This is a genomic window from Oscillatoria sp. FACHB-1406, assembly GCF_014698145.1.
GTDB lineage: Bacteria > Cyanobacteriota > Cyanobacteriia > Cyanobacteriales > Spirulinaceae > FACHB-1406.
The window spans coordinates 288,358-346,028 of sequence record NZ_JACJSM010000001.1; the positions used below are offsets into that span (position 1 = coordinate 288,358).

Genomic DNA, 57,671 nt, shown 5'->3' on the forward strand with positions numbered 1-57,671 from the left:
AGAGTTGAGCAAGATTCCTAGCACGCCGGGTTCTCTCGAAGATGCCCTCGAATGCTTGCAAAACGATCGCGCATTCTTAACCAATAGCGGTGTCTTTACCGAAGACTTCATCGATAACTGGATTTCCTACAAACTCGACAATGAAGTTAACCCGATGCGCCTGCGCCCGCATCCCTACGAGTTCGCACTCTACTACGACTGCTAAACCAATCTGCTAATACCAATTTAAGATTGCGCTGCCTAGAATCAACTCTCCTAAATTCTTAGGATAACGGTGCGTTACGCTTCGCTAACACACCCTACTTTTCATTCTATGCAGCTTCATATCAATCTGGTATAAGCAGATAATCGCCTCCCTATTGAGGAGGCGATTTTTTTCGAGCGTTCGGGGCTGAAGAAAAATCAGTTTAAGACCTCAGCTAAAGCGATACAAATTCCCCAATAATGGCTAAAATGTATCGGGCGGCAAGCAACCTGCTGGGGCGATTACCATGAATGAGTACGATCTCGCACTGTTAAAACTAAGACTTCGACGCATATTGAGTTCGCGGGCCGGAGCAATCGCGGTAGCGACGTTAGGGACGTTTACTACAGTTGCGTTTGCCATCCAAGGTTCCTCTCCTCCACCGCGCGCCTCTCTCTCCGACGAGGCGAACAGCCCGGAAGCGATCGCGCCGAGCGACGAACGACCGAGTATTTTCGATGTTCCGGCGAAATACCGCGATAAGCTTTTAGCCATTCGGGACCCTTCTCCTCTTCCCAATTCCTTATCTTCTGGCGATCGCAACGATAAAGAGTTTGGGCGAAGCAACTCGACAATAGGTTTTAACCCAAAACCTCTTTTCCCCCTCACTGGGTTTGGGAGTTTCGCCAGATCTCGAACTTCCCCAACAGGCGAGAGTCAACCTCGTTTCAATACCCCTTCAAAACGTCAGGCCAAGTTTCGCATTCCGCCCGATAACGCCGCGCAACCGCTGCCCTCTCCTGCTTCACCTCTGCAATCTCCCCAACAAGAACTACCACTCTCCCTAACCGATGCGATCGCCCTCGCCCTAGTTCGGGATTCCGATAGCGCTCGCAGTTACTTAGCGTCGCGATCTCAGCCTGCTAATGCAGAAGCAAGCGATCGCCAACCCGTCGCCACAACCTTAAAACTCGGGGAAAACCTCGCCCTAAAAATTCCTGCTGCTGCGGGTATCAATTACGCTCCGGGGGCGTTACCGGGCGAAGCGGAATCCAATCCCCAGTTTCCCTCCCTCAGCCAGCAAATTATTACTCAATTACTGCAACCCCTACCGCCGGATGCAGGCGATAATCTTGCAGCACTGCAAACCGCTCGATTAACGGAACAGTCGAATCGGTTAGCCGCGCGACAAATGTTAGAAGAGACGATTGCAGAGGTGGGGATGAACTACCGCAAACTCTTGCAAGCGCAAGCGAGAGTCGCCATTGAAGCATCAGCCCTCGATCGCGCTCGCAGCCAATCGCTTCAGCCTTCAGACGCGCGCTGGCAGCAGGCTAAGGCTGATTTGGAGAACATCCGGGCGGAACTGAGCAACCGCCTCAAGCTCGATCGCGCCTTACCCGTGGCCACTGTCGTTCCGAACGCGATCGAACCCTTTCCCCTTGACGAGAGCGCCTTGCAGCAATTTATGCTTGCCAATCGTCCCGATTACCTGCAAAGTCAACTCGAAGTCGAACGCGCTAAAGTTGCCCTCCAGCAAGCTGAAACCCTCGCGGTTGCAGCCGATAATAAGCAAGGGGATGAGAAAGGAGGTTCGCCTTCAGAAGTCGATCTCGAATCCTATCGCCAAGCCCTTGCGCAAGCAAACCATTCTCGGGAAGTGTTGGCGAATCGCCTGCAACTGGAACTGAGCGATCGCGTTCGGGAGTTAGATTTAAGTTTCAAACAACTTCAACTCGCCCGTAAAGTCCGGCAGGAAGCCCAAACCACCCCGAATCAAGGCAGCGATGGGCGTGCGTTGGAGGGCTGGTATAGCGAGCTTGTTAACGCCCAGCAAGACGAATTGAATGCTACGATCGCCTGCCTCAATGCGATCGCGCGGCTAGATTTAGCGACGGGCAATACGCTCAATCGTTGGGGGATTGAAGTTAACGCTAGTTCGGGCTAAGTAGAACGACGGTTGCTGAGTTTAAGCGAGTTCAAGCTTTCGGTAATAACACCTTAAACGTCGAACCGCGATCGACTTGACTGGATACTGCGATCGAACCACCATACCGCAGCAGGATTTGCCGAACGCGAGTTAAACCCAGCCCTACACCCGCTTCGCTGTTATCGGAATTACCGCGCCCGCGATAGAAGCAGTCAAAAATTTTCCCGACTTCCTGGGGTGCAATCCCAATACCGGTATCTTCAAAAGCAAGTTGTACGAAGTCGCCCGATTCCGAAGCGCGAACGCTAACGCTCCCGTTCTGTGGCGTGAAGCGCAAGCTGTTGTTGAGGATGTCGAGGATAATTTGCCGTAAGGAGTTGGGAGGAAAGCGAACGGGTGGCAGTTTGGCGGGAATGGTATAACCGAGTTTAATTCCTTTTTCCATTGCTAGGGGCTGGTACGTGCTGACGATACTGGGGACAAAATCGCCTAGGGGTAATCGTTCTGCGGTTTCGGTTTCGTCCTCGAGTTCGACGAGAGCCTGCATTCCGCCGATGAGGGCGTTTTGGCGATCGCACTCTTGTTGGAGGAGGGCAACATAGCGCTGGCGTTGCACTAATTTGAGAGCGGGAGAGCTTAATAAACTGAGGGCGGTTTTCATGCGCGTTAGCGTGTTGCTCAACTCTTGCAATCCCCGCGCCACGAAAAGCGAGCTAATGGTTTCGGGGGTTTGTTGCCGGGTGAGGGACTCTAAGCGAGAGAGTAAGATCTGGCTGAGGCGCACCGGATCGGGTACGGGATATAACAGTTGTTGGCTTGCCAAGATGCGCGCGTTCCCGATGGGATGGGCTTCGCGGAGCGCAGCTTCTACTGGCGCGATCGTCTTTGCATCTGCGCTCCAGATCAAAGAATACCGTTCCTCGTTCCTTTGTTGAGCGCGCGCGACAATTAGGAGGGATAGCTGCGGCGATCGCGCGAAGAAAAGCCATTCTTCCGGGATTTCGCTCGGCCATGATAGCGCGATCGCGGGGAGTAACAGTTCTCTGGCGCGATCGAGCGCTCCTTCCCCCAGCAGGTAAATCGACTCTGCCGTTCCTTTTTGCGTCCAATAATGCGCGATTTCCTGCCAACATTGGCTTGTTGGCGGCAATTTCAACCATAACGTTACCGTAATTTCGGTTTCCAGCAACAGATCGAGACAAGACGCGATCGCGCTCTCCAGCACCGCACGCGATACTATCGGCGCTCGTACTGACTCGCCTAATGCCAGTTCGTACAACGAAAATACTGAACTCGATCGCCCGTTCATTTATTGCTCACCCGTACTTTTACCCATTGTTGGTTAATATTTATTATATTTCTGTTACCTTCTGAAATAATTTTTAGAACTAAAAACCAGTAAGCCGCCTTTCTTGCAATAATAATTTACGTTTTTTGACGCTTTTACTCTCAAAAACTGGTTAAACTAGAAAAAGTTAAATCGAGGAAGAAAAGCATGAATTCTCTTGCTAGCAACCGCTCCGAACGAATCAACTGGCAAACCATCGTTTTATTTTCCTTGGGATTTTGGATGAGTGGTAGCTTACTCTTAGATTTTGTCATTGTTCCTGGTTTATTTGCGACCGGAATGATGTCGGATTCTGGGTTCGCAAGCGCGGGTTATACAATCTTTGGTCTATTCAATCGTATCGAACTCCTGTGCGGCGCATTAGTTCTCACGGGTATCTTAACCCTGCGGAATCGCCAACTTCTCCCTTCCCACTCGCAACGCTGGGCAGTTCCCCTATCTGTCCTCTTGCTAACCATTGCCATTATCTATACCTACATTTTTACCCCGCAACTGAGCAGCTTGGGACTGCAACTCAACTTATTTGAAACCAGTAGCGGAATGTCTCCTGCAATGGCAGGAATGCACGGCGCTTACTGGGTAGCAGAATTGGTGAAGTTAGTCGTTGGGGCAACTTTATTGCGCTGGTGTTACCGCAGTTCTTGTTCGTTAGTGTAGCAATTTGAGTTTAAATTGCACTAACTTTTTAGGAATGTCTTAGCGGGAATATAAACCCCTTAAAAGCTTTCATCAAAACCCCTCTTTCAGATCTGGAAGAGGGGTTTTAGGTTCCCTTCCAAATCTTTACTCCCGATGCCACAAGGTCACGCCGCCCGGTTTATCAATTAATAATACGCCCTGCGCCTTTAATTCGTCGCGGATGCGATCGGCTTCTGCGAAATTCTTAGCCCCCTTAGCAGCAGTACGACGCGCGATCGCGTCCTCAATTTCTGCCTCGCCCAACCCAGATTTTACCTCGGTTTCTGCTTCTAATTCCGCTGCCAATCCCAACACCGACGACAACTCAACTAACGTTCGCCACTGCCCTTCCAAAACTTCGGCGGGCGTTTCCGTTTTACCTTCATGGACGAGTAAATTCCCTTCTTTTCGCAACTCCTTCGCAACTTCAAATAAGACCGCGAGGCCGCCCGCAAAATTTAAATCGTCATCCGTCGCTTCGGCAAAACGTTCCTGTAAAGCTTCGTTCGTTTTATCGCCGTTCCAGCCCAACTTTTCCCCATACCGCTGTCCGAATAACAATCCCTCTCGCAGCGTGTGCCAGCCATTTGTTGCCGCTTCCAACGCTTCGGGCGTGAAATCTAAAGGATTGCGATAGTGAGTTTGTAAGATAAATAAACGCACTGCCATCGGATCGACAATTTCGGAAATTACCGAACCTTTACCATCGAGTAAATCGCGAATCGTGGTGAAATTTCCCAACGATTTAGACATTTTTTCGCCACCAACGCGCACCATACCGCTGTGCATCCAATACCGGGCTAAAGGTTTGCCCGTCGCCGCTTCCGATTGGGCGATTTCGTTTTCGTGGTGGGGGAAAATTAAATCGCTACCGCCGACGTGAATATCGATCGTTTCGCCGAGGCGATCGCGTACCATAGCAGAACATTCGATATGCCATCCCGGACGGCCCGCCCCCCAAGGCGACTCCCAAGACGGTTCGCCCGGTTTTGAACCCTTCCAGAGGGCGAAATCAAAGGGATCCTGCTTCTTTGCTTCCTCGGGATCTTGCACTTCCACTCTCCCGCTTGCCCCGGCTTGCATTTCCTCGAACTTGCGCCCGGATAGCTTGCCGTAGTCGGCAAATTTCCGCACCGAGTAGTAAACGTCGCCACCGGAAGGATAGGCGTAACCCTTCGCTTCTAACTCCGTTACCAAGCGTTTAATTCCGTTGAGGGTATGCGTAGCGCGCGGGTAAGCATCCGCCTTACCAATCTGCAAGCGTTCTAAATCTTCAAAATAGGCGGCGATGAAACGTTCGGCTACTGCTTCCATCGACGTTTCTTCGGTGCGCGCGCGCTTGAGAATTTTATCGTCGATATCGGTAAAATTTTGAATGTATGTCACCTCAAACCCGCGCCATTGAAGGTAGCGGCGCGCTACATCCCACACCAAGCACGTCCGCGCATGACCGAGATGGCAGTAATCGTAGGCGGTAATCCCGCAGCAGTACATTCGCACCTTATTCGATTCGAGCGGTTGAAAGGCTTCTTTGCGACGAGTGAGGGTGTTGTAGAGGGCGATCATTTCAATTATTAGTTATTAGTTATAGGGCGCTGTTATCGCGATCGCGTCTGTCAAGATAAGATAATGTCACCAAAAATTTGGGTTTAGAGCTACATCCTTCTAGGACGGCTTTTTCAATATCTGTGATAGAATAGCATACGTCAGACCAAGCGACGTAACCATGTTGGTACTTGAGGCAAAACTTGAGGGATTGAAAGAGCAGTATGGCAAGCTTGATGAAGCTATTCGCACTGCTCGTTTTGTCCGCAATTCTTGCCTGAGATACTGGATGGATAACCGCGATATCGGACGATACGATTTGAGTGCATATTGTGCTGTTTTAGCGAAAGAATTTGCTTGGGCAGGTCAACTCAACTCTCAAGCTAGACAAGCTTCGGCTGAAAAAGCATGGTCGGCAATTGCCAGATTCTTTAATAACTGCAAAAAGAACAAACCAGGGAAAAAGGGCTATCCAAAATTCAAAAAAGAACAGACTCATGGTTCTGTTGAGTACAAAGCCACGGGCTGGAAACTTTCTGAAGACAGAAGATACATCACTTTTACTGATGGGTTTGGTGCAGGTATTTTCAAGATGTGGGGTAGTCGCGATTTGCATTTCTATCAGTTGAAGCAAATCAAACGAGTCAGAGTGGTTCATCGTGCAGATGGCTACTATGTTCAGTTTTGCATCAACCAAGAAAGGCTTGAGAAAAAAGAACCAACCTTTAAAACTATTGGTCTTGATGTTGGACTGACTAATTTTTACGCCGATAGTAATGGGCAAACAGTTGAAAACCCAAAGCATCTGAGAAAGAGCGAGAAGTTGCTTAAACGTCTTTCTCGTCGTCTGTCTAAGACCCAAAAAGGGTCGAAAAATCGAGCTAAGTTTAGAAATAGACTGGCAAGAAAGTGCCTCAAAGTAAGCACCATCCAACGTAAAGATTTTGCTGTGAAGTTGGCAAGATGCGTAGTCCAGTCTAACGACTTGGTGGCTTATGAAGATCTGAGGGTGAGGAATATGATTAAAAATCGGCATTTGGCTAAATCTATTAGCGATGCCGCCGGGACAACTTTCCGTACTTGGACTGCAAGCGAAATCTACGCGATCGCTACTCCCAATCAACGATCGACAAGATCGACGGTACTTGCCCAAAGCGCTTAAATAAGGACTTAGGTCATTAGCGCGAAGGTTACTTTCATCGAATGTTGGAGATTCTTCCCCTAATTTCAGCAACTTTCAGCATTCACTCTATTCTTTATTCACTATTCACTCACTATGTCATCTGTTGAATCTCGCGCTGCCGCTACAGAAATGGATTCTTCCAAGCACGGTTTACCCGTAACCATTATTACGGGATTTTTGGGAAGCGGTAAAACCACATTGCTCAATCATATTTTATCCAATCAAGAGGGTTTAAAAACGGCAGTTCTCGTCAATGAGTTCGGAGAAATTGGCATCGATAACGAACTGATTGTCACCACCGATGAAAATATGGTGGAGTTGAGCAATGGCTGTATTTGTTGCACGATTAACGAAGATTTAGTTGATGCCGTTTATCGCGTTCTCGAACGGGAAGATAAGATCGATTATTTAGTGGTAGAAACGACGGGGCTGGCGGATCCGTTGCCGGTGGCGCTGACATTTTTAGGCACGGAGTTGCGCGATATGACGCGCTTGGACTCGATCGTTACAGTCGTCGATTCAGAAAATTTTAGCTTAGATTTATTTAATAGCGAAGCTGCCTACAGTCAAATCGCCTACGGCGATGCGATTATTTTAAATAAGATCGACTTGGTGGATGAAGGCGATGTCGATTCTTTAGAAATTAGAATTCGCAGCATTAAATCCGATGCCAGAATTCTGCGATCGAAAAATGCGGAAGTGCCGCTGCCGTTAATTTTAAGTGTGGGTTTGTTTGATTCCGATCGCTATTTTAATGAAGAAGCAGAGGATGCGCACGGACATCATCACGACCATCATCACGACCACGACCACGACCACGATTGCCACGATCCTCATTGCGAGAATCCGGAACATCATCATCACGACCATGACCATGACCACCACCACCACCATCATCACTCCAATCATTTAGAGAATGATGGGTTTACCTCCATATCTTTCAGAAGCGATAAGCCTTTAGATATTCGGAAGTTTCAAAGTTTTCTTGACAATCAATTGCCGAGTAATGTGTTCCGGGCAAAAGGAATTCTTTGGTTCCAAGAAAGCCCGAACCGTCATATTTTCCATTTAAGTGGCAAGCGTTTTTCGATTGATGATGATGATTGGGGAAATAAGCCTCGGAACAATCAACTCGTTCTCATCGGGCAGGACTTAGACCATCAGAAGTTACGCGAGCAATTAGAAGCTTGCGTTATACCAATTTAAGATAACTTTGCCTAGAATTAACTCTCCTAAATTTTTAGGATAACGGTGCGTTACGCTTCGCTAATACACTCTGCTTTTTATTCTATGCAGCTTCACATCAATCTGGTATTAGATCGAATTCAAGCTAGTTTGGGAAGCTTAATAGACTGCAAGAAAGCAACTTGCTTGCTAATTCTTGCTTATTTAAGAGTTAGCATTCTACGAAGGTTTAAGGCATAGTTGAATTGCATTAACTTAAGGCTGGTGGGCGCTGCCCACTCTACGAAGAATGATTAGGGCATAGCAGTGCTCATGGGTGTCAACTTAGGGTGAAACCCCCCTCAGAAAGTTGAATCGCCCTCACCCCCAGCCCCTCTCCCAACCCTGGGAGAGGGGAGCACAAGAGAGAATTCTTCTCCCCCCTCGCCCAAAATTGGGAGAGGGGGGTCGGGGGGGTGAGGGCTGGGATGACGCTATAACAATCACTCGTGCTTAAGTTGACACCCATGAGCAGTGCTATGCCCAGGCGATTCTAATTGACTTTTTTACGGGGTTGGATTGGGATATTTTGCATGAATGGCATTAATTGCGGTTAACATTTCCTCCGTTAAATTGACCTCAAGACTGCCTAAATTTTCTTCTAGCTGGGGGATGTTCGTCGCACCAATAATGGTACTGGTGACAAACCAGCGCGATCGCACGAAAGCTAAAGCCATTTGTGCCGGACTTAAGTTAAACTGGCGCGCCACCTCGACATACGCCCGCACTGCTTCGCTCGCATTTTTCTTATCGTAGCGCTGTCCGAATCCTTGGAACAGAGCGAGGCGGGAATTTTCGGGAATTTCTTCGAGATATTTCCCCGTTAGCAAGCCGAAACCGAGGGGACTATAAGCGAGTAAGCCGACATTTTGGAAGCGACAGGTTTCGGAAAGGTGAATCTCAAAGATGCGATTGGTGAGATTGTAGGCATTTTGAATCGAGACGATTTTCGGTAAGCCCAACTGTTCGGCGAGGCGGCAAAATTCGCAGACTCCCCAGGGTGTTTCGTTGCTTAACCCCAAGTAGCGGATTTTTCCGGCGGCAATCAGGGGCGCAAAGGCTTCAAGTTGTTCGGCGATGGGTACGGTATCGCGCTCGTTTTTGGGGTCGTAGGGTGGCGCGCCGAAGAGGGGAACGTAGCGATCGGGCCAATGAATTTGGTAGAGGTCGATATAGTCGGTTTGAAGGCGTTTGAGGCTGGTTTCGACGGCTTGTTCGATGTTGGCGCGATCGAGGCGATTTTTTTCGCCCCGAATCCATTTTATATGGGGGGCGGGGCCGGCAATTTTGGTGGCGAGAATAATACGATCGCGCGGTTGCCGGACTAACCACTCGCCGATATATTCCTCCGTTTTTCCCTGCGTTTCCGCCCGTCCGGGAACGGGGTACATTTCGGCCGTATCGATAAAGTTTACCCCGCCCGCGATCGCGCGATCGAGTTGTTCGGCGGCATCCTCGACGGTGTTCTGCTGTCCGAAGGTCATCGTTCCCAAACAGATTTCTGACACCTGGAGGTCGCTGTCACCTAGTTTGTTGTATTTCATTTGTTTTCGGCTCTCGCGAACTTTGCTTGTTAAAATCTTAAAGGTTGATTGCTCGGTCTAATCCTTCCGAAAAGATTGCGATCTCAAAAATCCGAAGATTATGACGAAAATTTTGCACCTCGATTCAAGTCCTCGCGGTCAGCATTCTGTCTCTGGTCGCCTTGCAGGGGAGTTTATTGGCGCTTGGCAAGCAGCCCATCCCGACGATGAAGTGGTTTACCGCAATCTTGGGCGCAATCCGATTTCCCACATTGACGAATCCTGGATTATGGCAGCTTTTACGCCGCCCGCCCAACACACGCCCGACCTGACCGCAGCGATTCAACTGTCGAATGTGTTGATTGAGGAATTGTTGGAGTGCGATCGCTACGTCTTTAGCATTCCCATGTACAACTTAAGTGTTCCCTCCGTTTTCAAAGCTTATATCGACCAAATCGTGCGCGTGAACTGCACCTTTAAAGTTACCGAGAACGGTTACGAAGGCTTGGTCAACGGCAAGAAAATGTTAGTTATTACGGCGCGGGGCGGAATCTATGCCGATAACTCACCGATGGCCGATTTTGATTTCCAAGCCCCCTACCTCCGGGCAATCTTTAACTTAATCGGCGTGACCGATATTAGCTTTATTCATGCCGATGGCTTATCGATGGGAGAGGAAGCGCGCGATCGCAGGTTGAATCGAGTGCAGGATGAGATCTCAGCGCTGCTGGAAAGCTGGTAAGCCTTTCGGAAAACTCGCTTCGGGGTTTCCTCCCCAAGACTGTAGCAAGCGGCGCGACGGCGAGGCATAATCGAAAAGAGTATCTCGTTGGGTTCAGCACTACAATTCAATTAGTATAGGATCGTTGTAGCCGCACAATAGTTCTAACCTTCGAGGAGTTCGATTGGTAGAAGCTCTATGGAACAGCAACTCTCGATGAATCGCGAACAAGCTTACCAGGGTTGCTTGGAGAAAGTCAGTTGGGCTGCTTGTCAGCTTGAAGTCGAAATCACACTGGAAGCGCTCGCCGAAATCGCCGACCTTATCGTTCGACCGATGATGGGGCCTTGGCGCTATTTTCACACGCCCGAACATATCTTTGAAGTCGGCGGTACTGAGGATGCAATCGAAGTCCTCGCAGCACTTTTTCACGATGTTGTTTACGTTCAAGTCGATCGCAGCATCAACTTTAACCTCAGTTACTACATTGCCCCCTTTAGCAAGGAAACTGAGGGACAACTAGAGATTCGCAAAGCACACGAACTGCCGCCAGATCCCTGCTTTGAAATGACAGCAAACGTCTTTGGATTTGTCCCCGGACAAGCGCTCAATCCCTTTGCCGGACAAAATGAATTCCTCAGCGCGCTGGTGGCGGCAAAAGCACTCCAGCCACTCTTGCGCCCGCAGCATTTACTACAAATTATTGCTTGCATCGAAGCGACGATTCCCTTCAGAAGCCCGAGAGAAGATGGGAAAACGGTAAGCGAACTACTCTTCGCACGCTTAAAAACAGCAAACTGCGAACTCGAAGAACCGTTAAGCGAGGAGGAATTGGTCGAGACGGTCAAAAAAGCCGTGCGCGTCGCCAATCGCGATGTGATCAGTTTTGCTTACCCCCAAGCGGGAGACTTTCTCGACAATACTTGGAACTTGCTGCCGGAAACTAACCATCATTTGATGGCTCCAGGTTCTTATACGGTGCGCCAGTACCGCATTGCATTACAAAAGATGGAAGGGTTTCTCTGTTTTCTCAATCCCGATGTCGTGTTTCGACAATTTCAGGGAGAACCTGACGAAGCCACGTATCAGTCTTGGCGGGCAACGGCTCGGGAAAATATTGAGGTGGCGCGAATTTATTTAAGTTGTAAATTGCTCTCGATCGCGCTGTTAGAATGTCTCTCCTTACGTTTGGGAGAAGATATTTCTCTGGCAACGTTAGTCGGAGAATTGCCCGGACCGGGTTCGGAAATGTACCATTTCGAGAGTTTTCTGCCCGCAGTTCCCAATCCCTATCAACCGAAAACGACTCGCGAGCGAGAAGCGCTGAAGGTTTTAGAAAAAGGTCGCGCTAGTACCTCTGCTTACGACTTGAAGCATTCGCCCTTGGCAACCTTTATTGTCAAGTCGGTTGGTTTTAAAGAAGCGCAACGATTGTGCGATCGCGCGAAGGATTTCTTTAAGAATCAATGTTCTTCCGAGGAGTTCATCGCCGAGTTCGATCCCCAACTCTTCCAAGTTGCGATCGATGGAACGATCTCCTTATTCGAGAGTCGTAAAGCTGCCCTCTGCGGTCAACAACCTTCCCATCCTAACTGGCTGACTTCCGATCTTTTGAGTTGAATTTAGCTTGCTGTTGGGATGTATTGCCGAGATTTTATAATCGCTGGCGCAGAAAAGTCAGCAGTTTAATGAAACTTTCGGGAAGCGGTGCAATGGCTTCAATCCATTCCTCCGTGACAGGATGCTGCAAGCCGAGTTTGTGGGCGTGGAGTGCTTGTCCGGGAAGGTTTACCCCCGAAAAACGCGCCGAACTATAAACGAGATCGCCCACAATAGGATGCCCCATTTGCGCCGAATGAACCCGAATTTGATGGGTGCGCCCGGTTTCGAGGCGAAATCGCATTAGGGTGTAGTTGCTGAGGCGTTCTTCGATTTGCCAGTGGGTGACGGCAGTACGTCCGCCTTTTTCGAGCGGGACGATCGCCATTTTTTTGCGATCGCGCGGATGCCTCCCGATCGGTAGGTCAATCGTGCCGTTAGTGCTACCGGGAACGCCATAGACAACCCCTAAATACTCTCGGCGGGCAGTTTTGACCTTAAGTTGTGCTTGTAGGTGTTGATGGGCGAAATCGGTTTTGGCGATCGCGATCGCGCCGGTGGTATCTTTATCCAACCGATGCACGATTCCCGGACGCTGCACGCCGCCAATTCCGGCTAAATCGGGGCAATGCGCCAGGAGTGCATTAACCAGAGTGCCGTTTTCGTGTCCGGGGGCGGGATGCACGACTAAACCGGCGGGTTTGTTGAGAATAATCAAAGCATTGTCTTCGTAGAGGATGTCGAGGGGAATGGCTTCGGCTTCGACTTCTAGGGGAACGGCTTCGGGAATTGTGACAACGACGCGATCGCCATTTTGTACGCTCGCCTTTTTCGAGGTGCAGGTTTCGCCGTTAATGCAGACGCAACCGCCTTCAATCAGTTTTTGCAAGCGAGAACGCGATAGATCCGGCAATTGTTCCGCCAGCCAGCGATCGAGGCGTTCTTTGGTATCTTTAACTTCTAGGGGACGATATTCGCTCATTCAAACGATCGGGGATGTGTAGAGGTATCATTGCAGAGTCTCGACTTTAATCACTCTCCCACCTCAAAAAACTCAAAAATTCCAATGTCTGCGATCGCAACGGTGATAGTTCCGGGTACAACAGCCAATCTAGGCTCTGGTTTCGATTGTATCGGCGCTGCCCTCACTCTGTACAACCAATTCCGATTTACCGCCGCCACCGATACCGCCGTCCCCCTAAAAATTTCCGTGCAAGGCGAGGAAGCTAAAGGGTTGCAGGCTGATAAAAGTAACTTAGTCTATCGCGCCTTTTGCAAGCTGTACGATCGCATCGGACAGCCCGCGCCCCCTGTCGAAATTGAAATTAAGTTAGGCGTTCCCCTCTCGCGAGGGTTGGGCAGTTCGGCGACTGCCATTATCGGCGGGTTAGTGGGAGCCAATCGCTTAGCGGGCAATGCTTTGAGCGTCGCGGAAATTATGGAAATTGCGATCGCGATGGAAGGACACCCCGATAATGTCGTCCCCACCTTATTGGGTAATTGTCAACTTTCTGTAAAAACACTTGACAAATGGGAAGTTTGTGCAGTCCCCTGGCATCAGGCGATCGTCCCCATCGTTGCCATCCCCGACTTTGAACTTTCCACCGAAGCGGCGCGCGCCGTACTCCCCACCAGCGTCAGCCGCGCCGATGCCATCTTCAACATCTCGCGCATGGGAATGCTGGTGCGCGGTTTGGGCGAACACCATCCCGACTGGTTGCGCGCTGCCCTCGACGATGCCCTCCATCAACCTTACCGCCAAAGCTTAATTCGCGGCTACGAAGAAGTACAAGCAGCAGCCATTGCAGCGGGGGCTTACGGGATGGCGATTAGCGGTGCTGGGCCCGCTTTACTCGCCTTGGCTGACAGCGCGAAGGCGAAAACCGTTGCCGAAGCGATGCAGACAGCGTGGGAACGAGAAGGCGTTCGAGCCGAAGCGCTGCTGCTGGCCTTAGATGCGGAAGGAGCAAGGATAATTGATAATTGATGAATGGCGCTGAAATAAGAGTTGAAAAATCGCCGTAGAGACGTTGTATACAACGTCGTTATTGATATTTCGTAGGTTGGACAGCGCCCACCAGCCTTAAGTTAGTGCCATTCGGTAATTGATAATTGCATAATTGGGAGAGTCCGAGCAAAGTCTCCCGATGGGGAAAATGAAATCATGGCAATAGAAGCTGTTCCAACTCAGTTTCGAGTTCTCGTGCAGTCTTTTTGCGAACAAATGTATTTTAATCAAATACATTAAAAATTATTATTATTGCACATATGTATTATATTTTATTTTTAACATAAATATTAAAAGCTAAAGTTTGTACTCGATGTTACAATTTTATTAAGAAATATTTACTGTTGCCTGGGGAACGCGCAACAGGGATTTTCTCTAAACGAAACGACAACCAAACAACATCGTAAAGCCAGCTATTCCTCTAGCTGGTTTTTTATCAGAAGAATGGGTCTAAAGCTCCGTCTTTCTAGTAGGGCTTTCTGGTTTTTGTGTTAGCCTAGCAAAGGTAGTACGAAATAGATCGGTTTTCCCGATTTCAAGAATTGTAATCACTGCTTGCATCGTTAGCAGTGTCAAATTTTTAGTCAAGGGCAATCTTCATGCTGTGGCTGGTTGCTGTTTTCGTCAGTTTGGGGTGGGTGCTGTCTCTGTGTTTCCATGAGTTCGGACACGCCTTAATCGCTTATTGGGGTGGGGATACATCCGTTAAAGAGAAGGGATATTTAACCTTCAATCCGCTCAAATATACCGATCCAGGGTTAAGTTTGGTGTTGCCGATATTTTTTCTGTTGTTGGGGGGAATAGCACTACCAGGAGGGGCGGTTTATATCAATCAAAAGTTACTGCGCGATCGCAAGTGGCAAAGTGCCGTCTCTGCTGCCGGTCCGCTGGCTAATATTTTAGTCGTTTTATTTTTTTCAATTCCCTTTCAATTGGGCTGGAATCAAGTCACTTTGGATCGCAATAACGTTCTCAACAGTGCGATACTTTCCGCAAGTCTTGCTTTCCTGATTCTCATTAATACTTACGTCGTTATTCTCAATCTTTTACCGCTTCCTTCCCTCGACGGCTACGGCATTATCGAACCGTGGCTGCCTCCGGCTTGGCAGCGACAATTCCGTCAGTTCGGTCAATATGGGATTTGGGTTTTAATTGCTTTGTTATGGTTTGTCCAACCCTTCAATCAATTACTGTGGAATGTAGCGCGGGCAATTACGGAGTCTTTAGGTGTTCCCTTAGAAACAGCTTTAGTTGGGGGCGAAATTTTTAGGCAGTATTCTTTTCTCTTAGTCGGAGTCTTGATATTAGGTTTATGGATTTTTGGGAGCAAGGAGAAGCGCTGGTATGGGAAGGGGAATAATTGGGCAGGAATGAAACGGTATGCAAAAGCATTAGATTGTTACGAAAAAGCACTAGCAATTAATGCAAATTTTGCAGAAGCTTGGCAGGCAAAAGGTTACGTTTTGACGCAATTGCAACGCTATGAAGAGGCGATCGCGGCTTACGATCGCGCGATTTCCTTACAACCGCAAAATACCAGCCTTTTGATGGCGCGCGGCGAGATTTTGCAGGCTTTGCAGCGACAGGAGGAGGCGATCGCGTCTTTCGATCGCGCGGTAGAATTACAACCGGAGAATGCGGAAGTATGGTTTTATCGCGGTTCTCTGCTGCTCGATTTACAGCAATGGGAAAACGCGCTCTTATCGTTCGATCGCGCTTTAGCTTTATCGTTACCGCGCGATAAAACCGCGATGACTTGGTACTCCCGCAGCTACGCCCTCGCACAATTAAAACAAGATAAAGCTGCCTTAGAAGCGTGCGATCGCGCCCTAAAACTCGATCCCAATTCCTATACCTATTTAATCTGGCGCGGCGATCTTTTAGCGAGTTTAAATCGTTCTGAAGAACGCCTAGCCGCCTACAATCGCGCCCTAAAATTTAAACCCAACCTCGCCCAACTGTGGCTGAAACGCGGCGAGGTTTTGCGGCAATTGCAACGATACGAAGAAGCGATCGCATCTTGCGCGCGCGCCCTCGCTTTAGAGCCAAAAACCGCAGAAATTTGGTACGAACAAGCACGATGTTATTGCTTGCAGGGGAATATCGAGCGGGCGATCGAGTCCTTAAAGAGTGCGATTGCGATCGACTCTCGCTACCGAGAACTCGCGATCGCCAATCCCGATTTCACCGCAGCGCGTCAGAAGAATAGCTTTCCTTAAGCACGCGGCACGATTAAAGTAATTAAACTTTCAACAATTCGCTCGGGATCCATCGGCATAACTTCCTTACCGTACAGCGCTTCTTGCACCATTAACCAATGAATGAGCGAGCCAACAAAAATTCTTGCTGTGGCTTCGGGATCGCTCGAGTTTAAATCGGGGCGCGTTTTGAAATAATCGCTTACCACATTAACGGCGGGCTGAACGAGATTTTTTAAAAAGATTTGTGCTAAGTCCGGGCGTACTTCCGATTCCCCAAAAATCAAGCGGCAAAATCGCAGGTAGTCGGTATCGCCGATATGTTCGGTGAGGATGCGGCGCGCTAAGTCTCGCAGCACGGTTTCGGGTTCGCCTTGCAGCGGTTTTGCCCAAACGAGTTGGAATTCTTCGATCGCGATGCGCTCTACTAAGGCAGTAAACAGCCCGTCTTTGTCGCTGAAGTGGCTATAAAGCGTTTGTTTGGACACGCCCGCAACTTTTGCTACCCGATCCATACTGGTGCGCGCGTAACCGTGGGCGAGAAATTCGGGAACGGCGGCGCGGAGGATTTGCTCGGCTTTTTCGGGTAAGGGGCTAGTTGCCATTGTTGCCAATCCTAAACAATTTTCCCTCGAGCATCATCAATGGATGTTGGTAAAACCGATTATGTTAAAATAGTTTAACGAAACTGTACTGTACGGTCTAACGGCAAAGATCGTCAAGCTTGAAACTTATCGAGCAATCAATATGGTTCTAAAAATCAAGGGCGCGGAATCTAGGTGGAAGAATTTGCCGATGTCGAAGTCCGGCAGTCGAATCGCGATCGCGCTATGTGTTCTCGGACTCGCGACCGTCGGTGGGGGGCTATTCTACAGCCTGAAAATGAGTCGTAAAGAGCCGACAGCAGCGCCAACGCCCGTTGCTTCGCCCGTTGTCACCGCCGTTACCGCCCTCGGTCGCCTTGAACCACAAGGAGAAACGATCGTGGTTGCGCCGCCACCGACGTTAGGGGCAGCAAAAATCGCCCAACTGTTAGTGAAACAGGGCGATCGCGTGGCAGCCCAACAAACCATTGCAATCTTAGACGATCGCGATCGCCTTGCGGCAGCTTTAGATCGGGCTAACAGCGACGTTGAAGTTGCGATCGCCAACCTGCAAATCGTGCAAGCGGGGGCAAAAACGGGCGATGTCAATGCCGCCCGCGCCAACATCGCCCGCTTAGAAGCGCAACTGCAAGGCGAAATGACCAGCCAACAAGCGACGATCGATCGCGTCGCTGCCGAAGTTCGTAACGCTGAAAGCGAGTACCAGCGCTACCAGCAACTCGCATCCGGGGGCGCAATCGCAGCCATCGAAGTCGATCGCCGCCGCCTAGAACGCGACACCGCCCGCGAAAGTCTCAACGAAGCGATCGCCAAACGCAACCAAACCCAAAATACCTTACAACAACAAATTAAAGAAGCGCGCTCCACCCTCAATAGTGTCGCCGAAGTCCGTCCCGTCGATCTCGTTAAAGCCAGCGCAGAAGTCGAGCGCGCCCGCGCCGCCGTCAAACAAGCCCAAGCCGAGTTAGCCCAAGCTTACGTTAAAGCACCCGTCAGCGGACAAATCCTTAAAATCAATACCCGTCCCGGTGAAAGTGTCGGACAAACGGGGGGAATCATCGAAATCGGGCAAACCGATCGCATGGTTGCAGTCGCCGAAGTTTACGAAAGCGATATCGGTAAAGTTAAAGAAGGCCAAAGCGCGATCGTTAAAAGCGAAAACGGTTCCTTTAGGCAATCCTTAAAAGGTGTTGTTTCTGAAATCGGCTTGCAAATCGGCAAACGCAGCGTCCTCGAAACCAATCCTGCTGCCGATGTTGATGTTCGCGTTGTCGAAGTCAAAATTTTGCTCGACCCCGCCGATAGCCAGCGCGTTTCTAGTTTAACCAATGCCAAAGTCTTAGTTGAAATCCAGCTTAATTTGTAATTCGTAATTCGTAATTCGTAATTCGTAGTTCGTAATTCGTAATTCGTAATTCGTAATTCACCATTCATCACTCGTAATTCGTAATTCACCATTCATCACTCATAATTCATAATTCCCCCATTCATAATTCATCATTCATAATTTATATGAAAATCCCTCTCGCTTGGTTACAACTAACTCGCGAAAAAATCAGACTTATAATCGCTCTAGCGGGAATTGGATTTGCAGACATTCTCATGTTCATGCAACTTGGCTTTCAAGATGCACTCTTTGAAAGCTCAGTGGTCTTACATAAAAGAATTGAAGGTGACATCTTTTTGCTCAGTCCCAAATCCACCGCGATAATCGCAATGTCGCAGTTTTCACAACGAAGATTGTATCAAGCATTGGCGCTTAAAGGCGTGCGAGAAGTTCATCCAATTTACCTAGACTTTGTGATTTGGAAAAATCCCGTCACCGCAGAACCGCGCGGGATTATGTTGTTAGGGATTAACCCCGAAGATGATTTTATCGACGTACCGGGATTGCGCGAAAATTTGGATCGCGTCAAATTAGAAGATACGATTTTATTCGACAAACTCTCCCGTCCTGAATTCGGCCCTATCGCTGAATTATTTGACGAAGGAAAGACGGTTACAACCGAAGCAGGGGGGAAACAGCTTAAAGTTGGTGGTTTATTTTCTTTGGGGGCTTCTTTCGGGGCAGATGGGAATATTCTCACCAGCGATATTAACTTTTTAAGATTATTTCCGAATCGAAATAAAGGTTTAATTGATATCGGTGTAATTAGTTTAGAACCCGGAGTAGATGTTGAAAGTATTAAACAATCCCTTACTACTATCTTACCCCAAGATGTTAATATTTTTACTCGCAAAGAGTTTATCGACTTTGAAGTTAATTATTGGAAAACAAGTACAGCAATTGGTTTTATTTTTACCCTGGGTGTTGGCATGGGGTTTATTGTTGGGATTGTCATTGTTTATCAAATTCTTTATACCGATGTTTCCGACCACTTGCCGGAGTATGCAACCCTGAAAGCGATGGGTTATACAGATTTTTACTTATTGGGAGTTGTCTTTCAAGAAGCTCTTATTCTTGCATTTTTAGGCTACATCCCTGGATTTTTGATTTCTAATATTCTGTACGCAGTCACAGCACAAGCGACGAGTTTGCCGCTCGCAATGACTGTGGCAAAAGCAACTCAGGTGATAATTTTGACTGTGATTATGTGTACGGCTTCCGGTGCGATCGCGGTGCGAAAATTGAGTGCAGCAGATCCGGCTGATATTTTTTAGAAATTATTGGGGTTTTATGAATACTGAAAAAGTGGTTGAAATTTCCAATTTAGACTTTGCTTACGGTCACGGAAACTTACGAAAACAAATCCTATTTGATATCAACTTAACCCTAGAAGCGGGAGAAGTTTCGATAATGAAAGGGCCTTCTGGTTCTGGGAAAACAACCTTACTAACTTTGATGGGTGCGTTGCGATCGCCGCAATCGGGCAGTCTGAAAGTTTTAGGGCAGGAATTAGTCGGCGCGAACAAATCTAAACTGGTGCAAGTTCGCCGCAATATCGGTTATATTTTCCAAGCGCATAACTTGTTGCGATCGCTTACCGCGCGGCAGAACGTCCAAATGTCGATCGAACTGCAAAACGGAATCTCAGCAGCAACAGCTAAACGGAAAGCCATTGAAATCCTAGAAGCGGTAGGATTAGGAGAACGAATTGAGTATTACACCGACCAACTCTCCGGCGGTCAAAAACAACGAGTCGCGATCGCGCGTGCCTTGGTCAGTCATCCTAAAATGGTTTTAGCCGACGAACCCACCGCCGCCCTCGACAGTAAATCCGGGCGCGCCGTCGTCGAACTCATGCGCCAACTCGCAAAAGAACAAGGTTGTACCATCCTCCTCGTCACCCACGATAACCGCATTCTCGACGTAGCCGATCGCCTCCTGCATATGGAAGACGGATACTTATCCCAAGAAAGCCTTTCAACACCAAAAAGAACGATTTCCACGCCCGTTTAGCGGAGTGTTTTCGACTTCGGAGACTTAACGTTCGATTTCGGAGCTTTAGACGCGGGCGGGGGCGGTGGGGGTGCGGGGTGCGAGGCGACTTGGCGTTTATTGGGATTGGTGCGGAAGCTGACATTCACCCCTTCGCCCGACTGTTCTAAGACTAAAAGTGGTGTTGGCTTCGCTTTTTGGTCCCAACTAATTAAAACCACTCGTCCTTGAATTGTCGGTTGCCAATTTTCGTGATCTTCAGCCGGAGAAAGAAACTTTTCGATACAGTCAATAATTTGGGCGATTGTCGAAGAAGTCGATTGCGTCGGCAACTTCATCAATCGAATTTGAACCCGAAATAATACTCCCGTCGTTCGCTTGCCTGCCGTATCGGTTTCATAGGTCACATCAAACATTTCATCAACCTGACGGCCGGTTGCCGCCACCCCCACTTGCTGGTGAGCGGTATTAGGACGTAGCGCTACGCTAATAATTTGTTTAACCCGAATTTTAATTTGGTTGATGATTGCATAGTGAAAAACTTCCTCATCCATTCGCAGGCGCAAATAGTCAAGATTGAACTCTCGCGAATGAATGAGATCGGGGTTCTTCTCCATTTTGTCGATCGTTTTTAGCGCTAGCTTCAAACGCTTCTGTAAATCTTGGGATTTGTACTGCTCGAACTTAATTTCCTTATTCTTCTTATCCAAAATCATTAATTTGGCATAAGCAGCAATTCCCGCCGCAATTAAAGTCATTAACAGCGTGCTATACAGCCCGATCGAACCAAATAAAGAATCACCTTTTGCAGCGGGGGCTGGGGGCGGTGGAGAAGGTTTGAGGGCAATAATCGATTGGGTTAGGGGAAATTGAGAAACCATAGATTGTGTTCGGATCGGGGAAACTGACCTGTATGCCCTTAGAGTTCCCAACAACCAGGTCTAATCGTTGAGCGATCGACCGAGCGATAGAAGATACCTAGATTGTCTGCAATGCCACAATCGCACAACGGCGATCGTATCGATAGAGGGAATTTAGATAGATCCACCTCAACTATACCAGTCCTCGATGAAGAGGATTATCGAGTTGTAAGGAAATTTTCCCAATATCTACTCTAAGTTAGCAATTTTTGATTTTTTTCGAGCAAAGGAAAAAATATGTAAAGATTAACCTCAGTTTTATCGCCCAATTTTCCCGATTCCAGGGCGGTTGCTGCTAAATCGGGTAATCGCCCTTCCAACTCGTGTCCTGCGCCCAGTTTTAAGCGGTTGTACTTAAATTCGATGGATCCTTCTCTTTGAGAAACTCTGACATCTGGCGAGATTCAGTTTTATTACCGTTCTTAGGACGAGAAGCCGCATCAAGAGGCAACTGGACGATAAATTCCGTGCCGCCTTCTCTTCTCGAACCGTAGAGCAATCGACCGCCATGTTCTCTGACTACAATTTGATGGCAGACTGTTAAACCCAGCCCAGTCCCTTTACCAACAGGTTTAGTCGTAAAAAAAGGATCGAATATTTTTTGGGACACTGCATCTGGTATTCCCTCTCCATTATCAACAATTCTGATGACCACAAAAGGAGAAGGAGATGCAAGAATTTCAGTTTGAATCGCGATCGTTGGTCTGTCTTGTATATTCTCTAAAGCATCGATCGCGTTATTAAAAAGATGCAGAAAAACCTGATTGATTTGAGCGGGAGAACAATGCACTAAAGGCACTCGCTCGTCATAATTTTTTTGAACGTCAATCTTCGGTCGTCTCTGCGTAGCTTCCAAACGATTCTGTAGCATAAACAATGTATTATCAATGCCGTTCTGAAGGTTGATTTCCTTCGCTCCCGACTCATCGAGGTGGGCAAAAGTCCGCAGTGAAGTAACAATTTGGCGAATGCGATTGCTTCCCGATCGCATCGATTTTAAGAGCTTGAACCAATCTTGCTTAACGAATTCTAAATCGAAAGATTCTAGGGAATCTTGAATAGCGGCAGGAGAATCGGGGTAATGCTGTTGATAAAGGTCTATCAGTTCGAGGGCATCAGCCGCGTATTGCTCTGCTGGCACTAAGTTGCCATAAATAAAACTAATGGGATTATTAATTTCGTGGGCTACGCCTGCTACCATTTGACCGAGACCCGCCATTTTTTCGCTGTGAATTAGTTGAGTTTGAGTTTCTTGAAGCTGGTGGAGAGTTTGCTCGAGTTCGAGTGCTTGCCTTTTTGCTAAAGCTTCAGACTTGCGAAGTTCTGAGTGCTGTCGAATGAGAATACGCTCGGCATGGCGGACAATTGCAAACAGCAGAGAATAGAGAGAACCTAAAATTAAGACGATCGCAATAATAATCTGTTTTTGCGTTCGATCGAGTTGGCGCAAGAAGGGCGTAACGTTGTTATAAATTTCAAAAACCGCCACCACTTTTTTCGGGTTTCCTTTGTCGTATAAGGGAATATAGCTCGATAGTAAGTGGTCGCCATCCTTCCCCGTATCGAGTGTAAGATGGCGATGGTCGAGTCGCGTTACCGTGTTTCCCGCGCGCGCTCGAAGGTAATTTTCACTGTTACTCTCTTTACCAATTTGGCTGAGATCGGTTGAAAAAATAGCCCGTCCGTTCAAGTCAAAAATTTTAACTCGAACAATCGATAAACCCTCAATTTGTTCGAGAAGGGAGCGTCGTAATTCGTAAATTTGCTGATTTGTCATTAACTCCGTATTAGTTGATTCGGGGGCTATCGTCAGCAATGGCTCGAATTTTTCCCACAAGACGTTGACAAAAAAATGACTCAGCGTTACATTTTGATATTCCTCAATGTGGATGAGGTCTCGATTTGCTTGGCTATGGTAGTAGCCGCTTAAAAGCACAGTTGCTCCCACAAATGCAAGCAAACTGGCTGCGGAAAAGTAGCGTAATAGTTTGAACATTTCTTCATTAAGCGATCGGTCGCTCTATCTTCCTCTGTTGATTGTCTTGCGCAAAGGTGACTTCCCCTTGTTATGATGCCCCGATCGCATAAAAAACAGCGATACAACTCATTAATTACGAGCTATGCAGTGAATTTAGGATAATTCCCCACTACACCGCAACATTACTTAGTTTTTTTGAGGAGCAGCTTAAAGGAGATGAAGTTTTGCAGATGAAGAGTGATGGAACCGAATTTTAAGGCAGAATTGCGCCGCCAGTTGTTAAAGCAACGCCGTTCGCTTTCCGCTCGGGTGTGGCAGACTCGGAGCAAACAATTGTGCGATCGCCTGCAAGAATTCCCGATTTTTGCGCGATCGACTACCATTTTAGCTTATTGGAGTTGTCATCAAGAACCCGATCTCAGCCCGTTATTAAGCCGCAGCGATAAGGTTTGGGGGCTACCGAGATGCGTCGATAAATCTTTGTGCTGGCATCACTGGAAGCCCGGAGAAGCACTGGAAAGAGGCAGTTATGGCATTTTTGAACCTCACGCCGATTCTCCTCGTTTGCAGGCAGAAAGCATCGATTTAATTTTAGTGCCGGCTGTGGCTTGCGATCGCGCCGGTTATCGTTTAGGGTACGGTGGCGGATTTTACGATCGCCTCCTCAGTTTGCCCCAATGGTCGTCTATCCCAACTCTTGGTATTGTCTTTGAGTTTGCCTTGCTCGAATCTTTGCCTGTCGAACCGTGGGATATTGCCCTGAACGGCGTTTGTACGGAGGAACAGATATTAAAAATTGCGCTTTGAGGGGAATGTTTGAAACCGAAAGATTTGTTCTTGGTTTAAAACAGGCGTACTTTTTGCAATAGAGTAGAGTGTCTAGCGATCGCTGAAGCACCAACTTTAAATTTTTAACTTAAAGATGACTCGTTTAACAGCACAAATCCGAAAGAAAAAATTGCAACAACTCGGACTATATATAGTTCTTAGCATTCTCGCCCTCGCCATGCTATTTCCCTTGCTGTGGCTATTGAGTACCGCTTTAAAATCTCCGAGCGAGAACGTTTTTGGATTTCCGCCGCAACTCCTACCGCGACAACCGACGCTTGCTAATTTCGCGATCGCGTGGAAAACTGCCCCCTTTGCTCGCTATCTTTTCAATAGCACCTTTGTTGCCATTGTTACCGTCGTCTTAAACGTTCTCTTCTGCGCTCTCGCTGCCTATCCCCTCGCGAGAATGACCTTTCCAGGACGCGATTTCATCTTCGCCCTAATCGTCTCTACGATTATGATTCCCTTTCAAATTGTGATGATTCCCCTCTACGTTCTTACCGTTCAGTTAGGCTTAAAAAATAGCTATCTCGGTTTGATTTTACCAGCATTAGCTTCAGCTTTTGGCATATTTTTATTGCGCCAAGCCTTCCAAGATGTCCCCAAAGAATTAGAGGAAGCCGGTCGTTTAGATGGCTGTACGGAAACCGGTTTATGGTGGCATATTATGATTCCCGCCGTGCGTCCTGCTTTGGTAACGCTTGCCATTTTTGTATTCATTGGTTCCTGGAGTGATTTTCTTTGGCCGTTGCTCGTTCTCGACCGTCCGGAATCCTATACGCTCCCAATCGGCGTTGCTACTTTAGCCGGAACCTTTTCCCTCGATTGGCGATTGATTGCTGCCGGTTCGGTAATTTCTATTCTGCCCGTTTTAGTCCTATTTTTGTTCGTCCAACGCTATATTATTCCGACGGATGCTGGGAGTGGAGTGAAAGGGTAAATTTAAATTAAAAATTAAAGATTAAAAATTTAAAAATAAGTAGAACGTGATAGCAATCATTAAAACCTTTCTGGCTTCCAAAAATCTTTACCCAAAACTTGCCTTGGCGCTCGGCGGCGGTATGTTGATGGGGCTAACTCCCGCACCTGTCGAAGCGTTTCCCCTCGCCTGGATTGCACTGGTTCCCTTGTGGCTTCTCCTAGCAGATTGTACGCTGAAACAATCGGTTATTTTTGCCTTAATTTGGGGCTTAGCTTACCACGGTTTAGCGCTGTTCTGGATAACGGGAATTCATCCCATGACTTGGCTGGGTGTTCCTTGGTTGGCGAGTCTCGCGATCGCGGCTTTTTGTTGGCTCTTTATTAGCTTATGGGGTGCAGCTTTAGTTATTGCTTGGGCGCTAGGGATGTTCTCCTTGCGGAAACTAAAACTCAAGGCACGCTCTAAAAAGTTTCTTCTTCAAAAAGGCTTTTTCGCTCCCTTTCAGCGCGTCTTAATTGGCGTTGCTTGGTGGTGCTTGCTCGAAGCAATTTGGAGTTCTGGGGTATTATGGTGGACTTCCCTTTCTTATACCCAAAGTCCTCACAATCTCCTCATTTTACAACTCGCTCGCTTTTCTGGGCCGACGACTGTAACCGCAGCGATTGTTGCAGTCAATGGTTTAATTGCTGAATTTATTTATCAAAAGGTCAAACATTTGAGAGATACCTCTCCTTTAAGTGGGAGAGAGGAATTGAAGGAAAGGGCGGCAAATTCTATACTTGCTGCTGCCCTAAGCTTACTACTCAGCAGTCACGCGATCGGATGGGCGATATACGCGCGCCCAATAACTCAGGAAAATCCGATTAAAATTGGGATTGTTCAGGGCAATATTCCTAATAATATTAAACTTTTTACTGATGGTTTTCAGCGAGCAATGCAGCGCTATACTAGCGGGTATGAAGCTTTAGCCGATCGCGGCGTAGATGCAGTCTTAACCCCAGAAGGCGCATTGCCGGTTTTTATCGATCGATTGCAGGATACGCCGATTTACGCAGCCATTTTAAAACATAAAACCCTCGCTTGGTTGGGCGCTTACGGGAGAGAACCCGACAACCCTACGGCTTTGAGTTATACCAATAGTCTTTTTACCGTAACTGGACAGGGAAACGCTGTCAGTCGCTTCGATAAAATTAAACTCGTTCCTTTAGGAGAATATATTCCCTTCGAGCCAATTGTAGGAAAATTTATCGATCGCCTTTCTCCGTTGGAAGCGCACATGATTCCCGGCAAAACTTCCCAAGTTTTCGAGACTCCCCTAGGGAAAGCGAGCGTTGGAATTTGCTACGAATCGGCGTTTGCAGAACACTTTCGCCGTCAAACCGCGCGCGGCGGCGAATTCATTTTAACCGCTTCTAATAACGCCCATTATGCCAAATCCATGCCCGCTCAGCACCACGCCCAAGATGTGATGCGCGCGATTGAAAACGATCGCTGGGCCGCCCGCGCCACCAATACCGGCTATTCTGGTATTGTCAATCCGCACGGCAGCACGATTTGGCGATCGGGAATTAAGACTTATGAAGTCCACGCCGACACGATTTATCGGCGAAAAACTCGAACGCTTTACGTGCGCTTTGGAGACTGGTTATTAGGCGTTTTGATTATTTTGGCAGTTCTGAGTTTATTGGGCTTTTCAATGTAGATATTTCGTAGTCCGGTGTTGCCACCATTCAGCAGTAGGGTGCGTTAGCAAAGCGTAACGCACCGAGCCAAGTCATGTTGAATGAAGTCCCCAAGAAGGGCGAATGCAATTCGCCCCTACCTTCCTAACCGCAATACTATCCACAATCCGATATGAATTTTGTAGACTTTTATAATGATAAAGTTGAAGAACTCAGAATTGAAGGGGATTGGGGAGCCATCTATCTTTAAAGACTCCCCATCTCCCTTTCAACTTACAACTGCCCGAAACCCTTCTTCTTCTTTCCGGGTTTCTTATTCTTTTTAGGACTGCCGCCGCCGGGATAGCCGCGAAATCCTGCTTGGGGCGCGCCGCCACCGCCGCCGAACATTCCCCCCATTTCCGGAAATCCCATTCCACCCATTTCGCCGCGTCCCATCTTCCGCATCATCGCCCGCATCCGCGTAAACTTCGTCACTAAATCGGATACATCCCGTTCGCTGTGTCCGGAACCCTTCGCAACCCGGCGGCGACGACTGGGCGACTGGGCTAGCAGATCGGGATCTTGGCGTTCTGCTTTCGTCATCGAACTAATCATTGCTTCGGTGCGCTTCAGTTCTGCCTCACCTTTCTCGAGATCCGCACCGCTAATCTTACCCATCCCCGGAATCAGCTTCAGTACGCCGCCCAAAGATCCCATATTTTTAAGCAAGCGCATTTGCTTGATAAAGTCATTGAAATCGAACCGCGCCTCTAGGATTTTCTCCTGCATTTTGACGGCATCGGCGAGATCGATTTCTTCTTGGGCTTTTTCGACTAGCGTCACTACGTCGCCCATCCCCAAAATCCGAGAGGCGATGCGATCGGGATAAAATGGCTCGAGGGCTTCGACTTTTTCCCCAACCCCCACGAATTTAATCGGTTGGCCGGAAATTTTTCGCACTGAAAGCGCTGCCCCGCCGCGACTGTCGCCGTCCATTTTGGTGAGGATTGCGCCGGTAATGCCGATTTCGTCGTGGAAGGTGCGGGTAAGGTTAGCCGCTTCTTGTCCCGTCATCGAGTCCACCACCAGCAGGGTATCGTCGGGTTGCGTCGCTTCCTTAATGCGCGCTAACTCTGCCATCATTTCCGGGTCGATCTGCAAGCGTCCGGCGGTGTCGATGATGACGGTATCAATGTTTTCGGCTTTGGCGCGTTCCACACCTTGACGGGCAATTTCTACGGGGTTTTCGCCCGTTCCCAGTTCAAATACGGGAACCTTGATTTGTTCGCCCAAAGTTTTCAATTGATCGATCGCGGCGGGGCGGTATACGTCGGTTGCAACCATTAAGCAATTGCGCTTTTGCTTGCGGAGATAGAGCGCTAATTTGGCGGTAGCCGTCGTTTTCCCGGTTCCTTGCAATCCCGCCATTAAAATCACTGTTGGCGGTTTATCGGCTTGGGCGAGGGGCGCGTTGGTTTCGCCCATCACGGCGATCAGTTCGTCGCGGACAATTTTAATAAACTGCTGGTCGGGACGCACGCCGGAAATGACTTCCGCGCCAATGGCTTTGGTTTCAACGTCTTTGATGAATTCTCGGACGACTTGCAGGTTGACATCCGCCTTTAAAAGTGCATCGCGAACGACTTTGAGGGCATCCTGAATGTTGGATTGGGAGATTTTATCTTGACCGCGTAGCTTTTTCCACGCATCTTCTAATTTTTCGGCGAGAGCATCAAACATTGTTTCGATTTGGGTTCTGGGATTTTAGTATTTTAGATTGAGCGATCGCGAAACTAAAGTCATACGCGGGGAGGAATAATCGAACGGCTGCTGGAGTTCGCTCATCGCTCGCTCGGCGGGGATTCCTCGAGCGCGATCGCGCTTTGCGCGTATCGGGGGCATTGATACTCTGAGTATAACGAAAGCGCGATCGCACTTATCCCCTCGGAGCGGTCTTGAAGTCTCCAATTCGAGCAATTGCGGTTCGGGGCGAACCTAAAATAAGCTTGGAGCGAGCGGGGAACGTTTACTTTGAGTTTAGAGCGACGTGGATCAGATGAAATAAGGTCAATTATGCACGATTTATATACGCCGATCGGCAAAATCAAAAAAGCTCCTTCTACTATATATAATTACTCAGGTAAGTCGCCAAATTGTCGGCGATAGCGTTCGAGTGTTTGTTGCAATTGTTCGCGCAATTGTCGCTCTGTTTCTGCTCGTTGTCGTTCTGCTTCTGCTCGCTGTTTAGCAATATCCAATTCCTGACGCATCTCCACTAATTGCATCCGAGCCTGCTGTTCGGCTTCTTCAGTACCGATATAGCGATTTCCTTCCTCATCAAACCAGTATAAAACCTCTCGTTCCACTCCCCCGTAATTGCGAATTCCCCGACCGATTCCTAAACCAATTTCTGGCATCCACACCGGTTCTTTTGTTTGCCAGCTATACCGTCCTTTAACTAATTTATACACTTCTAATTCTTGATGGCTGCCTCGTCCGAATTGTTGGGGATTGTAAATAACGTAGTACAACACGCCCAACCGAGCATAGATTTCTTCCTTGCTGCTATATTCGCCCCCCGGAGCTTGAGACACCACTTCGAGCGCTAAAATCGGCACGACATTGTTTTCTTCCCACGTTACATAGCTGCTGCGCGATTGTCCGCCTTTACGCCGTTCGACATTGAGGGCTAAAAATCCATCGGGAATAATCGGAATGCGAGGGTTATCTCCAGTGGTGTGATAGACTGCCATATCCACACCGAAGAACCAGTTTTGGCGGTTTCCCCAAAGATATTCGAGCAAGAATAACAGGAAGTTAGGGATAAAGTTTTGTTCTTCGTTATCCACGGGGGTATCGTCCGAACAGGGGAGTTCGGCGCTGCTGGGGAGATTCTGGATTTCCGATTTTAGCATTGACCATACCCTTTTTTTCCTTGAATTGAGTTTAGTATACCAACTCAATTCAAAGAGAAGCACGTACTGGATCGCGCCCTGGCTTTTATTGAAAAAAGACTGTCTTAAATTGACATTTTTTTGACGCGCGCTGATAACCAACGTTCAAAAGATTTCTGACTTTCTCCGCTGCGCCTACCGGCTAACAGTCCTTCAATACCAATATGTTCGTCAAGATCGGGCCATTCAATCGCGCAACCATCGCCTAGCAATTGCCATCTTTGTCGTTCCGCGATCGCAGCGTGGAGTAAACGGGGATACCAAGTTAAAGGAATACTGAGACTGCGACCGTCAATGAGGTCTACAATCAATTTTTCATCCGTAATGCTGACTTGAGTGGCGATCGGTTCTGTTTCAAGTATCAAAGTAGTCATGCCAAGCATTCAGTAACAATGTTTGATGTTCCTCTACCAGTTTAACAATCAGATTCAATTCATGTTCTTTAAAGCCTCGGTTTTTTTCTAAGGCGATCGGAACGAGCCAATATTTTGCAAGTTGCCGATCGCGCTTCACATGAATATGAGGCGGTTCGCCGCGATCGGAACTAAAAAAGATGAAGGCGTAAGGCCCAGCTTGTAAAACTGTTGGCATACTGTTTTTTGTTGCAAAGCATAATTTAATATGAGAATTAGGCTTTTATTCAAGCGAGTTTCTATAATTATTTTACCTGATTTATCTCACTCTATTCTATAAAAAATGCGTTTAGGGCTAAAGATTGACGAACCAATCGCGATCGACTTTTACCGATTCAACTAAAGTTATTTTTATGCCTAAGCCCAATTCTTTCAATCGGCGCACTAACTGTTCGCCATCAATTAAATCGATGGGAGGTGCGCCATCTCTTTGAGCTTCTGCAATAGCGCTCTGCGTAAAAGTTCCTGTTGTAATCAGCAATCCTTTATCGGTACGTCCTTGCATTGCACCGCGAAAATCCCTAACTTGAGAAGCACTCACCGCCCCAGAATAGCGCTTGCATTGAAAAAGAACTTGAAAGCTCAAAAAACCATTGATGCGAGCAATCCCAATGCCATCAATCCCGCCATCGCCGGACTTTCCCGTCACTCGGACTTGAATAAAACCGGATTCTCGTAATAATTTCTGTACCAAGCGCTCGAACGCAGAGGGTTCTAACTTAAGGAGCGCTTGGTGTAATTCTTGCTCCCAAGTTATCTCGCTTAAAGATTCACTAACCTCGCTAATTTCTTCGGCAACTTCTGAATCTTTCTGTTTATTTTTTTGTCGATCGCGCACGACCTTGACAATTTCTTTAGGATCGAGCGTGTTAACTTTTATTTCAGGATCGAGTAAAGACCAAATCCCCCGTTTGGAGTTCTCTAACAGCCCGTAATATTTAAGGTAGCTCAGACTCCAACTCAAGCGGCATTTAATCGCACTCTGAGAGGTATTTCCCTGCATAATTTCTAACACTTCTTCTGACAGATTAAGAAGCTGTACGACTCCTTCGTAAATTTCTTCTCGGGTTCCAGAACCGCCCAAGTCGAGCAAGACTCGAACAATAGGCAGTAGCATTTGGTCGAAGGTGGGAAAAAAAGGTGTCGATTCAGCCATTGTGGGATTCAGTTATATTTAAAGTCAAACTTTATCTTTTTCTCTCGCCCATAACATCACATCATCTTGTTGATATTTCAGTTGAAAGTGTGACGTTTTTTCAATGCGATCGCGCAATCCTTCCACTGTTCCCAGCGAACTGTTCCAACCGGGATGTCTGATGTTTAGCAGCACGTAATCGAAGGGTTCGAGCGGAATATTGCGATTCTCATCGAGTGCGAGTTTAAGCAGGGGACGATGGGCGAGATGGGGGGCGATTTGCGAGGCGGTGAGTACGCCGCCTTGAGTATTAATTTGTGCGATCGCGCCCCGCGTGGCTTGCCAAGTGTCGATACTTTCGAGGTATTGCGTCCAAAACAGACCGAATTTTGCTAAAGCAAGAAAACAGATTGCCGCCCAAACAACGATCCAGTGCGGACGTTTTAGCCAACTTTTTTCCGATGAAAGTGAGGCTATAACTGCGAATAATAAAAAGGGCAAAGCGGGTAGCGAATATTGATGCACTAAGTCTTTTTGGGCGGGACTGGCACTCAATAAATTTAAGCCTACAGTGGGGATAATCCCCCATAATGGTGTTAAATTTTGCCAAGAAAGTCCCCAAATTATGGGGATAAATAAAAGAATAAGATAAAATAGATTGGGAAGGGTAAAGATTTGCTGTAGAACTAATCCCGGTTCGAGCAAGAGATTGAGGATAATCTCTGAAACCGAGTTGCCCAAAACACTATAACGATTGACGGCGGCAGCTTCGCGACCGCTGAAGGCAGGAATAATCAGTTGAGTTGAAACAATAAACCAGACAATTCCGATCGCGATCGCAATTCCCCCGTAACTTCGCTTCTTCTCAAACAATAACAGCCAAATTCCCATCGCCGCTACCGTTAGCGATAGCACCGCCTTGGTACTTAAGATTAAAAGAACGCAAGCGCAATACAAAACTATTTTTCCTGCCCTCGCCGCCCATACTGCCCCAAAAATCGCCGGAATCGCCAACACTTCTGGGTGAAAATCGAACAAGTTGACGTTAAAAACGACCGGATAGAGCCAATAAACCCCTGCGATCGCGAGCGATTGAGAGCGAGTTAACCCCGCTTGCAGCGCGACTTTTTCCGTCAGCCAACCGCCCGAAGCGAGGGCGATCGCTTGCAGCAAAAATAACCAATAAACGCTGGGATAAATCTTGTAGAGGAGCGCAATCGGATACAGGATAAAGGCAGCATGATCGCCGAGGAGATGATGTCCGATAAGAGTAACAATCGGGACTCGGTTAACGCTCAGTAAATAAATGCCTTGGTCGAAGATTGATAAATCGAAGGCACTGGATTGAAACAGGAGATGGCGCAAGCTGCTGCATAAAAATAGAACCGCAGCGCTAACGGCGGTCAACATAATTCGTAATTCGTAATTCGTAATTCGTAATTATTCCCCCACGATTGAAGTCAACATAATTCGTAATTCGTAATTCGTAATTCGTAATTCGTAATTCGTAATTATTCCCCCACGATTGAAGTCGTGGGTTTGTGACCTAAAATTATGAATTACATTTCAGAATTTCGGCAAGCTCAATGACCAGAGGCTCAATGACCGCGAATTACGAATTAATAATTATTCGATCATTTTTGCAATCGGCTCGAACTTTGGGAAACCCGACGAGTTCAAAGCACTTGCGCTCTCAACCAAGCTACGGGAAGATACAACATTTTTTCGCTTTTGGGGACGAAAGCGCGTTTGGTAAAGACGTTGTAATCGTTGCGTTCGATGACATCGAGGATGCCTTGATACAACATTAACGCCGCCCAAACCGGCCAGCGCGCGTCGGGAGAGAGGGCGCGAATACCGCGCTCTGCATCGACGTAAAACTGGCGGGCGCGTTGGATTTGGAACCGCATGAAGTTGCGCCAGCGATCGTCTACGATGCCTTTAAAGAGGTCGTCTTCGGTGTAGTTGAAGCGGGCGAGATCTTCGAGGGGAAGATAAATTCGCCCTCGTTGCGCGTCTTCGCCAACATCGCGCAGGATGTTGGTGAGTTGGTTGGCGATACCGAGCGCGATCGCTTCTTTTTCGGGAACGGCACTGGAGGCTGCGGGACGATACCAAGGGGCAGTTCCGTTGCCGCGATCGTAGCCCAATACGGGGCTGGTCATTAGCCCTACCGTTCCGGCTACCCGATAGCAGTACAACTCGAGTTCCTCGAAGGTTTCGTAACGGCTGCGATAGAGATCCATGCGCTGTCCGTCGATCATGTCCCGAAAGGGCTGAATCTCGATGGGGTAGCGCTCGATGCTATCGATTAGCGCGACATCGGCAGCTTCTAGGGGTTTCCCGGAAAAGACCGATTCGAGGTGTTCTTCCCAACGGTCTAGCGTTTCTGGAGTCGTTGAAGCTGCTTCGGGGCCATCGACTAACTCGTCGGTGCGCCGACACCAGTTATAAATGGCCCAGATCGCCCGACGTTTTTCCAGCGGCATCAAGAGTGTGCCTAGGTAGAACGTTTTGGAGTATTTCGCCGTGATCTGACGGCAGTATTCGTAAGCCTCGTCTTTGGAGGCTAGTATGCTCATACGTTGAGTTTTAGGCAGTTGCAGCATTCATCCACAGGCTCGTAAGTGGGTCTACTGGAGTCGCACGGTTTACGACCGTACCTCTAGATGTAGCCGTTAACCAAATAGAATTGTCTCATTTGATTCCAATTTTTGGGAATAATTACTTTGGCTTTTGCTAACGGCGGTTTACATCGTACCGCTACGCGGCATTCAAAATTCACGCTTTCAAAATTTAAAATGCTGTTTGGGAGAGCATTACAGCGATTTTGAAGCAGGAGTTTGAGTTGGGCGCGCGCTACGCTGGTGCAGCAACGGAGGTTTTGGGATCGCGATCGCGTTCCGTTAACTTCCCGTCGGCAGCATCGCTGGCGATGGCACTGGCGGTGAGTTTACCCGATAGTACCGCGCCTTCCATACTACCGAGGTAACGTTGGCTGGTATAGCAACCGCTGAGGTAGAAGTTTGCGATCGGCGTTTTTTGGGTCGGGCGGACGGCTTCGCGTCCCGGCGTGGCTTTATATACCGATCGCGGCGTTTTAACCACTTTGGATTTCAATAATTTTGCGGGATTATCGCCGGTGAAGTGTTGCGGGAAGAGTTTTTCTAATTCCGCCATCGTCATATCGATGATCTCTTCGTCGGATTTTCCAATCCAGTCTTTGGCTGGTGCGAGGACGAGTTCCAACATCGAGCGATCGGGATTGGCATACTCTTTACAGGTATTGCTCATATCCGCATAAACGCTGAGAAGGGGCGATCGCGAGAACAGCAAATGGTCGATATCGGTGAGTTTGCGATCGAACCACAAGTGTAAATTCACCACGGGAACCCCTTCCAGCCCATTCAATTGCTGGAAGTAGGGTAACGGCTGCCAAGCATCCGGTAGCAAGAACTTCAAGGCATCGACTGAAACCGCCGAAACGTAAGCATCCGCTTCGAGTAAATAATCTTCTGCCCCATTCAGCCCGCGCATCGCAAAAGCGCGCACCGAACCGTCTTCATTCAACAAAATTTCTTTAAGCGGCGCGTTTAAATGCACCTCGCCGCCGCGATCGGTAATATATTCGACTAACGGTTCGCATAAGCGTTCCGTCGGCGAACCATCCAAAAACGCCATCTTCGAGCCATTTTTTTCCTGCAAAAAGCGATTCAACGCCGTCAGCAGAATCGTCGCCGAAATTTCATCCGGGTTGATAAAATTCAGCGCCTTCGACATGGCGATAAACACTTCCTTCTCTACGCGCGGCGGAATATTCTGGCGTTTCATCCACTCCGACCAAGAATACTCGTCCATCGCTTCGACGTAGGATTGTCCCTTCACCATCGCCGGGATTAAGCCCAAACCAAAGCGAATTTTTTCTTCCCAGGTCAGCATATCGTTATTGCGCAGAATCGCGACAACACCGTTAACCGGGGCAGGAAGATCGGGAAAATCGAAACGAGAGTAGGTTCCGGGGTTATTGGGCTGGTTGAAGATCATCGTATGCTCTTTCCACTGCAAGCGGTCTTCAATTCCCAATTCCTTAAATAACTGGAGCATATTCGGATACGCGCCAAAAAAGATATGCAGCCCGGTTTCGTACCAGTCTCCATCTTCGTCCTTCCAAGCGGCAACCAGCCCGCCTAGAACGTCTCGGCTTTCCAGGACAATGGGTTGGTGTCCCGCATCAGTTAAGTATTTCGCGCAGGCTAACCCAGCTAGGCCCGCTCCAGCGATCGCAACTCGCATTTCGTCAATAATTAATTTTTGTTGAATTTGGCACTCGGCTATTTATTATACGTTGCATTTTGTTACATTCGGGGGGATGGGAGAGAAATTTAGCTTGCATCTTGAGTGCATAGGGAGACTTTAAGAATGGAATGCTTATGCTGTAGAGCTAAGATGCGGCGCGGAACAGCCCCCTTTACAATTGACCGAAATGGCTACCATATTTCTTGGGATAATATTCCGGCATGGGTGTGCGACCAATGTGGCGAAGTGATGTTTGAGGCACGCGAGGTCGATCTCATACAAGGAGCGCTTGCTAGTTTAGACCGCGAGACAGCTACACTAATTCGTAAATCCGCTTGAATAGCCCAAATCAAACAGACGACCACCCGATTGGCAAAATGCGATCGCTGTTCTGTTTTTAGCCGAACTGCAAGACTAGCAACAATGGGACACCCGTTTTGCTGCCATGACGGACAAGTAAGGCGATCGGATAGCTGCAATGGTACGTCACGAAATCGCAGCCGGTGAAACTTTAAAAAGCTTGCTGGAAGTCGTTTCTGCGTTTCCTCATCTATTCCTTCCTAACAACTAGACAATTGTTTTTAATAGCTTTTTTATTGCGAAAATCTACCTTTCCCTTCACACCAGCAATTGAAGCTTATGAAGATTGCTTTGCACTCTTAAAGTTCAATTCGGTCGCAAACAGTTGTGCAACCATTTCTGTACGCGACGAAACTTTAAGTTTACGAAACATTCGCTTTAAGGCCTGCTTGACAGAATTCTCGGTAATCCAAAGTTCGTTTCCAATCTCTGCGTTGGTTCTCCCCGAAGCAACCAAGTCGGCAATTTGTAATTCGCGCGGCGTTAAGCGATCGCGACTCAACGGTGGCTGCAAAGGTTTTAAAGTGGCGCTGCGTGCCGTCCAAGCGGATAAATGCAAGCAAATCGCACTTAGATCGGCTAAATCTTGGCTATTAAAGGCAGGCATCGATTTTTCGCGGGTACATCCCACAGAACCGACGATTTGACCGCGATCGACGATGGGCCCTGCCATAACGTGCCAATGATCCGGACGCGGACAGATTAATTTCCAACTTTTGTGTGTCGTTACCAATTCTTCGTGGACGGGAGTATGACGTTCGGCAATGTAACGCGCCACGGGATTATGTTCTAGAGATAGGGCAAGGTTGAGAATGGGCTGAAACTTGCGATCGCCGAGTAGCCGATCGAAGAAAAAGACTCCCGATCGCTTAGCCGCGAAGTATTCCCCAATTTTTGGCGCAAGGTGCGATCGCAAATCATTTTCATCCTTCGCCTGATGGATTTCTTCAAATAAAAGCTTTAAGGAAATGGTCATGGTGATGAAAAGAGTACCCGATCGAGGACTATGCGGGCTAGGCTGCTATCCCTAATATCAAGGATAGTTCATTCGCGATGCTCGCAAGGAAATTAATTGATGACTCACTCACAAAAACACATCATTGGTTTAGTTTTTTATCCCGGCATGACTTCACTGGATATCGTGGGGCCGCAACAAGTTTTTAGTGCGCTGCCCGGTGTCCAAATTCATCGGATCTGGAAAACACTAGACCCTATTAAAACTGATGATGGCATGATAGTTTTGCCGGATACCACCTTTGAAAATTGCCCCTCTTTAGATGTAGTTTGTATCGGCGGCGGCTTAAAACAGCAGGCAATTGTAGACGATCCAGAGGTGCTTGAATTTTTCCAAAAACAAGGCAAGACTGCAAAGTTTATCACCTCGGTCTGTGGCGGGTCGGAATTTTTGGCGAAAGCGGGTTTGCTGGAGGGATATCGAGCGGCAACGCACTGGGCAATGCGTCAACAATTGATGTCACATTTAGGCGTTGAAGTTGGAACCGAGCGCGTTGTTGTCGATCGCAATCGCATTACGGGGGGAGGTGTAACCGCCGGGATTGACTTCGGTTTAACGATCGCGAGTATCCTTTACGGTGAGGACACCGCCAAGATTATTCAATTATTACTAGAATACAATCCCGCCCCTCCCTTCGATGCCGGTTCGCCGGAAAAAGCGGGTTCTGAGTTGGTGAACAAAGCCATGTTATTTATACAGGAAATGTCTGATTTAGAACTTGCAAGCTCGGTAGCCTGACACAACAACAATTTCGGGGGGATGTTTCTTACAACTTGGTTCGCGCTGTATCGCGTGAGGGGCTTACAAAGTCAACTACTATTGCTCGATATTAGGAGAAACTTATGACAATTTCAACTCAAAAAGATATTCGCGTCAAAATCATTTCTAGAATTTGGGCTTATGCAACCGTAATGTTCTTTATCGATTTCGCATTCCTCGGTCAGGTACAAGAGCGGAAGATGCTCTTTTTACCCGCAACCATTGTATTCGGTGCAGCAACTAGCACAATTGTTGTTTTGAGAAAGTTGCGCGATCGCCCAGATAACATTCTATTCCCATCCGAAACCTTAAAGGAACTTCAACAACGCATAGAGAATTTAGAGGCGATCGCTGTAAGTGACGCTTCTCCGTCAAAGTTGTATGAGTTGCACGATTGCTAGAAGATTTACTAGCTAAACATCATTAATGTGAAATTGTATAGAATCAAAAGTAGGGTGCGTTAGCGAAGCGTAACGCACCATTATTTTAACCTAAAATTGAGGGGAGTCGATGCTGTGAAACGTAATATTCAAGCGGAGGGTAGCGAATTTTTACCGCAAGAGAAGTATAAAAGAGCTAAAATCTTACAGTGGCAGTTTTTTGAACAGTATAGCCATGAACCTTATCGAAAAATTGGGTTTAAAACCCCGTGCTTCTAGCACGGCTTTTTGCAACAGCGAGGTACATCAATAAATACTTAGGATTGCCGAAAATAAAGATGGCAAGAGAAAACGCATAACAAGCGCGATGCACCGGAAAATAGGAATACATCGATACTATTGATGCGGGTGGGGGAGCGATGCGTTGATTTTGTTAGATTCCGAGAGCGGGAGCCGATAAATTTGCTTGACTGCCGCGAAGATATCGTCTGTAACGCGATCGCGGTCATCAATGCGCTACACTCAATGCAGGATGTCAGCCCGAATGAAGTGCGAGGCGAGAAGTGGATTCAAGTCCCCCATGTTCCAATTGTCCATCGCTGAAATGACCCAAACCTTAGATAAGCCTAAAGATCAACGACTGATTCATGTTGGTCTTAACTGGGAACAATTTAAATTCATCCAGAAAGGGTTTTCGGCTTCCCCAGGAATCCATTTGTTTTATTACGAAGGAGAAGTCGAAATTTTGTCGGTTTCACAAGACCATGAATTTTTCAGTCGGCTACTGTCGGCATTGCTTTTTATTTATTGTCTCGAAAAAAGAATTCCCTTCGCACCAACCGGTAGTTTCAGCCAAGAAAAAGAAGGTGTCGCGTCCGTCCAAGCGGATGAATCCTACTTTATTGGCAGAAATCGAACGGCAGACTCGCCCCCAAATCTCTCCATCGAAGTTGTTTTTAGTAGTGGTAATGAAAAGAAGCTTTCTCGCTATCAAGCGCTAGAAGTTCCTGAAGTCTGGTTTTGGGAAGATGGGTTATTTAGCTTCTATCATCTCCGCGAATTCGGTTATCAACGAATTGCGCGTTCCGAAGTTTTACCCGAACTAAATATTAATCTTTTGACTCGCTGCTTGTTAATGAGTGATACCCTCGAAGCAGCTTCAGCTTTCCGACAAGGAATTTTAGAAAATTAAAGCATTTGGGCGCAACCTTATTGCTTCGATAACTATTCACGATTCACGATTCACTAAACATGGTATTACGCCTCGAACATATCAGTAAAATTTATCCCACTGGCGAAGTTCTCAAAGATGTTACTTGGGAAGTAAAAACCGGCGATCGCATCGGCTTAGTCGGTGCGAATGGTGCTGGAAAAACAACCCAACTGAAAATGATTATGGGGGAAGAAGAACCGACCAGCGGTGAAATTGTTCGCCCTTCTAACCTTCATATTGGCTACCTCACGCAAGAATTTGATGTCGAACCTACTCGCATCGTTCGTGAAGAATTTTGGACGGCATTTGAAGAAGCGAACGCCGTCCATCAAAACATCCTAAAAATCTCCCACGAGATGGGAACAGTTGAAGGGGAAAAGCTCGATCGCTTAATTGAAAAACTGGATCGCCTACAACGCAAATTTGAAGCCCTAGACGGCTATACCCTCGAATCGCAAATCGAGAAAATCCTCCCCGAAGTTGGCTTTAAACCGGAAGACGGCGATCGCCTCGTCAGTTCCTTTAGTGGCGGCTGGCAAATGCGAATGAGTTTGGGCAAAATTCTGCTTAAAGAACCCGATATTCTCCTGCTCGACGAACCGACGAACCATCTCGATCTCGAAACGATTGAATGGCTCGAAAATTACCTTAAAAACTTGAAAACGCCGATGGTCATTATCTCGCACGATCGCGAGTTTCTCGACCGCCTCTGCACTCAAATCGTCGAAACCGAACGCGGCATTTCTACGACCTATCTCGGCAACTATTCTGCCTACCTCGAACAAAAAGCTGAAGGTAAAGACGCGCAACTCGCCGCCTACGAACGGCAACAAAAAGAACTCGAAAAACAGCAAGCTTTTGTCGAGCGGTTCCGCGCCAGCGCTACCCGCAGCACCCAAGCTAAAAGCCGCGAAAAACAACTCGAAAAAATCGAACGCATTGAAGCACCGATTAGCGATTTAAGAGGTCTGCGTTTTGAATTTCCTCCCTGTCCGCGCGGCGGTCGAGAAGTTGTTATCATCGAAGATTTAGTTCATACTTATAACGAAGAGATTTTGTTTTTAGGTGCGAATCTTTTCATCGAACGCGGCGATCGCGTGGCATTTCTCGGCCCCAACGGTTGCGGTAAATCAACCTTATTGCGCCTTATTCTCGGTACTGAAAAACCTGATGAAGGGATTGCAAAATTCGGCGACCATAACATCTTACCTGGTTATTTCGAGCAAAACCAAGCCGAAGCTCTCGACCTCGATAAAACCGTTTTTGAAACCATTCAAGGCGACGTACCCGAATGGACAAATGAAGAAATTCGCAATCTTTTAGGGCGCTTTCTCTTTAGCGGCGATACAGTTTTTAAGAAAGTCGAAGCGCTCAGCGGCGGCGAAAAAGCACGGCTTGCTCTCGCTCATTTCTTGCTACATCCCACCAACGTTTTACTGCTAGACGAACCGACTAATCACCTCGATATTCCCGCAAAAGAAATGTTGGAAGAAGCTTTAAATCGTTACGAAGGAACCCTTTTGCTTGTCTCCCACGATCGCTACTTTATCTCTAAAGTTGCGAATAAAATTGTTGAGGTTCGCAATGGAGAACTCATTCTCTATCGCGGTGATTATCACTACTATTTAAGCAAGCTGGAGGAAGAAAAGGAGAAAGAACGGCAGCGGATTGAAGCGGCGAAGAAAGCGGCGAAGCAAGCGGAGAAAGCTGCTAAACAAAAGGAGAAGCAGAAGCAAAAGAAAACAAAAGTCAAGTAATGACTTATTCAAAGAGATCGGGTAGGGTGGGCAGCGCCCACCAGCCAGGACTTCGGGGCATTTAGAAACGGATGTTCGCGTTTCGAGTAGGGCTATCCTCTACAAACTACGATCGCGCCATTTCCGATCGCGCCGCATAAACCGCTCGTACATTGTACCAGTTCAGAAAGATGCGCGCGACTTCGAGGGCAAGTTGGGGTTTTCCGCGATCGATTAACCATTGTAAAAAGGGCGCAAGCGTCCGTTCGTTCAACGTTCCCCCGAGGGAAAGAACGCCCCACAAAACCCGATGAATCCAAGTCATTTGAATCATCATTCGCACGTCCCAAGTTGGGTGTTTTTGATAAAATAAAATACCCATTCGTCCCCGTTCTTCCTCTTTTTTAACGAGGGAAGGAAGTTGATCGAGGCGGAAGGGAGGATGCCAATGATAGCCGACAGCTTCGGGACATTTAATCAGTTTTAATCCCAATTGTTTGAGGCGAACGCCGAGTTCTAAGTCTTCCCAACCGTAGAGTTGAAAGCGCGTATCGAATAGTCCCGCTTCTAATAGCCAGTGGCGCGCGATCGCAACATTTCCCGTAGCAAAATACGCGGCTGAAAAATCGGTAATTTTGTAGGGTTCCGAAGTCGGATTCTCGAAGTTACAAGTATTAATAACCGCACCGTAAGTAAAGATGCGATTATTGCCTTGTTCGCGTTCTCCTTTAACCAAAGCATCGGTATGAGCTTGCAGGAAATTTTCAGTAACAACGAGGTCGCTATCAATAAAAATAATGGTATCTCCCGTTGCTCGTTCGACCCCTAAATTTCTCGCTGCCGCAGGGCCGCAATGTTCCTGCTCGAACAGTTTTAGGTGAGGAAATCGTTCGGGATTTGCCTTTAACCAATCTAAGGTTCCATCGGTCGAACCATCATCAACAACGATGATTTCATAGCCCTCTAAAGCGCTATTTTGGGCGAGCCGTTGAGTTTCGAGCGCATCGAGGCACTTTTCTAAAATTGGCTTGCGGTTATAGGTAGGAATGACAATACTAAAAAACACGATTAAATTATGAATTATGAGTTTGGTAGGGTGGGCATCGCCCACCAGTTAAGACTTTCAGCTTTTAGCACCGCTCCTTATCGGGCAAGTAATGCTATACACAAGGGACACAAAGTTTTTTATGTAAGATTTATTTGCCAGATTTCATCCGATCGAGAATCAAAATGGCGGGCAATGCCCGCCCTACTCTGCAAACTTTTATCGAACGAGGGAAGAATGACCGAGGGCTAAACCGGCGACTAACATTCCTAATACGAGGAAAGGTTGAGCGCTGGCTTGATATTTCACGTCATTTTTAAGCGGATCGCGTAGGAAATACATATCTTGGAAGGTGATTTGCGGGATAATCAGCAATAACAAAATAGTGGCGTAGAGATTTTGTTTGATGCTAATTAAATAACCGGCAACGCCAGCTTGAAATAAATCGATCGCGAGAACGCAAATCCAAGCCGCTGTCGTAATCCCAAACATCACCGGCAACGATTTTAATCCCAATTGGCGATCGCCTTCCACGCTCTTAAAGTCATTGACGATCGCAATTCCCAAACCAGCAAAGCTATAAAAGAGCGTCAGCACCACAATCGTCCAGTTTAACTGCCCGAACAGCGCATGGCCCGCCCACCACGGCAACGCGATATAACTAGCACCAAGCGCATAATTACCCAACCAACCGTTTTGTTTCAACTTCAGCGGTGGCGCGGAATAAATATAAGCGATGAACGTTCCGCCCAACGTCAGCGCTAACATCATCGGAAAATCGTGACCCGCCCAAACATCTAAAAGATAGGAAATTCCCAAACCCGCAAATAGAAGAACGAGGATTTGAGAGACAACTTGGGGGACGGAAATTGCACCGGAGGGAATGGGACGATAAGGTTCGTTAATTGCGTCGATTTCGCGATCGTAGAAGTCATTTAAAGTTTGAGTATATCCCGTCATTAACGGCCCGGAAAGAAGCATACAAGTTGCCGCTTTGAGGATATCTTCGAGCGTCCAACTGTAACCGCCAGAAGAAGCCGCACCGCACACTACGCCCCAAATTAAGGGAATCCAAGTAATCGGCTTCATCAATTGCAGCCGGATTTTCCAAATATTGCTTTCTCCGCTCGCAGCCCCTTTCATCCCTAAGAGTTGTCGGGTTTTGGAACTGTTTGATGTGGGTTCGAGTTCTTGAGTCATTGATGATTTTTAATTTTAAACTTTGGATTATAACGGGTGCTGTGCTGTTAAATTTGGCACGCCAACATTGAATTTTGTAGAAGCATAGCACTGTTCATTGGTGTCAACTTAAGCACGAGTGTTTGTTATAGCGTCATCCCAGCCCTCACCCCCCCGACCCCCCTCTCCCAATTTTGGGCGAGGGGGGAGAAGAATTCTCTGTTGCTCCCCTCTCCCACCGGTTGGGAGAGGGGCTGGGGGTGAGGGCGATTCCGCTTTCTGAGTGGGTTTCACGTTAAGTTGACACTAATGCCCCCTATTAATCTAGAACGAAATAATCAAATATCCCTCTTGGAATTTTGCGCCTTTAACGGTTTGTCCGCGCAGTTGGGGCGGAAGGTCGATATTGCGCCGTTGGTCGCCAACTTCGATGGTGACATCAGGGCCGTTTTGGGTCAGTTTAACTTGCTTTTTGTCGAAGCCGGGAAGAAAAACTTTGACTTGACGTGCTGCCACATCTACACTGATAGGTCTCGGAGCATCGCCGACGGCGCGCAAGTTGGGGAGGGCATCGATTAAGGGCTGCCAGTCGTTGTCGCGATACTCGGGCAGGACGGTTAGGGGAAGGGGAGAGAAGGGGGTGCTATCGATCGCGCCGCGATTCCCCAGAACGCCAGCAACGGTTAAATCGACTTGTTGAGCGCTACCCCAGAGGAATTTAGCCGTCGCCAAAGCGAGGGGATCGGGGGTAGTGACGAGGTAAGCAACGATACGATTGGGATCGGCGAGTGCATCTTTCCCCGCTTGCAGGAGATTATTCGCTTCTCGCGTCGGTTGGTCTGTGAGGTCGTCGAAAGACCAGGAAGTATTGAGAATAGCGGCGGTAACGGGGGCGACGAAGGGGGAAATGCTGCGTCCTAAATCCGAATCGAGGAAGACTTGGCGGAAGCGACGCAGATACCAACTGGCGTTTTCCGGTACGCCGACAGCGCGCAACATAGCGAGGTCGCCAGTCCCGTCGTAGATAATGACATCGTAGATTTTAGCCGCATCGTACTCGCGCAGGGCATAAAAATCGAGGGCTGCGTCCATTCCCGGCAGTAGGGCGAGTTCTTGCCCGTAGACGTTGCGCAGCGTGGGAGAACGGAGGTATTTCGCCTCGAGTTGTTTGACCTCTTCCCAGCTTTTATCGATTAGCGTTGTGGCTTGTAGTTGCACGGCGGTTAGGTTTGCGCCGATCGCTTGCGGTTCTGCCGTTAGCGGTACGCCGAGGAGTAAACTCGTGGCGGGAGTGCGATCGCTACTCGCAAAGAGAACGCGCGTTCCTTGTTGGGCTAATTGCTTGGCAGCCGCGATCGCGATTGTCGTGCGTCCCGTGCCGCCTTTACCGAGAAAGGTAATAATTTGAGACATGATTTTCTTTTAACAAAGGAGAGGGCAGGTTTTCTGCACTCGCTCCGACCTGCCCTTCAAGTTTATCGTTGATTATTCTTAAGCGGGTTTGAGTTCGTCCTCAAAAAACCAGTTTTCGCTCTTGTCGTCAAATTTAACGATCGCGCCAACCCCGCTCCCGTCGGTCATTTTGTATTCTTTGATCGTGCCGACTTTGCCCAGTTTTGCTGCCACTTCTGTCGGAACGCGGTCCCTAAAGCGGTACACTTTCACTCTTTGCCCGATTTCCATTCTTCTTTCACTAAAAAAACAGACCAATACACAGTTTAAGCCAAAAGGACTCTGGGAGCGAGGGGGAGATTGGGGGAGGGGGTGAATAATGAATAATGAATGATGAATAATGAATAGGGGGAGACGAGGAGACGGGGTGAATAATGAATGATGAATAATGAATAGGGGGAAACGAGGAGACGGGGTGAATAATGAATGATGAATAATGAATAATGAATAGGGGGTGAGGGGGTGAGGGGGTGACGGGGTGAATAATGAATGATGAATAATGAATAGGGGGAGACGAGGAGACGGGGGGACTGGGAGACGGCGCTTCGACTTCGCTCAGCGCACCGGGAGACTGGGTTACAAATTACGAATTACGAATTACGAATTACGAATTACGAATTAGATCGTGTGAATTTTGAGGAAGTTTGTTCCCCTGACCTGCTGGACTGGACTGCCGCCCAAGATTAATATCTTATCGTTCGCTTGCACCATTCCGCGCTGTTGCAAGCACTCCTCGATCGCGATGACGAGAGATTCCACCGAGGCGATATCTTGCTCCAACAGAATCGGGATCGCGCCCCATACTAAATTGAGGCGATGATAGACGCGGGAATCGGGAGTGAAAGCCACGACGGGAACTTTCGGGCGCTCGGCGGCGGCGAGTTTGGCGCTGTATCCCGTGGTCGTGTAAGCGCAGATATAGCGCAAATCGAGGATTTTGTCAAGGGTTGTAATCGCTTCGCTTAAGGCGTGGGGATCGGTGATTTCGTCCGGTGGCAGATTGTCGAACTGAAGTTCCGGTTCGATGGTTGCGGCGATGCGTCCCATCATTTTTACCGCTTCAACCGGGAATTTCCCCACGGCAGATTCTCCCGACAGCATCACCGCATCCGTCCCATCCAAGATCGCATTGGCGACATCGCTGGCTTCCGCGCGCGTCGGACGGGCATTTTCTATCATGCTTTCGAGCATTTGCGTGGCAGTAATGACGGGAATTCCGGCTTGATTGCAAGCGCGAATAATTTTCTTTTGCAGGAGGGGGACGCTTTCGGGTTTGAGTTCTACGCCTAAATCGCCTCGGGCAACCATAATGCCATCGCACACCTTCACCAGTTCCTCGAGATGATTAATGGCTTGGGGTTTTTCGATCTTGGCAATGACGGGCGTATCGAATGCGCCTCTTTCCTGCAAAAAGTCTTTGAGAATGCGGATATCGTCGGCACTACGCACGAAGCTTAACGCCACCCAGTCGATTCCTTGTTCGAGACCGAATTCTAAATCTCGGCAATCTTTTTCGGTCATTGAAGGCAGACGCAGGTTTAAGCTGGGGAAATTGACTCCCTTACGACTTTTCAGCAAACCGCCGCGAACCACTTTACAGACGACGTTGGGGGGTTCAACCGCGATCGCTTGCAACTCCAATTGTCCGTCATCAAGGAGAATCGGCATTCCCGCATAGGCTTCTTCCGCGACGAAGGGATAATCGATGGGGATAACTCCGGGATCGCCGTCAAACTGTTCGAGGGGAACGAGGGCAATTTCCGAACCTTCTTCCAACGCGATCGCGCCGTTCGGAAACTGCCCCACCCGCACTTTCGGCCCCTGCAAATCTTGCAGCAGCGTCACTGGCGCATCTAATTCTTCTGAAATCTCTCTAAGCAGTTTAACGGTTTTGGCGTGGTCTTCGTAGCTGCCGTGGGAAAAGTTCAGCCGCGCCACTGCCATTCCCGCTTCAATCAGTTGGCGTATCACTTCTGGACTATTGCTAGCTGGGCCGATGGTAGCGACGACTTTGGTGCGATGGGATAAGGGCAACATTCGTGAAGAGTGAGGGGCGAATCGGTAAATCTGTGTTTCGCCACTCTAGCAAATGCGACCTAATTTGTCTGTGTTAATGCTTACTGAAAAGGTGGGAGTTGACACCAACGATCGCATTCGCCCGCGCCGTATACTTCACGCCGACACAAAATGCTATATCGCTGTTTTTGAGGGGATGAAGTATACCAGATAGGCGCAAGCCGCCGCGCCTCTAACCGTTGTGTTTTTGAAGGTGTATTCGATCCCAATTCTCAATCGCGATCGCTATTCAATCGAGATTGACTTTCGTTAGAAGATATTTTTAAGTCGAAAAATTAAGAGGGCATAGCAGTGCTATGCCCCTACGTTTTTATTTGATTCCATTCAATTGGTTTCTCCAGCGAGTGGAGAAGACACAAAATGTATTTGATTCCAATTACTCCAGTTCCGTTTCCATTCAATTGGTTTCTCCAGCGAGTGGAGAAAAATAGCGGGCGCGCCACAGGATGCTGAGATTGCAGTTTCCATTCAATTGGTTTCTCCAGCGAGTGGAGAAAGTACAAGCCTACTTGCTAGCAAAAGACTATCGACAGGTTTCCATTCAATTGGTTTCTCCAGCGAGTGGAGAACCTCGTTGTTCCGTTTGCCAACAATGTTGCCCTTGTTGTGTTTCCATTCAATTGGTTTCTCCAGCGAGTGGAGAAGGCTACCCTTTCAAAGCCTCACCCAGAGCAAGTTCCAGATGCGGTTTTCGAGGGGGTGCTTCTATCATACCCTGAAACCTCAAAAAAGACTCGCGTAAAACGGCTGAAAGCTTTACTGGGAGGAATATCGAGGGGGTCAACGAAAGAATGCGGGTTTCAGCGATTTTCCGACTCCCTCGCAAACTGATGATACAAAATCGATCGCGAGGAAAAAGGCGCGGCGGGCTGTAACGTTGACTCCCCAGTTGTTTCGCGGCGGTTGGTGCGTTTTGGGCGCGCACCCCACGGCGACGGCGCAATGCCACTCTGTGCGGTACAAAGGGCGCTTTTTCGTGGCAATCTGTTATTTGTCTCAATAAGCCAATATCCAAAATATCTATCTAAATCGGTTATATCCTTTAAATGAAGGGCATCTTAGTGGCTGGGTTACAAGATTCAAGATATTGTCTTTTTAGAGAATCTCTCAAAAGTAGGCGAAATGAGGAGGCTAGGGATTTTGGATTCCCCAAATCCTGCGACGAACTTTCGAGCCACCTATCCCGACTCTATTGTTAAAATGAATCGGACTCCGGCTTCTATAGCAGTTTTTACGTGAGTGAGGTACAACCAATGGGCGCAAGCCTTGCGCCCCTAACGATTTGATTTACAAAAGATTCAGGGAAAATCTCTCCTCTTTGTACAACCAATGGGCGCAAGCCTTGCGCCCCTACCGATTTGATTTTGGAATCTGTACCTCACGCATAGGAAAAACGCTATATCCGTAAGGAATCTTAAAAAACCTCTCCCCGTCCCCCCGTCCCCCAGTCTCCCCGTCCCCCCGTCCCCCCGTCCCCCAGTCCCCCCGTCTCCCCAGTCCCCCAGTCCCCCAGTCCCCCCTCACCCCCTCTCCCCACCCCTCCCATGCAACGAAAGTTAAAACTTTTCCTGGGATTATTTGCACTAACAGCCCTTATGATTGGTTGTATTGGTCGAATTGACCATACGGAGGCTGTTGCGTTGTGTCCCTCAGTTGCAATTAGCAGCAGTCCTCCCTTAACAACTATTGCGCCCAATCCCCAACGAGAACGCCTCAACCTCAACGGGATTTGGCAATTTATCCCGGTGACGGGCAAACGGACGGAACAAGCACCAGCCCAAGACTGGGGAACGATTCGCGTTCCGGGGGATTGGCAGCAGGAAGGAAACGATAGCGTTCCGGGCGTTATCGATCGCGGTAAGGGAGAAGCTTGGGCGAATTTTGCCGGCCGCAGTTTGGAGAAAGCGTGGTATCGTCAGAAACTCAGCATTCCCGCCAATTGGCAAGGGCGCGCGATCGCGTTGAATGTTAAGCGCCTCAGCACCGATGCTAAGGTGTATGTGAATGGGAAAAGCTGCGGCGATATTAGTTGGCCGGACGGCGCGATCGATATTAGTTCCCTCGCAGAACCGGGCAAAGAAAATACCCTCGATCTTTTTGTCGCTGCGATCGCGGATGAAAAGGATAAACTCGTCGTCATGAGTCCCAACGAAATTCGCACGGAAAAAGCGGATAAATCGATGGATTCGCGCGGACTGATCGGCGAAGTTGAATTATTAAGTTTTCCGAACAATGGGCGCATTAATGACGTTTTTGTGCAGCCTTCGGTTCGCCAAAAACAGTTAAAAATTGCGGTAGAACTGGAAAAAATCGCGCGGGCGGGAACGGTAAATTTTACCGCCCAAATCTTTAACGAACAAGGGCAAATCGAGAAAGAATTTAGCAGTTCTGCCCCCGTTAAAGCGGAAGAGGTGCAAACGGTCAATTTATCCTGGAATTGGGAGAATCCGCGCTTGTGGGATGTCGGACAGCCCAACCTTTATACGGTGCGATTGCAAGCCAAAGGCGAAGGAATTGCGGACGAGTACGACCAATCCTTCGGTTTTCGGGAATTTTGGATTGAAGGGAAAAAGTTTTTTTTGAACGGGACGGAAATTCGCCTGCGTCCGACTTTACACGAGGATATATGGCGGGGCTGGGCGGTGGGACTGCCGCAAGTGGCGGAGGCAGCGATCGCGGGTTATGTTAAAACCGGCTACAATATCGCCGAACTCTGGCCCTGGAATTATCGAGAACGCGGACGCTGGCATTTTCGCGAGATTTTCCTCGATCGCGCCGACGCAAAAGGCTTCCCGGTTATCGCCCCCGCCCTCGATGCGATCCCCTACGCCGATGATTGGAAAAATAAACAGGCGAGTTGGGAACCGGAAATGGCCGCCGAACTGCGACGCGATCGCAACCATCCCGCCATTCTGATGTGGGCGAACAGTCCCAACTACTTCGGCCATAGCGACGACCAAAACCCGCGCCGCATCGGGATTAAAGACTTTGCAGGCGGCTTGAGTGAAAACGAAAACAGCCGCGTCGCCCAAATTAAACCCGTCGGCGAGGACGCGATCGCAACCATCAAAAAATACGACCCCACGCGCCCCGCCTTCCTGCACCAAGGCGCTTTCATTGGCGACGTTTACGCCCTCAACTCCTACCTCAACTTCACCCCCCTCCAAGAACGCGAAGAGTGGCTGTCTAATTGGCAGCAAAAGGGTCAAATGCCTTATACGATCGTCGAACTCGGTACGCCCTTACATACCTCCGCCATGCGCGGACGCAACGGTTTTGGAGGCGCGATCGTCAGCGAACCCCTGATGACGGAATTTAGCGCCATTTACCTCGGAAAAGAAGCCTATAACCTCGAAACGCCAGCCTATCGCCAAAAAATCCGCGATTTCTTCGTCAAAGACCAAGAATACAAAAACTGGCATAACCAAGGCGAACTCGACTTTGCCCCCGCCTTCCAAAAAATCCAAAATCTTTTTAGTACCAATACTTGGCGCAGTTGGCGCACTTGGGGCATCACCGGCGGTATGATTCCCTGGAATGAAGGCCACGGTTGGGAAATTACCTCCACCGGACGGGAAAAAATCGCCCCTCCTCCGACACCCCTAGAATCCCGAGGCCCTCACCTCCGTAAAGTCGATCGCTATCTCCTCAATCCGCTGCAACCGCCCGCCCAAAAGATTCATCCCGGCGGCGAAGCCATCATCGCCAACGACGGATCGATTCTCGCTTGGATTGCCGGTAGCACTAAAGCTTTTGTTGAAAAAGACCACAATTACAACAGCGGCGATCCGTTGGAAAAGCAAGCCGTCCTGCTTAACGATACGCGCCAAACGCAAAGTTTTTCTTTGAATTGGCAAGTCAATATCGGCGGAAGAAGCATCGCCACGGGCAAAGAAGCGGGCAACATTGAGGCTGCAAAAACCCTCTTTTTCCCCATTAACGCCACCTTACCAAAGGTTAGCGCTAAAAGTAACGGCGAGATTATTTTAACGGCAAAGATTGGCAATTTTCCCGAACGGAGCGATCGCTTTCCTTTCCGCGTTTTCGCCAATCCTCCCGCCGCCGATCGAACCCTCACCGTTTTCGATCCCGTCGGCAAAACCAGCAAAATGCTGCAACAGTTGGGTTATACGGTTAAAGCGTGGAACGGGGGGACTGCCGATGCTCCCATTATTATCGGACGCGAAGCACTCTCGCAAGCCTCCGCCGCCGCCACCTTGCAAAACCTAAAATCTCAAGTTGCAAGCGGTGCAAAAGCCGTTATTTTCTTGCAAAAGCGCGAATGGTTGCAAGATAAACTCGGTTTGCGCGTTGCCCACCCCCTCAGCCGCCGCGCTTTCCCCGTTAACGCCGATCATCCCGCGATTCAAGGCTTGGATGCGGAAGATTGGCGCGACTGGCGGGGCGAAAGTACCCTCATTGAAGCCTATCCCGATACGACTAAAAATCCGGTGAAAGCTAGCCCGCAAGGATTGCCTTGGTATGGGTGGCATTGGGGCAATCGCGGGGCAGTTAGCAGTGCTGCGATCGAAAAACCCCACTATAGCGGCTGGCGATCGATTTTGGAAGCAGAATTCGACCTCGCTTACAGTCCTTTAATGGAGTTGAATTACGGCAAGGGGCGCTTGATTTTCTGTATGTTAGATGTGGAAGATCGTTTGCAAGATGGGGCAGCGCGTCAATTTGTCGGTCAATTGCTCGATTATGCGGCGACTGCACCCGAATTTTCTCGCGCTCAAAATGTTGTTTTGATTGGCAGCGAAAATGATGCAAAGTTCCTCAACAATTTTGGCGTTGTTTATCAATCAGCAACAACGCTAAAGGATGCCAATCTAGCGATTATTGGGGCAGAGGCAACGGTTAGCGATGCCGATTTGCAAGCTTATTTAGAACGCGGCGGTAAGGCTTATTTCTTGCCGAGAAAAACGGCGATCGCGGGAATTAGTTTTAAGGAAGTCGAGCAATTCAACGGTTCTCTAAACGTTCCCCAATGGCAAGAATTAGCCGGAATCAGTGCCTCGGATTTACGCGCCCGCAGTTCCTATAAAACAACTTTAATTGCTTCCGGTGGCGAAGTCGGTGCCGATGGGTTATTGAGTCGAATTCAAAACGGAAAAGGAGTCGCGATTTTCTCGCAACTGAACCCCGACGGATTGAACGCCGACGCACAAACCTACCTTCGTTATACTCGCTGGCGGCACAGTCGCGCGATCGCGCAAATTCTCGCCAATCTCGGCGCAACCTTTAATACCGATGCAAAAATCTTTGATGCGATCGCCGGTACGCCATCCACCCAACCTTTTTATCATTCCGACTATCGCACGGATTTTGAGTTAGGCGACGATCCCTATCGGTATTATCGATGGTAGGCGCGATCGACAGCCAAAAAGTTACGCTTTCTGGCAGACAGTTAAGACAATAAAGCGATCGCGCCACCATTTAACGCGCTGTGGTGGGCAAAGGCAGATATTGTAATAAAAAACTCATATTCACTTCCTTTGCCCACCCTACAAGGTTACTTATTCATTGTCACTCCACTCCTTAAGAAGTAAAATAGGTTTAGAGAAAATGTATTCGATTGAGTACACGAGATCGGCATTAGCAGATTTGAAGGTGTTTCGTAAAAACGAGCAAAGATTGATTCTAGATGAAATCGATCGACAATTCGTTAACGAACCGAAGCTAGAAACAGCTAAGTAGGAGGGTGTAAAAAAAGTGCGATCGGATTCGTAGGGGCGGGTTTAGATAAAACCCTTGCTATGAGGTAAATTTAGCAGTCAAAACCCGCCCTCTTCAAGTTAAGGTTATTTTCGTCAACCTACTTAAAAATTGATAAGTTTCGAGTATTTTATGATGTTTTTGATAATTTCAACCCTGAAGTCATTCAAATTGTAAAAATCGAAGCAGTGGGTTATAAAAAGCATAATCCACTTTATATAGCGTTTTTCTTTTGTGTGAGGTACGGATCCAAAAATGAAATCGGTAGGGGCGCGGATTTCGAGGTCGCCTCGAAATTAAACGCCGCCCCGTAGGGGCGAATGGTATTCGCCCGCTGGGTGTACCTCATTCATGTGAAAACCGCTATATTCGAGGTCAGGAGTTCGAGTTATGAAAATTATCAATATTTCCCTAGATTCTAGCGATTTAATGACTTTATTAGCCGAAGCTAAAGAAGACAATCTCCTGTTAAGAACTGCCGATGGCTCGGAATTTATTCTCGCCGAAGTCGATAACTTTGACCGAGAACTCGAACTGACGCGCCAAAATCTAGAGTTGATGGCATTCTTAGACGAACGGGCTAAAGAACAATCCACTCTTTCTGCCGCAGAAGTTCGTGCGGAACTTGGATTGTAGGAGTTCTGACTGTGGTGGGCAAAGGCAGATATTGTAATAAAAAACTTATATTCACCTCCTTTGCCCACCCTACAAGGCTCATTTATATACAGTACGCGAGCCAATAAATAGACTGAAGGTACAGTTCAAAAACTTTCAGCTTAGCTAACGATATAACCCCATAACTTCCGTTAAATTTAAGCGCGATCGCACCTCCAACGTTAGCGGCGAAATATGACCGCGATTTAGATGTTCGGATGCCGCACAAGCAATCATTGCTGCATTATCGGTACACCATTTCAACGGGGGAAAATAAACTTGTAAATCGTGCTGTTTCGCTGCCGCTTGTAAATGTTCTCTCAAGCCGCTATTTGCCGCTACGCCGCCGCCGATCGCGATTTTACTCAATCCATAATCCAACGCGCAATTTATCGCCCTACGAGTTAGCGATCGCGCTACAGTATCCTGAAAACTCGCCGCAATATCCGCAACGGGCAATTCTTCCTCTTCCCCTTCCAACTTCTGCACCAACCGCAGTACCGCCGTCTTTAAGCCGCTGAAACTCGAATCGTAGCGATGATATCCGCCCTCCGGCAGCGATACCCTCCCTTCCGGCAGCGGAAACGTGCGAGAATTGCCGATTTTGGCTAATTTGTCAATCACCGGGCCGCCGGGATAGCTTAAATTTAACAATCGCGCCACCTTATCGAAGGCTTCCCCCGCCGCATCGTCGCGGGTACTCCCCAAGGTTTCGTACTCCCCGCAGCCGAGAACGCGAATTAAGCTGGTATGTCCTCCCGATACCAACAGGCACAGAAACGGCGGTTGTAGTTCCGGTTCGCTGAGGTAGGAGGCATAAATATGCCCTTCGAGGTGATGCACCCCTAGGAAGGGTTTCTCGCGTACCATTGCCAGCGTTTTTGCTGCCGTTACGCCCACCAGCAGCGCCCCCACCAATCCCGGCGCGCAAGTTGCCGCTACGCCGTCAATTGCGTCCCAACCCCCGCCAAATTCTGTTAAAGCGCGATCGATGCAATCATTTAACATCTCTACATGATGCCGAGAAGCCACCTCGGGAACGACACCGCCATAAGGCCGATGAATCGCAATTTGAGAAGAAACAATACTACTTAAAACTTCACGATTTTTAACAATTGCAACCGCCGTTTCATCACAACTGGTTTCAATAGCAAGAACGATAGACATTCTTTTCCCTATCCTTAATAATTTTAAGTCTCAAACCTTTACGGGATCGACCCGTCAGAGTAATATTGCGTCTAGCGTGCAAAAGAGTTCCTCATCTTTTGTCCCGATAACTTATACTTTTGTAACAGAAGGAAAACACTTTTGCTATGAAAAAGCTATTCGCTTTTATCTTAGTCGTAACCCTCTGGTTTAACTTTGCTCCCCCCGCCCAAGCTGCGGATGGAACGTCTGGGTTAACACCTTGCGCTGAATCGACTGCTTTTCAGCAGCGCGCTAAGAACTTCCGCAACACCACCAACGATCCTCAATCCGGTCAAAAACGCGCAGAACGTTATTCCCAAGCACTCTGCGGTCCTGAAGGTTTACCTCACCTGATTGTAGACGGTCGTCTTTCCCACGCAGGCGATTTCATCATCCCTAGCATTCTCTTCCTGTACATCGCAGGTTGGATTGGTTGGGTCGGTCGTTCTTACCTGATTGCGATTAAAGAAGGTAAGGATACTGAAATGAAAGAGGTGGTCATTGATGTCCCTCTCGCTATCAGCAAGATGCTTACCGGTTTTGCTTGGCCTGCTGCTGCGTTAGCAGAGTTTGCTTCGGGTAAATTGGTCATTGCTGACAATGATGTGCCGATTTCGCCTCGCTAATCCCAGCAGTCAAGATCGAGCGACGAAATTCAGTTATTTAGGATTTGGAGAATAGATTCATGGAAGGTTTGACGAAGTTTCTTTCGACCGCGCCGGTATTGTTCATGCTTTTAATGACGGTTACAGCCGGGATTTTGATTGAATTCAATCGTTTTTATCCCGATTTGCTCTTCCATCCGATGTAATCGGCCCTCGCTTCCGGCAGGAAGCGTTTATTAAGCTAAGTTTTTGAGTGTTGGCAACAATCGCGATCGCGTTACTCGGAGATTTTTATCCCTTAGTACCGCGATCGCAAATTTTTTGGGCTTCCTTCCCGGAATTTTGCTGGGGGGGGACAAACCCCTCACTGTTGTTATCCGCAAATAAGCCTTAAATTTCTTCCAAAATCCCCGGTTGAGAATTGGCGATTTATACCGAAGACAATTTAGCTCCTAGTTTTTACGATTGGAGTGTTCCCACTTCATGAAAATTTCATGAACCCTTTCGGGGAAATCTAAGGCGTTTGGTGAAAATCAAAAATTTAAGCTTATCGGGAGAATATTTATGTTGTGGGAAGTCAGAGTGACGAACTCCAAGGGCCAAGCTAAACCTTTAGTGATGTACAAAAATCGAGAAACGGCCTTGCGTTGCGTCGATGCTCTTTACTCTAAGTACGGCTATCCCATGCACTTAGCCTACAAAGTCTTTCCAGTTTCAGAAAGCGAAGTTCCCTTTTGGCCGCCCTATCCTAACGCCTATTCCCTATAAAGCACTTGAGTTGCCAAAACTGCCCCCAAAGTTAACGCAGCACCAAAACCGGACAATGGGCGAATCGCACGATGCGTTCCGCCACTGAACCCAATAAAAAGCGATCGCTTTGCGAGCGACTGCGAGCGTGAAGCGCGATTAATTCTGCTTCCACAGCTTTTGCATAATCCAAAATTTCCGAACTCGGATCGCCAATTTCCACATAAATGTGGATTCCTCGATGCTCGGGTTCGCTGAGTTGCCCGCGTAAAGCTAACGCTGCATGGTATTTGCGCGTGCGGTCGTCAACATTATTCCAAATAATGCCCGGTTCTGCGGCCGGAAAGCGCGTGAGGACGCATATAACATAAACGCAAGACGCATCTCCTCCAGTAATTTCCAACGCAAGCTTTAAAGCTTGGAAAGATTCAGTCGAAAAATCAATTGGAACGACTACACACTTTTTTCGCAGCCAACTCATACATTAGAGTCTCTCAAACGGAGTTTAGCTGTTGATATCCACAATACGAGAGGACATAAAGCGATTCATCCAATTTTCCAAATACTTGCGGTTTGCCTGCTGCTCGGAAAGATCGCTCGTCTTCATCGGATAAGGCGCTAATCCCAGAATTGCAGCCGTGGTAACACAATACATCGATTTCTGGAACGTTTCGCAAATCTTGACGCGCAAGTCATCGTCGCCGCGCTGACTGTCTCGATAAAAAGCGTGCAAATAATCGGGTAAATAGTGGCGCATATCCTGCATCAGCAATGTGGGGGGAATACCGGAACTGCCTACAGGAAGGGGATCGGCGTAGAGCGCGCCGTAAGTAAAATCGCCTTGGAAAAAGGGAATTTGATACGCTTGAGCGTTGTAGGAAACCGTACCGGGAAAGGGCGTTCCTCGGAAGAAAACGGCTTCGACGTAAGGGACTGCTGTCTCCATCAGGAACGCTAAGCCTGCCGATTGAGGCAAGATGTCGTAAACTTGACCGCCGAGGGTGACGCTGTAGGTAATCGGTTTGCTAGCATTGGTAACTAAACCATCAAGGATGTGCTGTACGACTTGAGGAATTGATTGAATTTCGCCTTTGTCGTAGCGATCGCTTAATGAGATAAACATATCGCTCATCACGCGCCAAAACTGCCCTAATGCACTGTAGTAGGACATGACGCGCACTTGTTCCGGTAAAAACTGTGGAAAAAGTTTATTGAGCAATAAGATTGCCGGATTTCCCTTCCAACGGGCGCGAATGGCTTTGTCGGCAGCAGCTTGAAACTGGGGCGAATCGACATACTCATCTAACTGACCGCCGCCGTGCCAAAACATGGCTTTCATGCAGTATTCGGCATACTCGAAATTGATGCGATCGTGCCACCAATGCCGCAGCAATCGAGCCGGAGTCACTTCGCCATTAAAATATTTGAAAAAGGGGAATAAGTTCAAAAATTGATGTTCGGCAACATAAATGAGATTGCGGGAATAGGCATCTAAAACAATGCCGTAACTTTTAAGAATGCCGACGACCTCGAGAACGTTTTCGGGAGAATCTGCGAGCAGTGCTTGTCCGGATTCGAGGCGATGAATGTATTCTGAGAGTGGATGTCTGGAGGGAGTGAGAGTAGCTTTCACTAGGTTTATGCTATAGCGAGCGTTTTTATTCCATTTATTAATGTACTATTGCATTTGCCCCTTGGATCGCTTCCCGACAATGCTCGCTTCGATCGCTAAATCCACAGCGGAAGGGATTGTTGCGATCGCATTCTCGCGCTCGATTGGGGGATGAGAGTTAATTGTTGAATTCGTAAGGATCTTTGGGCGTGGGGATTTCCGCGATCGCATCGGCAGAATCGACCGCGACGACGACTTGACGCTTCCCCGCCAGCACTTCCGGGATAATTTTACCCTTGAGTTCCAACCAGCGATCGGGAGGATACTTATCCCGCGCTTGCGGTAATTTAATCGGCAAACCAACCGGAGAAGCATCGACCGCGCAACAGGTAATAATAAACCGACAGAGGTAAATGTAATTTTCGGGCAAGTCCGCCGGTTGAACGACAAAACCGCTAATCTTAACGGGTTGGTCTTTATAAGCGTCGGGTTCTGGATAGGTATTCAGCGTGCGCACCCAATCGACAATCGTTCGATCTTCCGGTTTGACGGCGGCGCGGAAGGTGCGCGTTTGGGTTTGCGTCAGCGGGAGGGCAGCGCTTACGCCGCGTTGGAGGGCTGTTTCGCTCGCTAAGATTTTTGGGGGAATCAGCAAACCCGCGATCGCAGCGACTAAGAGTAAAAAGGTACTGAC

54 protein-coding genes, 1 pseudogene and 1 CRISPR repeat array (2 of these 56 only partly in view) are annotated in these 57,671 nt (G+C 48.2%); of the genes and pseudogenes, 27 read left to right on the forward strand and 28 right to left on the reverse strand.

The genetic code is table 11. From position 1 onward, the window contains the following. Together glnA and H6G50_RS01295 are read left to right on the forward strand one after the other, a co-directional pair. Window positions 1-205 carry the 3' portion of a type I glutamate--ammonia ligase gene (gene glnA, locus H6G50_RS01290; protein ID WP_190712482.1) on the forward strand. 1,223 nt of this gene lie to the left of the window's left edge, so 205 of the gene's 1,428 nt are visible here — the last part of the coding sequence; its start codon lies off the left edge, out of view; it ends in the stop codon at window positions 203-205. Between the two features lie 286 nt (window positions 206-491). Beyond that, window positions 492-2,132: a TolC family protein gene (locus H6G50_RS01295; RefSeq protein WP_190712484.1), complete on the forward strand. Its 1,641-nt coding sequence runs from the start codon at window positions 492-494 to the stop codon at window positions 2,130-2,132. Window positions 2,133-2,163: 31 nt separating this feature from the next. On the opposite strand, the gene H6G50_RS01300 is transcribed toward H6G50_RS01295, so the two are convergent. Then, window positions 2,164-3,423 carry an ATP-binding protein gene (locus tag H6G50_RS01300; protein WP_190712486.1) on the reverse strand — a complete coding sequence of 420 codons (1,260 nt, stop codon included), beginning with the start codon at window positions 3,421-3,423 and terminating at the stop codon, window positions 2,164-2,166. 186 nt (window positions 3,424-3,609) lie between these two features. Between H6G50_RS01300 and H6G50_RS01305 the strand changes: the two genes are divergently transcribed. Further along, a complete protein-coding gene (locus H6G50_RS01305; protein ID WP_190712488.1) occupies window positions 3,610-4,119 on the forward strand; it encodes a DUF4149 domain-containing protein in 510 nt (169 codons plus the stop codon). A gap of 126 nt (window positions 4,120-4,245) precedes the next feature. Here H6G50_RS01305 and cysS read toward each other — a convergent pair whose 3' ends face one another. Continuing rightward, window positions 4,246-5,706, reverse strand: a complete 1,461-nt coding sequence (gene cysS, locus H6G50_RS01310) for a cysteine--tRNA ligase (RefSeq protein WP_190712490.1) — start codon at window positions 5,704-5,706, stop codon at window positions 4,246-4,248. 160 nt (window positions 5,707-5,866) lie between these two features. On the opposite strand from cysS, the pseudogene H6G50_RS01315 reads away from it, so the two are divergent. Further along, window positions 5,867-6,760 (forward strand): annotated as a pseudogene (locus H6G50_RS01315) (transposase); the annotation flags it as partial. A gap of 201 nt (window positions 6,761-6,961) precedes the next feature. Further along, a complete protein-coding gene (locus H6G50_RS01320; protein ID WP_190712491.1) occupies window positions 6,962-8,074 on the forward strand; it encodes a GTP-binding protein in 1,113 nt (370 codons plus the stop codon). A 524-nt stretch (window positions 8,075-8,598) separates the two neighbouring features. Here the strand turns inward: H6G50_RS01320 and H6G50_RS01325 are convergent. Next, on the reverse strand, window positions 8,599-9,636 hold the full coding sequence (locus tag H6G50_RS01325) for an aldo/keto reductase (RefSeq protein WP_190712493.1): 1,038 nt from the start codon (window positions 9,634-9,636) through the stop codon (window positions 8,599-8,601). Window positions 9,637-9,736: 100 nt separating this feature from the next. On the opposite strand from H6G50_RS01325, the gene H6G50_RS01330 reads away from it, so the two are divergent. Beyond that, window positions 9,737-10,357, forward strand: a complete 621-nt coding sequence (locus H6G50_RS01330) for an FMN-dependent NADH-azoreductase (RefSeq protein WP_190712495.1) — start codon at window positions 9,737-9,739, stop codon at window positions 10,355-10,357. Window positions 10,358-10,534: 177 nt separating this feature from the next. Beyond that, the gene (locus H6G50_RS01335) at window positions 10,535-11,956 is read left to right on the forward strand and encodes a hypothetical protein (protein WP_242032658.1); all 1,422 of its coding nucleotides are present in this window, start codon (window positions 10,535-10,537) and stop codon (window positions 11,954-11,956) included. Window positions 11,957-11,990: 34 nt separating this feature from the next. Here the strand turns inward: H6G50_RS01335 and H6G50_RS01340 are convergent, their stop codons facing one another. Next, window positions 11,991-12,917 carry an RluA family pseudouridine synthase gene (locus H6G50_RS01340; RefSeq protein WP_190712497.1) on the reverse strand — a complete coding sequence of 309 codons (927 nt, stop codon included), beginning with the start codon at window positions 12,915-12,917 and terminating at the stop codon, window positions 11,991-11,993. A gap of 84 nt (window positions 12,918-13,001) precedes the next feature. On the opposite strand from H6G50_RS01340, the gene thrB reads away from it, so the two are divergent. Together thrB and H6G50_RS01350 are read left to right on the forward strand one after the other, a co-directional pair. Further along, window positions 13,002-13,922, forward strand: a complete 921-nt coding sequence (thrB, locus tag H6G50_RS01345) for a homoserine kinase (protein ID WP_190712499.1) — start codon at window positions 13,002-13,004, stop codon at window positions 13,920-13,922. A 620-nt stretch (window positions 13,923-14,542) separates the two neighbouring features. Then, a complete protein-coding gene (locus tag H6G50_RS01350) occupies window positions 14,543-16,162 on the forward strand; it encodes a tetratricopeptide repeat protein (RefSeq protein WP_190712501.1) in 1,620 nt (539 codons plus the stop codon). Here H6G50_RS01350 and H6G50_RS01355 read toward each other — a convergent pair. After that, window positions 16,159-16,746: a TetR/AcrR family transcriptional regulator gene (locus H6G50_RS01355; RefSeq protein ID WP_190712503.1), complete on the reverse strand. Its 588-nt coding sequence runs from the start codon at window positions 16,744-16,746 to the stop codon at window positions 16,159-16,161. The genes H6G50_RS01350 and H6G50_RS01355 overlap by 4 nt on opposite strands. A gap of 190 nt (window positions 16,747-16,936) precedes the next feature. Between H6G50_RS01355 and H6G50_RS01360 the strand changes: the two genes are divergently transcribed. From H6G50_RS01360 to H6G50_RS01370, 3 genes are all read left to right on the forward strand, one after another. After that, on the forward strand, window positions 16,937-18,112 hold the full coding sequence (locus H6G50_RS01360) for an ABC exporter membrane fusion protein (protein WP_242032659.1): 1,176 nt from the start codon (window positions 16,937-16,939) through the stop codon (window positions 18,110-18,112). 146 nt (window positions 18,113-18,258) lie between these two features. Beyond that, window positions 18,259-19,407, forward strand: coding sequence for an ABC transporter permease DevC (gene devC / locus H6G50_RS01365; protein WP_190712507.1), 1,149 nt, complete (start codon window positions 18,259-18,261; stop codon window positions 19,405-19,407). Between the two features lie 16 nt (window positions 19,408-19,423). Next, a complete protein-coding gene (locus H6G50_RS01370; RefSeq protein ID WP_190712509.1) occupies window positions 19,424-20,146 on the forward strand; it encodes a DevA family ABC transporter ATP-binding protein in 723 nt (240 codons plus the stop codon). On the opposite strand, the gene H6G50_RS01375 is transcribed toward H6G50_RS01370, so the two are convergent. Together H6G50_RS01375 and H6G50_RS01380 are read right to left on the reverse strand one after the other, a co-directional pair. Beyond that, window positions 20,143-21,006: a hypothetical protein gene (locus H6G50_RS01375; RefSeq protein WP_190712511.1), complete on the reverse strand. Its 864-nt coding sequence runs from the start codon at window positions 21,004-21,006 to the stop codon at window positions 20,143-20,145. The genes H6G50_RS01370 and H6G50_RS01375 overlap by 4 nt on opposite strands. Before the next feature lie 379 nt (window positions 21,007-21,385). Continuing rightward, window positions 21,386-23,041, reverse strand: coding sequence for an ATP-binding protein (locus tag H6G50_RS01380; protein WP_190712513.1), 1,656 nt, complete (start codon window positions 23,039-23,041; stop codon window positions 21,386-21,388). 222 nt (window positions 23,042-23,263) lie between these two features. Between H6G50_RS01380 and H6G50_RS01385 the strand changes: the two genes are divergently transcribed. From H6G50_RS01385 to lnt, 3 genes are all read left to right on the forward strand, one after another. Next, a complete protein-coding gene (locus H6G50_RS01385) occupies window positions 23,264-23,830 on the forward strand; it encodes a 5-formyltetrahydrofolate cyclo-ligase (protein ID WP_190713006.1) in 567 nt (188 codons plus the stop codon). Window positions 23,831-23,945: 115 nt separating this feature from the next. Next, the gene (locus H6G50_RS01390; protein WP_190712515.1) at window positions 23,946-24,794 is read left to right on the forward strand and encodes a carbohydrate ABC transporter permease; all 849 of its coding nucleotides are present in this window, start codon (window positions 23,946-23,948) and stop codon (window positions 24,792-24,794) included. A 46-nt stretch (window positions 24,795-24,840) separates the two neighbouring features. Then, the gene (gene lnt / locus H6G50_RS01395) at window positions 24,841-26,478 is read left to right on the forward strand and encodes an apolipoprotein N-acyltransferase (RefSeq protein ID WP_347239846.1); all 1,638 of its coding nucleotides are present in this window, start codon (window positions 24,841-24,843) and stop codon (window positions 26,476-26,478) included. Window positions 26,479-26,731: 253 nt separating this feature from the next. Here the strand turns inward: lnt and ffh are convergent, their stop codons facing one another. The 9 genes from ffh to pds form a co-directional block, all read right to left on the reverse strand. After that, on the reverse strand, window positions 26,732-28,180 hold the full coding sequence (gene ffh / locus H6G50_RS01400) for a signal recognition particle protein (RefSeq protein WP_190712517.1): 1,449 nt from the start codon (window positions 28,178-28,180) through the stop codon (window positions 26,732-26,734). A gap of 24 nt (window positions 28,181-28,204) precedes the next feature. Continuing rightward, window positions 28,205-28,342 carry a hypothetical protein gene (locus tag H6G50_RS01405; RefSeq protein WP_190712519.1) on the reverse strand — a complete coding sequence of 46 codons (138 nt, stop codon included), beginning with the start codon at window positions 28,340-28,342 and terminating at the stop codon, window positions 28,205-28,207. Window positions 28,343-28,572: 230 nt separating this feature from the next. Continuing rightward, window positions 28,573-29,355: a Uma2 family endonuclease gene (locus tag H6G50_RS01410; RefSeq protein ID WP_190712521.1), complete on the reverse strand. Its 783-nt coding sequence runs from the start codon at window positions 29,353-29,355 to the stop codon at window positions 28,573-28,575. 104 nt (window positions 29,356-29,459) lie between these two features. Beyond that, window positions 29,460-29,768, reverse strand: a complete 309-nt coding sequence (locus H6G50_RS01415) for a DUF2442 domain-containing protein (protein WP_190712523.1) — start codon at window positions 29,766-29,768, stop codon at window positions 29,460-29,462. Further along, complete coding sequence (locus H6G50_RS01420) at window positions 29,749-29,985, reverse strand: DUF4160 domain-containing protein (RefSeq protein ID WP_190712524.1); 237 nt, start codon at window positions 29,983-29,985, stop codon at window positions 29,749-29,751. The genes H6G50_RS01415 and H6G50_RS01420 overlap by 20 nt, the downstream gene beginning before the upstream one ends. A gap of 117 nt (window positions 29,986-30,102) precedes the next feature. Next, on the reverse strand, window positions 30,103-30,963 hold the full coding sequence (locus tag H6G50_RS01425) for a restriction endonuclease (protein WP_199302650.1): 861 nt from the start codon (window positions 30,961-30,963) through the stop codon (window positions 30,103-30,105). A 24-nt stretch (window positions 30,964-30,987) separates the two neighbouring features. Then, window positions 30,988-32,352: a DUF2079 domain-containing protein gene (locus tag H6G50_RS01430; RefSeq protein ID WP_190712526.1), complete on the reverse strand. Its 1,365-nt coding sequence runs from the start codon at window positions 32,350-32,352 to the stop codon at window positions 30,988-30,990. Window positions 32,353-32,618: 266 nt separating this feature from the next. Further along, window positions 32,619-33,551 (reverse strand): 15-cis-phytoene synthase CrtB, encoded by a 933-nt coding sequence (crtB, locus tag H6G50_RS01435; RefSeq protein ID WP_190712528.1) that lies wholly within the window; start codon window positions 33,549-33,551, stop codon window positions 32,619-32,621. Between the two features lie 250 nt (window positions 33,552-33,801). Beyond that, window positions 33,802-35,235 (reverse strand): 15-cis-phytoene desaturase, encoded by a 1,434-nt coding sequence (gene pds, locus H6G50_RS01440; protein WP_190712530.1) that lies wholly within the window; start codon window positions 35,233-35,235, stop codon window positions 33,802-33,804. A gap of 126 nt (window positions 35,236-35,361) precedes the next feature. Between pds and H6G50_RS01445 the strand changes: the two genes are divergently transcribed. Further along, window positions 35,362-35,577: a YgiT-type zinc finger protein gene (locus H6G50_RS01445; protein WP_190712532.1), complete on the forward strand. Its 216-nt coding sequence runs from the start codon at window positions 35,362-35,364 to the stop codon at window positions 35,575-35,577. A 298-nt stretch (window positions 35,578-35,875) separates the two neighbouring features. Here the strand turns inward: H6G50_RS01445 and H6G50_RS01450 are convergent, their stop codons facing one another. Further along, window positions 35,876-36,574, reverse strand: coding sequence for a LuxR C-terminal-related transcriptional regulator (locus tag H6G50_RS01450; protein WP_190712534.1), 699 nt, complete (start codon window positions 36,572-36,574; stop codon window positions 35,876-35,878). Between the two features lie 99 nt (window positions 36,575-36,673). Here H6G50_RS01450 and H6G50_RS01455 point away from each other — a divergent pair, with 99 nt between their 5' ends. Beyond that, on the forward strand, window positions 36,674-37,351 hold the full coding sequence (locus H6G50_RS01455; RefSeq protein WP_190712536.1) for a DJ-1/PfpI family protein: 678 nt from the start codon (window positions 36,674-36,676) through the stop codon (window positions 37,349-37,351). Window positions 37,352-37,455: 104 nt separating this feature from the next. Beyond that, window positions 37,456-37,773, forward strand: coding sequence for a hypothetical protein (locus H6G50_RS01460; RefSeq protein WP_190712538.1), 318 nt, complete (start codon window positions 37,456-37,458; stop codon window positions 37,771-37,773). A gap of 238 nt (window positions 37,774-38,011) precedes the next feature. On the opposite strand, the gene H6G50_RS24345 is transcribed toward H6G50_RS01460, so the two are convergent. Further along, window positions 38,012-38,143 carry a hypothetical protein gene (locus H6G50_RS24345; protein WP_277882654.1) on the reverse strand — a complete coding sequence of 44 codons (132 nt, stop codon included), beginning with the start codon at window positions 38,141-38,143 and terminating at the stop codon, window positions 38,012-38,014. Window positions 38,144-38,214: 71 nt separating this feature from the next. Between H6G50_RS24345 and H6G50_RS01465 the strand changes: the two genes are divergently transcribed. Genes H6G50_RS01465 through H6G50_RS01475 form a run of 3 tightly spaced genes read left to right on the forward strand, consistent with a single transcriptional unit; the run spans window position 38,215 to window position 40,722 of the window. Next, the gene (locus tag H6G50_RS01465; RefSeq protein ID WP_190712540.1) at window positions 38,215-38,355 is read left to right on the forward strand and encodes a hypothetical protein; all 141 of its coding nucleotides are present in this window, start codon (window positions 38,215-38,217) and stop codon (window positions 38,353-38,355) included. A gap of 1 nt (window position 38,356) precedes the next feature. Beyond that, window positions 38,357-38,944, forward strand: coding sequence for a Uma2 family endonuclease (locus H6G50_RS01470; RefSeq protein WP_190712541.1), 588 nt, complete (start codon window positions 38,357-38,359; stop codon window positions 38,942-38,944). A gap of 59 nt (window positions 38,945-39,003) precedes the next feature. After that, window positions 39,004-40,722 carry an ABC-F family ATP-binding cassette domain-containing protein gene (locus tag H6G50_RS01475; protein WP_190712544.1) on the forward strand — a complete coding sequence of 573 codons (1,719 nt, stop codon included), beginning with the start codon at window positions 39,004-39,006 and terminating at the stop codon, window positions 40,720-40,722. Between the two features lie 106 nt (window positions 40,723-40,828). On the opposite strand, the gene H6G50_RS01480 is transcribed toward H6G50_RS01475, so the two are convergent. The 6 genes from H6G50_RS01480 to H6G50_RS01505 form a co-directional block, all read right to left on the reverse strand. After that, on the reverse strand, window positions 40,829-41,767 hold the full coding sequence (locus H6G50_RS01480) for a glycosyltransferase (protein ID WP_190712545.1): 939 nt from the start codon (window positions 41,765-41,767) through the stop codon (window positions 40,829-40,831). Window positions 41,768-41,965: 198 nt separating this feature from the next. Beyond that, window positions 41,966-42,946 (reverse strand): chlorophyll synthase ChlG, encoded by a 981-nt coding sequence (gene chlG / locus H6G50_RS01485; protein ID WP_190712548.1) that lies wholly within the window; start codon window positions 42,944-42,946, stop codon window positions 41,966-41,968. A gap of 303 nt (window positions 42,947-43,249) precedes the next feature. Continuing rightward, window positions 43,250-44,338 carry an ArsA family ATPase gene (locus tag H6G50_RS01490; RefSeq protein WP_190712550.1) on the reverse strand — a complete coding sequence of 363 codons (1,089 nt, stop codon included), beginning with the start codon at window positions 44,336-44,338 and terminating at the stop codon, window positions 43,250-43,252. Window positions 44,339-44,416: 78 nt separating this feature from the next. Further along, window positions 44,417-44,608, reverse strand: a complete 192-nt coding sequence (locus H6G50_RS01495; protein WP_190712552.1) for a DUF2862 domain-containing protein — start codon at window positions 44,606-44,608, stop codon at window positions 44,417-44,419. Window positions 44,609-44,995: 387 nt separating this feature from the next. After that, window positions 44,996-46,414 (reverse strand): pyruvate kinase, encoded by a 1,419-nt coding sequence (gene pyk / locus H6G50_RS01500; RefSeq protein WP_190712553.1) that lies wholly within the window; start codon window positions 46,412-46,414, stop codon window positions 44,996-44,998. Window positions 46,415-46,769: 355 nt separating this feature from the next. Further along, a CRISPR array of direct repeats spans window positions 46,770-47,097; the repeat unit is 34 nt; unit sequence TTCCATTCAATTGGTTTCTCCAGCGAGTGGAGAA. Between the two features lie 156 nt (window positions 47,098-47,253). Continuing rightward, window positions 47,254-47,436: a hypothetical protein gene (locus tag H6G50_RS01505; protein ID WP_190712555.1), complete on the reverse strand. Its 183-nt coding sequence runs from the start codon at window positions 47,434-47,436 to the stop codon at window positions 47,254-47,256. Window positions 47,437-48,048: 612 nt separating this feature from the next. On the opposite strand from H6G50_RS01505, the gene H6G50_RS01510 reads away from it, so the two are divergent. Together H6G50_RS01510 and H6G50_RS01515 are read left to right on the forward strand one after the other, a co-directional pair. Then, entirely contained in the window at window positions 48,049-51,822 is a 3,774-nt protein-coding gene (locus H6G50_RS01510; protein WP_242032660.1) for a beta-galactosidase, read from the forward strand. 739 nt (window positions 51,823-52,561) lie between these two features. After that, window positions 52,562-52,807, forward strand: a complete 246-nt coding sequence (locus tag H6G50_RS01515; RefSeq protein WP_190712559.1) for a hypothetical protein — start codon at window positions 52,562-52,564, stop codon at window positions 52,805-52,807. A 144-nt stretch (window positions 52,808-52,951) separates the two neighbouring features. On the opposite strand, the gene tsaD is transcribed toward H6G50_RS01515, so the two are convergent. Beyond that, the gene (gene tsaD, locus H6G50_RS01520) at window positions 52,952-53,992 is read right to left on the reverse strand and encodes a tRNA (adenosine(37)-N6)-threonylcarbamoyltransferase complex transferase subunit TsaD (RefSeq protein ID WP_190712561.1); all 1,041 of its coding nucleotides are present in this window, start codon (window positions 53,990-53,992) and stop codon (window positions 52,952-52,954) included. A 146-nt stretch (window positions 53,993-54,138) separates the two neighbouring features. Here tsaD and H6G50_RS01525 point away from each other — a divergent pair, with 146 nt between their 5' ends. From H6G50_RS01525 to H6G50_RS01540, 4 genes are all read left to right on the forward strand, one after another. Beyond that, window positions 54,139-54,639 carry a Photosystem I reaction center subunit III gene (locus H6G50_RS01525; RefSeq protein WP_190712563.1) on the forward strand — a complete coding sequence of 167 codons (501 nt, stop codon included), beginning with the start codon at window positions 54,139-54,141 and terminating at the stop codon, window positions 54,637-54,639. A gap of 59 nt (window positions 54,640-54,698) precedes the next feature. Continuing rightward, window positions 54,699-54,824, forward strand: a complete 126-nt coding sequence (gene psaJ, locus H6G50_RS01530; RefSeq protein ID WP_190712565.1) for a photosystem I reaction center subunit IX — start codon at window positions 54,699-54,701, stop codon at window positions 54,822-54,824. Between the two features lie 43 nt (window positions 54,825-54,867). Further along, window positions 54,868-55,005 (forward strand): hypothetical protein, encoded by a 138-nt coding sequence (locus tag H6G50_RS01535; RefSeq protein WP_190712566.1) that lies wholly within the window; start codon window positions 54,868-54,870, stop codon window positions 55,003-55,005. Window positions 55,006-55,200: 195 nt separating this feature from the next. Then, window positions 55,201-55,386, forward strand: a complete 186-nt coding sequence (locus tag H6G50_RS01540; RefSeq protein ID WP_242032690.1) for a hypothetical protein — start codon at window positions 55,201-55,203, stop codon at window positions 55,384-55,386. A 31-nt stretch (window positions 55,387-55,417) separates the two neighbouring features. Here the strand turns inward: H6G50_RS01540 and H6G50_RS01545 are convergent, their stop codons facing one another. The 3 genes from H6G50_RS01545 to H6G50_RS01555 form a co-directional block, all read right to left on the reverse strand. Further along, on the reverse strand, window positions 55,418-55,846 hold the full coding sequence (locus H6G50_RS01545; RefSeq protein ID WP_190712570.1) for a universal stress protein: 429 nt from the start codon (window positions 55,844-55,846) through the stop codon (window positions 55,418-55,420). Window positions 55,847-55,870: 24 nt separating this feature from the next. Then, a complete protein-coding gene (locus tag H6G50_RS01550; RefSeq protein ID WP_347239856.1) occupies window positions 55,871-57,007 on the reverse strand; it encodes a CO2 hydration protein in 1,137 nt (378 codons plus the stop codon). Between the two features lie 148 nt (window positions 57,008-57,155). Then, window positions 57,156-57,671: the 3' portion of a TIGR03943 family protein gene (locus H6G50_RS01555; protein WP_190712574.1), read on the reverse strand. It continues 270 nt past the right edge of the window; the window shows 516 of its 786 coding nt (coding positions 271-786); the start codon falls outside the window, past its right edge; it ends in the stop codon at window positions 57,156-57,158.

Coding starts and splice junctions, on each gene's coding strand:
- H6G50_RS01475 (WP_190712544.1), top strand. CDS start 39,004: ATGGTATTACGCCTCGAACATATCAGTAAAATTTATCCCACTGGCGAA.
- H6G50_RS01370 (WP_190712509.1), top strand. CDS start 19,424: ATGAATACTGAAAAAGTGGTTGAAATTTCCAATTTAGACTTTGCTTAC.
- H6G50_RS01300 (WP_190712486.1), bottom strand. CDS start 3,423: ATGAACGGGCGATCGAGTTCAGTATTTTCGTTGTACGAACTGGCATTA.
- pds (WP_190712530.1), bottom strand. CDS start 35,235: ATGCGAGTTGCGATCGCTGGAGCGGGCCTAGCTGGGTTAGCCTGCGCG.
- H6G50_RS01460 (WP_190712538.1), top strand. CDS start 37,456: ATGACAATTTCAACTCAAAAAGATATTCGCGTCAAAATCATTTCTAGA.
- pyk (WP_190712553.1), bottom strand. CDS start 46,414: ATGTTGCCCTTATCCCATCGCACCAAAGTCGTCGCTACCATCGGCCCA.
- thrB (WP_190712499.1), top strand. CDS start 13,002: ATGTCTGCGATCGCAACGGTGATAGTTCCGGGTACAACAGCCAATCTA.
- H6G50_RS01355 (WP_190712503.1), bottom strand. CDS start 16,746: ATGGCAACTAGCCCCTTACCCGAAAAAGCCGAGCAAATCCTCCGCGCC.
- H6G50_RS01445 (WP_190712532.1), top strand. CDS start 35,362: ATGGAATGCTTATGCTGTAGAGCTAAGATGCGGCGCGGAACAGCCCCC.
- H6G50_RS01360 (WP_242032659.1), top strand. CDS start 16,937: ATGTCGAAGTCCGGCAGTCGAATCGCGATCGCGCTATGTGTTCTCGGA.
- H6G50_RS01320 (WP_190712491.1), top strand. CDS start 6,962: ATGTCATCTGTTGAATCTCGCGCTGCCGCTACAGAAATGGATTCTTCC.
- H6G50_RS01340 (WP_190712497.1), bottom strand. CDS start 12,917: ATGAGCGAATATCGTCCCCTAGAAGTTAAAGATACCAAAGAACGCCTC.
- ffh (WP_190712517.1), bottom strand. CDS start 28,180: ATGTTTGATGCTCTCGCCGAAAAATTAGAAGATGCGTGGAAAAAGCTA.
- H6G50_RS01430 (WP_190712526.1), bottom strand. CDS start 32,352: ATGTTGACCGCCGTTAGCGCTGCGGTTCTATTTTTATGCAGCAGCTTG.
- devC (WP_190712507.1), top strand. CDS start 18,259: ATGAAAATCCCTCTCGCTTGGTTACAACTAACTCGCGAAAAAATCAGA.
- H6G50_RS01450 (WP_190712534.1), bottom strand. CDS start 36,574: ATGACCATTTCCTTAAAGCTTTTATTTGAAGAAATCCATCAGGCGAAG.
- H6G50_RS01380 (WP_190712513.1), bottom strand. CDS start 23,041: ATGTTCAAACTATTACGCTACTTTTCCGCAGCCAGTTTGCTTGCATTT.
- H6G50_RS01545 (WP_190712570.1), bottom strand. CDS start 55,846: ATGAGTTGGCTGCGAAAAAAGTGTGTAGTCGTTCCAATTGATTTTTCG.
- H6G50_RS01515 (WP_190712559.1), top strand. CDS start 52,562: ATGAAAATTATCAATATTTCCCTAGATTCTAGCGATTTAATGACTTTA.
- H6G50_RS01410 (WP_190712521.1), bottom strand. CDS start 29,355: ATGCTAAAATCGGAAATCCAGAATCTCCCCAGCAGCGCCGAACTCCCC.
- H6G50_RS01470 (WP_190712541.1), top strand. CDS start 38,357: ATGACCCAAACCTTAGATAAGCCTAAAGATCAACGACTGATTCATGTT.
- cysS (WP_190712490.1), bottom strand. CDS start 5,706: ATGATCGCCCTCTACAACACCCTCACTCGTCGCAAAGAAGCCTTTCAA.
- tsaD (WP_190712561.1), bottom strand. CDS start 53,992: ATGTCTATCGTTCTTGCTATTGAAACCAGTTGTGATGAAACGGCGGTT.
- H6G50_RS01510 (WP_242032660.1), top strand. CDS start 48,049: ATGATTGGTTGTATTGGTCGAATTGACCATACGGAGGCTGTTGCGTTG.
- H6G50_RS01385 (WP_190713006.1), top strand. CDS start 23,264: ATGGAACCGAATTTTAAGGCAGAATTGCGCCGCCAGTTGTTAAAGCAA.
- H6G50_RS01390 (WP_190712515.1), top strand. CDS start 23,946: ATGACTCGTTTAACAGCACAAATCCGAAAGAAAAAATTGCAACAACTC.
- psaJ (WP_190712565.1), top strand. CDS start 54,699: ATGGAAGGTTTGACGAAGTTTCTTTCGACCGCGCCGGTATTGTTCATG.
- H6G50_RS01305 (WP_190712488.1), top strand. CDS start 3,610: ATGAATTCTCTTGCTAGCAACCGCTCCGAACGAATCAACTGGCAAACC.
- H6G50_RS01495 (WP_190712552.1), bottom strand. CDS start 44,608: ATGGAAATCGGGCAAAGAGTGAAAGTGTACCGCTTTAGGGACCGCGTT.
- H6G50_RS01295 (WP_190712484.1), top strand. CDS start 492: ATGAATGAGTACGATCTCGCACTGTTAAAACTAAGACTTCGACGCATA.
- H6G50_RS01325 (WP_190712493.1), bottom strand. CDS start 9,636: ATGAAATACAACAAACTAGGTGACAGCGACCTCCAGGTGTCAGAAATC.
- H6G50_RS01405 (WP_190712519.1), bottom strand. CDS start 28,342: ATGCCCCCGATACGCGCAAAGCGCGATCGCGCTCGAGGAATCCCCGCC.
- H6G50_RS01330 (WP_190712495.1), top strand. CDS start 9,737: ATGACGAAAATTTTGCACCTCGATTCAAGTCCTCGCGGTCAGCATTCT.
- H6G50_RS01525 (WP_190712563.1), top strand. CDS start 54,139: ATGAAAAAGCTATTCGCTTTTATCTTAGTCGTAACCCTCTGGTTTAAC.
- H6G50_RS01350 (WP_190712501.1), top strand. CDS start 14,543: ATGCTGTGGCTGGTTGCTGTTTTCGTCAGTTTGGGGTGGGTGCTGTCT.
- crtB (WP_190712528.1), bottom strand. CDS start 33,551: ATGCTGCAACTGCCTAAAACTCAACGTATGAGCATACTAGCCTCCAAA.
- H6G50_RS01420 (WP_190712524.1), bottom strand. CDS start 29,985: ATGCCAACAGTTTTACAAGCTGGGCCTTACGCCTTCATCTTTTTTAGT.
- chlG (WP_190712548.1), bottom strand. CDS start 42,946: ATGACTCAAGAACTCGAACCCACATCAAACAGTTCCAAAACCCGACAA.
- H6G50_RS01335 (WP_242032658.1), top strand. CDS start 10,535: ATGGAACAGCAACTCTCGATGAATCGCGAACAAGCTTACCAGGGTTGC.
- H6G50_RS24345 (WP_277882654.1), bottom strand. CDS start 38,143: ATGTATTCCTATTTTCCGGTGCATCGCGCTTGTTATGCGTTTTCTCTT.
- H6G50_RS01455 (WP_190712536.1), top strand. CDS start 36,674: ATGACTCACTCACAAAAACACATCATTGGTTTAGTTTTTTATCCCGGC.
- H6G50_RS01415 (WP_190712523.1), bottom strand. CDS start 29,768: ATGACTACTTTGATACTTGAAACAGAACCGATCGCCACTCAAGTCAGC.
- H6G50_RS01425 (WP_199302650.1), bottom strand. CDS start 30,963: ATGGCTGAATCGACACCTTTTTTTCCCACCTTCGACCAAATGCTACTG.
- H6G50_RS01490 (WP_190712550.1), bottom strand. CDS start 44,338: ATGTCTCAAATTATTACCTTTCTCGGTAAAGGCGGCACGGGACGCACG.
- H6G50_RS01375 (WP_190712511.1), bottom strand. CDS start 21,006: ATGGTTTCTCAATTTCCCCTAACCCAATCGATTATTGCCCTCAAACCT.